The sequence below is a fragment of the Alcaligenes sp. YSL9 genome (assembly GCF_030515105.1).
Lineage (GTDB): Bacteria > Pseudomonadota > Gammaproteobacteria > Burkholderiales > Burkholderiaceae_B > Alcaligenes > Alcaligenes phenolicus.
In genome coordinates, this window is sequence record NZ_JALXJU010000001.1 from 399244 (window position 1) to 456914 (window position 57671).

A 57671-nucleotide genomic window follows, 5' to 3' on the forward strand; every position below is an offset into this window, starting at 1 on the left:
AAGCTGGCGTGCTTCCAAGCTTCAACCTGCACAGGTGCTGCGTCATGACTGATCTTATCGCTCCAACCGTGCTGCGCGCGCGCGATGTCAGCGTCCACTACGAGGAAGGTGGCAACAGCATTCAAGTGCTTTCCGGGGTGAATCTGGAAGTGTGTCGTGGCGAGATGGTGGCTATTATCGGCGCTTCCGGCTCGGGTAAAAGTACCTTGCTGCACGCTTTGGGCCTGCTGGACAAGCCTGATACAGGCAGCATCGAGGTTAACGGCACCCAGACAGAGAGTCTGAATGAAAGCGAACGCAGTCAGCTGCGCAACAAGGTGCTGGGCTTTGTGTACCAGTTCCACCATTTGCTGCCTGAGTTTGATGCGCTGGACAATGTGGCCATGCCCTTGATCGTGCGTTGCATGAAGCGCCCAGAGGCGCGCGAGCAGGCTCAGCAGGTTCTGGAACAAGTGGGTTTGTCCCAGCGCGTGCATCACTATCCGGGTCAGTTGTCCGGGGGCGAGCGTCAGCGAGTGGCCTTGGCGCGTGCTTTGGTCACACGACCTGCCTGCGTCCTGGCGGACGAGCCTACGGGTAATCTGGACCGCTATACCGCTGAAGGCATGTTTGAACTGTTAAGCCGGGTCAATGAAGAGTTCGGCACGGCTTTTGTCATCGTGACCCATGACCAGGCCCTGGCCTCCCTGGCCCATCGTCAGCTGGTCATGGACAAGGGCTATCTGACCCAGGAAATCAGGGCCGAGCGCCGGGTCTAATACCTGGCAGGGGCGTGGGGCTGTCATACCGCGTCCTTCCCTTTGAGGGGCTGAGGTTTGTGGGGAGTCTCGTTATGCTTATCGATACGCATTGTCATCTGGATGCTCCCGAATTTGCTCAAGACCGAGAGCAGGTGATTGAGCGTGCCCGCGTGGCGGGTGTACGTTCGATTGTGGTGCCGTCCGTAGGTGTATTTGACTTTCAAGCTGCCCGTGAGACCGCGATGGCAGCAACCGGAGGCGTGTATGCGCTGGGGATTCACCCCCTGTTTACTCCTGAAGCGGGGGCAGTAGATCTGGAAGCCCTGGAGCAGGAAATCCAGCTGCGTCTGGACGACCCGCGTTTTGTCGCCTTGGGTGAAATCGGTCTGGATTACTTTGTGCCAGAGCTGAAAACCGAAGAGGCTAGTCGTCATCAGGAATGGCTGTATGAAGCTCAATTGGCCATGGCGCAACGCTATGGCTTGCCTGTACTCCTGCATGTGCGTCGCTCTCAAGACCGGGTGCTGAAATATCTGCGGCAATTTCCGGGAGTAGGCGGAATCGCCCATGCTTTTAACGGTAGTGAGCAGCAGGCGCAGATGTTCGTACGCCAAGGCTGTGCGCTGGGTTTTGGTGGGGCCATGACCTTTGGCCGAGCCAAGCAGATTCGCCGTCTGGCGCAGGATATGAGTCTTGATGATATTGTGCTGGAAACCGATGCGCCGGATTTGGCGCCGTCCTGGCTGGTGGAGCCGGGGACTCCCTTGGCATCGGTTCGCAATGAGCCGGCTGAGGTGAAAGGAGTCGCGGAGAGTCTTGCAGAGCTGCGGGGGACGGGCGTGGCTGATGTCATTCGCCAGACCGGGGCCACGGTACGACGAGTCTTGCCAAGGCTGGATGCGTTTTTGTCTAGCCAGGGGTATTAGGCTGGGGGCAGGCTTTTTGATGTTGCCAGAACTGCTTTTTCACTGGGCTTTCACTCCTGGTTTATCTGTCAGGTAAGAGGCGCGTTTTGCCTATCGGTACAAGCCGATATGAGCAAAGTGTCCTTGTTTCGACCCTTTGAGGCACGCCTGAACTCTACGCTATAGATTTGCGTGGAGATCACGATGGCAGGGCAGAGCCCATGACAGGGCGTGCGTGTTTAGCCGCTTTTGTGGCCGCAGCCACATTCACCCATTTCCTGAAGCCTTCGTATCTGGCCTTGCCTGTTTGGCCGTGGCTGGGTGCTGTGGTTGTGAGCATCTTGCTGGCGCAGCGTTTTTCTTTTGCTTATGTTCTGGTCTTTGCCTGCTTGGGAGCCAGCTACAGCATTTGGCATATACAGGGCCGGCTGGCTCAATCCGTCCCGGTCACTGACATCAATAAAGTCAGTCGGGTAGAGCTGGAAATCCGGTCCTTGGTACAGGCAGGGCCGAATTACAGACAGTTTCAGGCACGAGTCTTGAGCTCCCAGCCCCCCGGTTTGCCCGAGCAGATTCTGGTTCGCTGGAATGCGGCTCAAGGCCATCGCTCCTTGTACCGTGAGCCGTCTGTACAAAGCTTCCCCGAGCTGATGCCCGGTCAGCGCTGGCGCATGTCTTTATTGATGCGTCCACCTCAAGGAGCCCGTAACCCTCATGGCTTTGACGCAGAACGTCATGCCATGACTCAAGGCTGGCGGGCTGTGGGCAGTGTGCGGGGTCAGCCACAACGATTGGACTTCGATCCGGCGCAGTCCTGGTTCACATGGACGGAGCGTCTACGCCATCATTTGCGCAACGTCCTGATGCCCTACGTACAAGAACAACGCTGGGGCGGGGTGATGCTGGCTTTGTCTTTGGGAGATCAGGCCAGTATCGCCGCAGCGGATTGGCTGATCTTCAATCGCAGTGGCCTGACGCACCTGGTCTCCATCAGCGGCACGCACGTTACGTTCCTGGCCGTGTTGTTGGCTGCCTTAGTGTCCTGGTGTTGGCGACGTGTTCGTTGGGGGCGCTGGGTATTGGCCGAACAAGTTCCTGCTCAGGTTGCTGCGACCTGGATAGGTATTGCCGGGGCGGGTGCTTACTGCGTCATCGCAGGCTGGGGTGTTCCTGCCCAGCGTACTTTTTTGATGTTGCTGGTGCTGGGTGTCTGCCGTATTCGGGGTTTACATTTGGGAGCCAGCCGGACTTTACTGATTGCAGCTCTGTTTGTGGTTTTGCATGATCCATGGGCGGGGCTGACCACCGGCTTTTATCTGTCTTTCGCCGCTGTTTCGGTCTTGTTCGCGTTTGGCGCTTTGATGGGGCAGGTGCCGCAGCCAGGCACCCGGTGGCAGCGCTGGGGGCGGCGGATCTGGTTTGCGACTCAGTTGCAGGTGCTGATTACCTTGGCCTTGTTGCCCGCACTGGCCCCCTTGTTCCATGAAATATCCTTGGCCTCCTTGCCCGCGAATGCGTATGCCATCACCTTGATCGGCTCAGTTGTGACGCCGCTGGTGCTGCTCTTGTTGATTTTGGCGGCGCTACAGGCTCCGCCAAGCTGGTGCGAGTCTGTCGCCAATCTTGCTCATGCTGTATTGGATTTCACCATGCAGCCTACGATCTGGCTGGCGGAGCGTAGCCTTGCCAGTGTGCCAGTGCCTGCCCAGCACTGGGCTTGGACAGTTCTGGCTTTGCTGGGGGTACTGCTATTACTTTTGCCCAAAGGCTTTGTGTCCCGCTTGAGCGGCCTGTCTCTGTTGGTGCCCGCCTTGGCTTTGCGACCTTCTTTATTGCAGGAAGGGGACTGGGACTTGTTTGCCCTGGATATAGGCCAGGGCAGTGCGGTGGTGCTGCGTACACGCAGTCAGGTGTTGCTGTTTGACGTGGGAAACCGCTACGGCCCTGATTCCGATGAAGGCAAACGCAGCATTGCCCCCTGGTTGAAAGCCAAGGGAATAGGGCGGATCGATACCTTGGTGTTGTCTCATGCCGATATGGACCATGTGGGCGGGACGCGCAGCGTATTGCAGGCGGTGCCGGTTAGCCGCTCCTATAGCAGCTTTGATCTGGACGCGCATCTGAATCGGGAGGAGCGTTTGCTGGCCGTGCCTGCTGGCTCCACTGTTCGCCCGGAGCAGGCCCTGCGCTGTGAGCAGGATGTGCACTGGGAGGTAGACGGCGTACGTTTCCGGTTCTGGTGGCCCCCTGCGGATGAAGCCAGATTCAAGGCCGCCTATGGCAGTGAGGAAGATAAGAATGCCATCAGCTGTGTGCTGGAAATTCGAGGTGCCCGACACAGCGCCTTGCTTTTGGGCGATGCCGGTGTGGCGCAGGAGCAAGCCATTGTGGCGGCGGGCTTGGGGCCTGTTGATGTCGTTGTAGTCGGGCATCACGGTTCCCGGACCTCCTCGGGGGCGCATTTTGTGAAACACATGCAAGCGGGGTTGGCGATTGCTCAACTAGGATGGTGGAATCGCTTTGGGCATCCACATGCGCAGGTGCAAACGCGTTGGGAACGCTCCGGCGCTTTATTCCTGCGTACCGATCATTGGGGCGCTTTGACTGTGGAGTCGCGTCCTTCGGCCCTGTATTACTTTGGCGAGCGTGATCGTCACGCCCGCTACTGGCAGTCCCCAGCACCGCCCTGACGGCAGGACAGAAACGGCATAGTAAAGCCCTCGGGCTGGGCTACAATAGTCCTTTATCTGTCAAATTCTGGTCTGAGCGTTCATGACAACTGATCTTCAGGAGCCGCGCCTTAATTGGGTTATGTGTGCCAGTGCCTCCGGTACGCACCGCATGGCGTACTGGGAGTGGGGCGATCCCGGTAACGATCAGGTCTTGATGTGCGTGCATGGTTTGACGCGTACTGGCCGGGATTTTGATCAACTGGCTCAGCGCCTGTCCAAACGTTACCGTGTGGTAGCCCCCGATGTTGTGGGACGTGGCCGCTCTGATTGGCTGATTGATCCTGCCGCTTACGCTATTCCTCAATACGTTGCCGACATGTTGGTGTTGATTGCCCGATTGCAGCCGGCACGGCTGGATTGGGTGGGCACGTCCATGGGCGGTTTGATTGCCTTGGGTTTGCAAGGCGCGCAAGCCATGTCAGCCTTGCTGCGTCCGGCTCGCCCCGGACCAGGTCTGGGTGTCGAGCCCTTGCAACTGCCTTTGGGTCGAGTCGTTCTGAACGATGTAGGCCCGGCGCTGGATATGACAGGGCTGCAACGCATCAGTGAGTACGTTGGGCAGTCCGTGCTGTTTGATACCTTCGAACAGGCGGTGGAGTATGTACGTTCCGTCTCGGCTTCCTTCGGGGAGCATTCCGCTGAAGAGTGGGCCGATATGTCCCGCCACGTCTTTGTGGAACATGAAGGCAAATGGCGTCGCCATTACGATTTGCGCTTGTCGCAAGCCTTTGCTCAGCAAGCGGATGTGGACTTGCAAGCGGCACAGGCCTTGTTGTGGGGCGCCTATGAGGGTTTGCCGGATAAGGTGCTGATCGTGCGCGGTCAAGAGTCCGATCTCTTGAAGCCAGAAGCGGCCCAGGAAATGTTGCAACGCAATCCTAATTCGCAACTGGTGACTATTCCCAATGTGGGACATGCGCCCATGCTGCGCAATGCCGAGCAAATCGACCACATCGACTACTTTCTAGCTGGATAGCCCCTTATGAGTGTTCAGGCCCGCTTGCCCGTTGATTTGCATTGCCATTCCATTTATTCAGATGGTGTGCTCAGCCCCGCGGAACTCGCCGCGCGTGCGCATGCTAACGGTGTGAAACTGTGGGCCCTGACGGATCATGACGAAATCGGTGGCTTGAAATTGGCCCGGCAATACGCCGAGGATCTGGGCATACGCTTTGTGGACGGGGTAGAAATCTCCGTCACTTGGGCGAACAAGACTATCCACATTGTTGGCTTGGGCGTGGACCCGGACCATCCTGCCCTGCAGCAGGCGCTGCATGATGTGCGTGCTGGCCGCGAGCAACGCGCCCGTCAAATGGGTGACCGCTTGGAAAAACTGGGTTTTCCCAATGCCTATGAAGGTGCAGTCCCATTTGCGGCCAATCCGGAACTGATCAGCCGCACGCACTTTGCGCGGTTTCTGGTACAGCAAGGTTACTGCGTTGATATGAATGAGGCCTTTCGCCGCTACTTGGCGGATGGCAAGCCTGCTGCCGTGGAAACCGTCTGGGCCAGCCTGGAAGAAGCGGTGGGCTGGATACGTGAATCGGGCGGCAAGGCCATTATTGCCCACCCCGGACGTTACGAATTGGACGGCACCCGCAGCCATGCTTTGTATACCCAGTTTCTGGAATTGGGTGGTGTGGGGATTGAAGTGCTGACGGGCAGTCACACTCCGCAGGAATACAGCGTGTATACCCAGGTAGCACGCAGCTATGGTTTTGAAGTGTCCTGTGGTTCGGATTTTCATGGTCCCAGCGAAGGGCGTGTTGATTTAGGCGGTTTGCCGCCTTTGCCCTCGGGATTGAAACCCGTTTGGCAGGAGTGGCTCTAGCAGGAGCCTTGAAAACGATGAATAAAGCCTTTGTGAAAGAGTCCGATCAGGACGATGACGACGATCTGGACGCCCCGGCCAGTGCGCTACCCAGTGGGACCAAGAATTACATGACGGTCCTGGGGTATCGCCGTTTGCGTGGCGAACTGAGCCATTTGATGAACAAGGAGCGTCCCGAGGTGGTGCAGATCGTCTCCTGGGCGGCATCCAATGGTGATCGCTCCGAGAACGGCGATTATCTGTACGGTAAAAAACGCCTGCGGGAAATCGACCGCCGTATCCGCTTCCTGACCAAGCGTCTGGAAATTGCTGAAGTGGTCGATCCCGGCTTGCAGCCCAATCCCGATCAGGTGTTCTTTGGTGCAACCGTTGTTTATAGCGACAGCCAGGGTGAAGAGTTCACCATCACCATTGTGGGCGTGGACGAGGCCGAACCCTTGCAAGGCCGTATCAGCTGGATTTCGCCGGTGGCCCGGGCCCTGATCAAGGCGCGTGAAGGCGACACCGTGGTGCTGCGTACCCCCGCCGGCAAAGAAGAGTTGGATATTCTGGAAGTGTCCTATCCCGAGCCCGCGCCAGCTCCTGATCTGGATGGAGACAGCCCGATTTGAACGCCGTACCGGGTCCGTATTGGAGATTACGGGGCGCGAATCGCTCCGGCCCCTCAAGACGTCTTGTCGAGCTTGCCGGGTTTGCTGTGTCTCCAGCCCCGCTTGTTGCGGCCCCGTTGTTTGAACTGAATTTTCCCTTTTTGTGCACGCCATTTACCGATGTGACCTCTTGTGTCGCTTCCGGTTAAAATGGCGTGTTTTCTATTTCTCCCACCTTTTTTGCCCCTCCCGTATCGTGAGCCAAATCCTGTACTTTCCCGGTTCGTCCGTGCTCTCCGCATTTCGTCGTGAGCGTTTGCTAGAGCGTGTCGAGCAGCGTCAACTGCCTGTTGCCGACATTCTTGCCTTGCACGAATACTATGTCTGGACTGAAGAGTCCGGCCTGGATGCCAGTGCGCGTCAGCACCTCAGCGACTTGCTGGACGATGGTCTGCCTGCGCTGGACCCTCAGCCGCCTAAAGGCGCCTTGGTTCTGCGTGTCATTCCTCGTTTGGGTACCGTGTCGCCCTGGGCCAGTAAAGCGACTGACATCGCTCATAACTGTGGCTTGCAAGCGGTACGTCGTATCGAGCGTGGCGTGCGTTACATCATCACCCCCAAGCGTGGCTTGCTGGGTGCCAAGGAACTGGATCAGGCTCAGCTGGAGCAACTGGCTGCCTTGCTGCACGACCGCATGACCGAAACTGTTGTTGGTTTGGAGTTTGACGGTCAGGCGCTGTTCACCCAACTGGAAGGCAAGCCCATCCAGACCGTGGATGTTCTGGGCGGTGGCGTGGCGACCTTGAAGCAGGCCAACGAGGAAATGGGTCTGGCGCTGTCCGAGGACGAAATTGAATACCTGATGGATGCCTTCACGCGTCTGGGTCGTAACCCGCACGATGTGGAATTGATGATGTTCGCGCAAGCCAATAGCGAACACTGTCGTCACAAGATTTTTAACGCACAGTGGGTAATTGACGGTCAAAACCAGGGCAAGACCTTGTTTGGCATGATTCGCGAAACCCACGCGGCTCAACCTGAAAACACTGTGGTGGCTTATGCGGATAACGCCGCCATCATGACGGGCGGCCCCGCTACTCTGTTCCATGCCGGTATTGATGATCAGGCCAACGAGCCTGTGTATCAGCGCCACGAAGCACTGGTTCACACCTTGATGAAGGTGGAAACTCATAACCACCCAACTGCAATTGCTCCTTTCCCCGGTGCATCTACCGGTGCCGGTGGCGAGATTCGCGACGAAGGTGCAACAGGCCGTGGTTCCAAGCCCAAAGCAGGTTTGACCGGTTTTACCGTGTCCAATCTGTGCTTCCCTGAGCAAATGGAGCCTTGGGAAAAAGACTCCCACGGTATTCCTGACCGTATCGCCAGCCCCCTGGACATCATGATTGAAGGCCCGATTGGTGGTGCTGCCTTCAATAACGAATTTGGTCGTCCTAATCTGCTGGGTTACTTCCGTACCTTTGAACAAACGGCTGGCGATCAGCGCTGGGGCTACCACAAGCCCATCATGATTGCCGGTGGTCTGGGTTCGATTGACGATCGCCTGACTCACAAAGATCCTCTGCCAGTGGGCGCCTTGCTGATTCAGCTGGGCGGTCCCGGCATGCGTATTGGTATGGGTGGTGGTGCTGCGTCCAGTATGGGCGTGGGGGCCAACCGCGCCGAACTGGACTTTGACTCCGTGCAGCGTGGTAACCCGGAGATGGAACGCCGTGCCCAGGAAGTGATCGATCGCTGCTGGCAACAGGGCGAGAATAACCCCATTATTGCCATCCACGACGTGGGGGCGGGTGGTCTGTCCAACGCATTCCCTGAGTTGGTGAACGATGCCGAGCGTGGCGCTATTTTTGAACTGACTCGCGTTCCTCTGGAAGAGTCGGGTCTGTCACCTGCTGAAATCTGGTCCAACGAATCCCAGGAGCGTTACGTCCTGGCCATTCTGCCCAAGGATCTGCCGCGTTTTGAGCGCATTGCTCAGCGCGAGCGCTGCCCCTTTGCCGTCGTGGGTGTGGCGACTGAAGAGCGCCAATTGCGCGTGACTTTCGGCGAAGGCCTGCCTGGCGTGGACGAAGTGCACACCCCCAAGAGCATCGAGGAACGTCCTGTTGACGTGCCTATGGATGTGATTCTGGGTAAAGCCCCACGCATGGAACGCGACGTCAAGCGTCTGGACGGCGTGGCCGAACCGCTGGACCTGACCGTTATTCCTTTGACCGAAGCCATGCATCGGGTGCTGCGTCACCCCACCGTGGCCAACAAGACTTTCCTGATCAGCATTGGTGACCGTAGCGTGGGTGGCCTGTGCAGTCGCGATCAGATGGTTGGCCCATGGCAAGTGCCTGTGGCCGACTGCGCCGTGACCCTGGCTGACTTTGAAGGCGTACGTGGCGAAGCCATGTCCATGGGCGAGCGTAGCCCTAGCGCCATGATCGACGCTGCTGCCTCCGGCCGTATGGCTGTGGCTGAAGCCCTGACCAACCTGGTCGCCAGCGATGTGCGTGACCTGAAAGACGTCAAATTGTCCGCCAACTGGATGGCCGCTTGCGGCGTGGATGGCCAGGACGCTGCCTTGTTCGACACGGTTCAGGCTGTCAGCCAGTGGTGCCAGAGCCTGGGCCTGTCCATTCCTGTGGGCAAGGACTCCCTGTCCATGCGTACCAGCTGGGAGCAGGACGGTGAGTCCCGTCAGGTGATTTCGCCAGTTTCCCTGGTGGTGACCGCTTTTGCTCAAGTGGCGGATGTGCGCCGCACGCTGACCCCCCAACTGCAAACCAATGTGGGCGATACCGCTTTGGTCTTGATCGATCTGGGACAGGGCAAACAGCGTATGGGCGCTTCCGTATTGGCTCACGCTTTCAATCAGGTTGGCCAGTCCGTACCTGACATGCAGGACGCCGAAGCCATGCTGGCGTTTGTGAAGGTGATTCGCCAATTGGCCGACCAGGATCTGATCCTGGCCTACCACGACCGTTCCGACGGTGGTCTGGCCGCGACCGTGGCCGAGATGGCCTTTGCCGGTCACACCGGCGTGTCCGTGAATCTGGACATGCTGACGATCGACCCTCATGCTGCCGATTGGGGCGATTACAAGATTCGTGCCGAACAGGTTTCCGTGCAGCGTGATGAAATCACCTTGCGCGCCTTGTTCAACGAAGAGGCTGGTGCTGTTATCCAGGTGCCATTGGCCCAGCGTGATCAGGTCATGCAAATTCTGCGTGAGGCAGGTTTGTCGGCTCACTCCCACGTGATTGGTAGCCTGAACAAGACTGATCAGGTCGAGTTCTACCGCGATGGCGCTTGCATTTACCAGGCCCCTCGTGTGGAACTGGCGCAACAGTGGAGCGAAGTTAGCCGCCGCATCATGGAGCGCCGCGATAACCCCGCTTGCGCACAGGCCGAATTCGATCGCTGGGAAGACGTGCAAGACCCAGGCATCTCGCCGCGTGTCATGTTCAACCCGCAGGAAGATATTGCTGCTCCCTTCATCGCTACCGGCAAGCGCCCACGCGTTGCCATCTTGCGCGAACAGGGTTGCAACAGCCAGGTCGAAATGGCCTGGGCCTTTGACACGGCCGGTTTCGAAGCCGTTGACGTACACATGACCGATTTGCTGTCGGGTCGCGCATCGCTGGAAGGCATGCAGGGCATGGTGGCTGTGGGTGGTTTCAGCTACGGCGACGTTCTGGGCGCTGGTGAAGGCTGGGCCAAGACCATTCGTTTCAACAACCAGTTGTCGGATCAGTTTGCTGCTTTCTTCGGTCGCAGCGATACCTTCGGTCTGGGTATTTGTAATGGTTGCCAGATGATGGCCGCTTTGGCTCCCATGATTCCAGGTGCAGAATTCTGGCCACGCTTTACCCGTAACCAGTCGGAAAAATACGAAGCTCGTTTCTCCAGTGTGGAAATTGCCTCTTCGCCATCCTTGTTCTTCAAGGGTATGGAAGGGACCCGTCTGCCAGTAGCCGTGGCTCACGGTGAAGGCTTTGCCAACTTCCAACGTCAAGGCGATGCGTCCAAGGTCGCCGCTGCGGTTCACTTTGTGGATCATCGCGGTCAGCGCACCGAGCAGTACCCGCTGAACCCCAACGGCAGCCCTTACGGTTTGACCGGCGTAACCACGGCAGATGGCCGCTTCACCATCATGATGCCTCACCCGGAACGCGTGACGCGTAACGTCATGATGTCCTGGACGCCAGAGCAGTGGGGCGCCGCCGATCAGGGTGCTGATCAGATGGCAAATGGTGGATTTACTCCCTGGATGCGGATGTTTCGCAACGCTCGGGTCTGGATTGCGTAATTGCTTACGCGTATAATCGATTTTTGGACGGAGTTATAAAAGCATGCGTCTCATCAAGAAAGCACTGACCTTCGACGATGTGTTGTTGGTTCCCGCTTACTCCGAGGTTCTGCCTCGCGATACATCCTTGCTCACCCGCTTTACGCGGGACATCACCCTGAATATCCCGCTGGTTTCGGCTGCCATGGACACGGTAACCGAAGCGCGTCTGGCTATTGCCATGGCACAGGAAGGCGGTATCGGGATCATCCACAAGAACCTGACGGCGGATGCTCAAGCACGTGAAGTTGCACGTGTGAAGCGTCACGAGTTCGGTATCGTGATTGATCCGGTTACCGTGACGCCCACCATGAAGGTGCGCGATGCCATCAACCTGCAGCGTCAGCACGGTATTTCCGGTTTGCCTGTGGTTGAGGCCGGCAAGCTGGTGGGTATTGTTACCAACCGCGATCTGCGCTTTGAAGACCGCCTGGATTTGCCTTTGCGTGATGTCATGACGCCTCAAGAGCGTCTGATCACTATGCACGAAGGCGCCACGCTGGACGAAGCTCAGGCCCTGATGCACCGCCACCGTCTGGAGCGCGTGCTGATCGTTAACGATCAGTTCCAGCTGCGTGGTCTGGCAACGGTTAAGGATATTGTCAAAAACACCGAGCACCCTCTGGCCAGCAAAGACAGCCACGGTCAGTTGCGCGTTGGCGCTGCGGTCGGTGTGGGTGACGGTACCGAAGAACGTGTCGAGAAACTGGCCGCAGCCGGTGTGGACGTGGTGGTGGTGGACACTGCCCACGGTCACTCCCGTGGTGTTATCGAGCGCGTTCGCTGGGTCAAGAAAAATTTCCCTCGCATTCAGGTTATTGGTGGCAACATTGCTACCGCTGATGCCGCTCGCGCTCTGGTCGAGGCCGGTGCAGATTGTGTCAAGGTCGGTATTGGCCCTGGCTCTATTTGTACGACTCGTATCGTAGCCGGTGTGGGTGTACCTCAAATTACAGCGATCGCTGACGTTGCCAAGGCATTGGAAGGTACAGGCGTACCTCTGATCGCTGACGGTGGTATCCGCTTCTCCGGCGACGTGTCCAAGGCTTTGGCCGCTGGCGCTTCCGCTTGCATGATGGGCGGTATGTTTGCTGGTACCGAAGAATCTCCTGGTGAAGTGGTGCTGTTCCAGGGCCGTTCGTACAAGTCCTACCGCGGTATGGGTAGCTTGGGCGCCATGGTCGATGGTTCGGCTGATCGCTACTTCCAGGATCCTTCGAACAACGCGGACAAGCTGGTTCCAGAAGGTATTGAAGGCCGCGTGCCTTACAAGGGCAGTGTGATTGCCATTATTTACCAATTGGTTGGCGGCATCCGTGCTTCCATGGGCTACTGCGGTTGCAAATCCATCGAGGAATTGCATGCCAAGGCTGAGTTCGTGGAGATTACGGCTGCGGGTGTACGTGAGTCTCACGTACATGATGTGCAGATCACCAAGGAAGCGCCGAACTACCGCGCTGACTGATCTTAGCCAGTCTCTTGCATGCCAGAAACCGCCAGCCTTTGGGTTGGCGGTTTTTTTGTGTATCGCCTTTGTGTTGTGGGGTAGGGGGTAGTCTCAGGATAGACGCCTCTTGCGGCCTGAGTGGGGGCGTGGGGCGGATCGCTTGCCGATGCTGCGCACTGGTGCCCTTGGCGGTGTCGAGATACGGGCGCACTCTGAACTCACCCGGTGATTGGTCCCCCGGACCAATCACAAGCGTCGGGTTCAAACAGCAGAGTGCTTGCATCCCGTATCCCGACACCGCCCGCGGCAAGCAGTCTGACTCGCCCCACGCCCCCACTCAGGCCGCAAGAGGCTCAGATCGAGAAATATATAGCCCTGCCTGTATCTTGCACTTAGGATTTTTGTGGGTGTGTTGGCTGTTTGGTCAGGGCTCTACACAATCACTGCCGTCACCGTCACCGTCACCGTCACCGTCACCGTCACCGTCACCGTCACCGTCACCGTCACCGTCACCGTCACCGTCATCGTCACCGCCACCATCAAGATCACAGCAACAGCAATAGCAGTAACTACTGCTATCTCAGCCTTTGCTATTTCCACCTTGGCTGGTGCTGTGTAGCCCTTATTTCATTCAGGGAGCGACTCTTTATGAGGTGGGAGGGATGGGAATGCAGAGAACTCTAAATAATAAAAAGCGCCCCGTTTATGACGGGACGCCTTGCTTTGGATGCTGCGGGGTGCGCTTACCCTAAGAGTGCTATTCAGCTATTCAGCTATTCAGCTATTCAGCTATTCAGCTATTCAGTTCATTAGTTCGTCACTCGTTAGCTCACAAATTAGTGGCGGATAGCTGGAAAATCATTTCATATCAGGAGTTGAATATAAAACTCCCATATTTCTTATTTAGCAGGGGCTGCTTTGGTTTTGAACAGCCATTGTTGAGGCGGCCATTGAGCCAAAATCACCCCTGCCAGAGTCAGCAATCCACCGCTCACATGGTGTGCGCCCAGTTGTTCGCCCAGCAATGGGATGGCCAGCATGGCGGTCATGAAGGGCAGGATGTTCAGGAACAGGCTGCAGCGGGCCGGGCCCAAGCGTGTGATGCCTTGGATCCAGCAGTAGGGCAGCAGGACGGAGGCCAGGATACCTGCGTACAGGATCAGGGGGACTGTTTGCTCATTCAGCTGGGTTTGTTCAGCCGGTAGCCAGAAGAAGACGGGCAGCAGGGTGATCAAGGCTCCCCAGGCTTGAAGATAGGTCGATTGCCAGGCTGGCACAGTGATATGCCATTTCTTCAAAAAAACACTGTAAAAGGCGTAGCTCAATGCCGCTGTCAGCATCAGCAAGTCGCCAGAGCGGACTCCTTGGCTTAGCAGTTGCATGGGATGGCCGCCGCTAATCAACCAGACTGTTCCAAACAAGGCCAGCAGGGCGCCGGGCAGCATGCCGCGAGGGCCAGAGCCTGGCAGCAGCAGACGTGTGGTCAACAGGGTCAGTAGGGGTGTCAGTGCGGTAATCACGGCCATATTGGTGGCACTGGTGCTGGCTGCTGCCCAATAAGACAGGCATTGATAAAACGCCATACTCAGAAATCCCAGAAACAGCAGTTTGGGTAGTTGAGGACGGATCGAGTGCCAGTGTCGCCAGACAGGGCGAGCGGCAAACAGGCTCATGATGGCCAGCGCCAGCACGACTCGATAAAAACTCATGGCAGGTGCGGCGATCAGGCCGTGCGCCATTTTGGAAACAATGACATTGCCGGACCACAACAGCATGGTCACCAGCGGATAAGCATAGTTGCGCATTGGAAGCATCCATCAATAAGGAAGACGTATGCTCGCTGTAGACCGACTTGCCTGTCTTTCGCTAAACTGACTTGAATTAGCGCAAATGGGACAGATTGTGCTTGATCCTCTTATTCATATTCCGGTTGAGCTGGCCAAGATGCCTATTAGTGGTTTGGCAGCAGACTATCCGGACGGCCATCTTATTCACGAACATCAGCATGTACGTGCGCAGTTCTTGTACGCCGTGCAAGGGGTGATGGTGATTGATGCCCAGGAAGGGCGCTGGGTGGTTCCTCCTAGCCGTGGCGTTTGGCTGCAACCGGGTCGTCCTCATACGGTTCGCATGCGCGGGCAGGTCAAAATGCGCACGATCTTTGTGGATGAGGATGCTGCTCCGGGCTTGCCGGCGCGTAACTGCGTGCTGGATGTCAGCCCTTTGCTACGGGAGCTGATTCTGGAGGCCAGCCGAATTCCTTTGGTGTATGCGCAAGACAGTCGCGATGGCCGCTTGATGCGTTTATTGCTGGATGAACTGCGCGAGTTGCCTGTATTGCCGTTTCATCTGCCCTGGCCCGAAGAGCCGCGCTTGCTATTGGTGTGTCGACATCTGGAGGCTAGCCCCGATGATGATAGAGATGCAGATGCCTGGGCCAGGCAACTGGCCATGAGCGTCAAAACTTTCCACCGCCTGTTTCGTCGCCATACCGGCATCAGCTTTGGGCAATGGCGTCAATTCGCTCGCTTGTTGGGGTCTTTGGAGGGCTTGGCAGCCGGTGAGCCTATTGTGCAAGTGGCTTTACAACATGGCTATGCCAGTCAAAGCGCATATGCCGCCGTGTTCCGGCGGCATTTTGGGGTCACTCCCAGAGAGTTTTATCGCTCTAAAGACAGCGCGGGCGACGCAGTTTAGTCCGCTAGCTCCAGTAAAAGCCGGGCCAGCATGTCGGGGTGTGTCATCAACGCGCAGTGCCCACTTTCCAACTCACGGAATTCCCAGTCTTTCTGCTGACGGGCCCATTCACGTGAGGTATCAACCCCTCTGAAAGTGGGTTGTATGCAGGAGATATAGGAGCAAGGGCGGCCATTGCCGATGACGGGGTTCTGTAAGCGCAGGGAAGAGCGGTAGACGCTAAGCGGCTGTGGCGTCAGGCGGTTACCGACAAAGTGTAGATCTTCTGTGGCATGCAGGCCCAGTGCACTCAGTGGAGGAGGGGGGACGGCAGGAATGGCGCTTTTCCCAGCAGAGGCCACCATGCTGTCGACAATCTTTTCTGGCAGGGTGTCGAAGGTGCTGGTGCCGCTGGGCAGGATAAAGGCGTCCAGGTAAATCAGTTGTTGAATGCAGCGCGGCATGACGTCGGCGACGCCGCTAATGACCAGTCCTCCAAAGCTGTGGCCCACCAGAACCACGTTGGAGAGTTCCTCCCAACGTATCAAATTAGCGACATCATCTACAAAGGTGTTCAGGGTGATGTCCGCACTAAGCAAGTGGCTGCGTTCGCCCAGGCCTGTCAGTGTGGGGGTATAGACTTTATGCCCCTTGGCCCGTAGCCGGGCAGCCAGTCTGGACCAGCACCAGCCACCGTGCCAAGCACCGTGAACCAGCACAAAGGTCAGGCTGTCGGAGACTTCGTCCGTATCTTCCTGACATTCATAGGCAAAGCTGTGCGAGCGGGCACCGGAGGGGCCGGGAGCAGGGATATAGCTACCGCCGCCTTGTTGTTGTGTGGCCTGTGCAGGTCGGGATTCCTGGTGTTCATTAAGTTCGCTCGGACGAGGGGTACGACTCGAAGACATGCTGAAACTCCCAAAATGGCTGCATGTACTGTAGCTGCCTTGCCGCATGAATGCCAGTGATGCAGGACAATTTCGGCCTGGAGTATTTCTGCGACTCCCTAAGCGGCGCTACACAGCGTAAAATAGATCCTTTACCGCTTTATTATTGGCTCGATACTTTCATGCACCAGCGAATTCTGATTCTTGATTACGGCTCCCAGGTCACCCAGCTTATTGCGCGTCGCGTACGCGAAGCCGGTGCGTACTGTGAAATTCACCCCGGTGATGTCAGCGATGAATTCATCCGTTCCCAAGAAGGCCTGAAAGGGATCATTCTGTCGGGCAGCCACGCCTCGGTCTACGCCGAAGACGCTCTGCAAGTTCCTGCCGCCGCGTTTGAAGCCGGCGTACCCGTTCTGGGCATTTGCTACGGCATGCAAGCCATGGCCCGCCAACTGGGCGGCGTTACCGAAGGTTCGGACAAGCGTGAATTCGGTTACGCCGAAGTCCGCGCCCACGGCCACACCAAGCTGCTGGACGGTATTCAGGATTTCGCTACGGCAGAAGGCCACGGCATGCTCAAAGTCTGGATGAGCCACGGCGACAAAGTTACCGCCTTGCCTCCCGGCTTCAAGCTGATGGCTTCCACGCCTACATGCCCCATCGCCGGTATGGCCGATGAAGATCGCGGCTTCTACGCGGTTCAGTTCCACCCCGAAGTCACTCACACTGTCCAAGGCGGCGCCTTGTTCGAACGCTTTGTGCGCGACATTTGCGGCTGCGTGGGCGATTGGAACATGCCGGACTACGTGCAAGAGGCTATTGCCAATATCCGCGAACAAGTCGGCGACGAAGAAGTTATTCTGGCTCTGTCCGGCGGTGTGGATTCCTCCGTCGCTGCCGCTCTGATCCACCAGGCTATCGGCGACAAGCTGACCTGCGTATTCGTGGACCACGGCCTGCTGCGTCTGAACGAAGCCCAGCAAGTCATGAGCACCTTCGCGGACAATATGGGTTTGAAGATCATCCATATCGACGCTTCCGATCGCTTCCTGGGCAAACTGGCCGGTGTGACTGACCCAGAAGCCAAACGCAAGATCATCGGCCGCGAATTTGTGGAAATCTTCCAGGAAGAAGCCGCCAAACTCAGCAACGCCCGTTGGTTGGCCCAAGGCACAATCTACCCGGACGTAATCGAGTCCGCCGCCGCTAAATCCGGTAAAGCCACTGGCATCAAATCTCACCACAACGTGGGCGGCCTGCCAGACACGCTGAACCTGAAACTGCTGGAACCCCTGCGCGAACTGTTCAAAGACGAGGTGCGCAAACTGGGCGTAGCCCTGGGCTTGCCACCAGCAATGGTCTACCGTCACCCCTTCCCAGGCCCAGGCTTGGGTGTCCGTATTTTGGGTGAAATCAAGCGCGAATACGCAGATTTGCTGCGTCAAGCTGATGCCATCTTTATCGAAGAACTGCGCAATACGATTGACGAAGAAACCGGCAAGAACTGGTACGACCTGACTTCCCAGGCCTTCACCGTCTTCCTGCCAGTGAAAAGCGTAGGCGTGATGGGCGATGCCCGTACTTATGAGTACGTTGTTGCCATGCGTGCAGTACAGACAACCGACTTCATGACGGCTGACTGGGCTGAATTGCCATACTCGTTGTTGAAGCGTACTTCAGGCCGCATCATCAACGAAGTGCGCGGCATTAACCGTGTGACGTACGACGTCAGCAGCAAGCCGCCAGCGACGATTGAGTGGGAATGATTCCATGTCTGGCATGACCAGACATCTTACGGCCTGGAAAGTCAAAAAGCCCGCGCAATTGCGGGCTTTTGGTTTTACGATCAGGCAGCGTCGAGTAGTGTTCTGTATTAGTTAAGCACGGTGCTTATGTGGCTGGTATTAAGAGTGGTAAATACCCAATGTGACTGATTTACCCCCCCCCAAGATATCGGGGCGTCCTGATTTTTGGTTAGCCAGTTTTGTTTTATACCGGTAGCTGAGTTCTCAGCATCGCTCTGACGAGATGATCTTCAAGCGATTTTTGGATGACTTATTGCGCGGAGGGCTGGCCTTTTTCGAGCAATCTCAATATCAAAGAATTCTTTGAAGCTCAGCACGTTTTCTTTGCGCCCATAGCACGTGGTGTTTGCCGTCTTGAGGGACTCGGGTACTACAAGGAATATTTTTCTGATGCGCATTTCTTCGATTGCCTCAGAGGATACACGATCATCGACGGTAGCCAGGAACAGTCCGCAATTGGCGCTCTCAAGAGTAATCTGTTTCCATCGCTCTCTAAGAGTAGTCTTTGCCGATAGGACCAGCGCGTCATCAAAGGCCCGATATGGCGACCTTAGCATTTGCTTCGATGGCAGGACGAAGTCTGGACGGCGTCCGCCTGTTATCGCTTGCTCTTCAAAGCAGATATTTCCGTCTGTCAGTAGGCGTGCGATATGGTGTTCAAAGGATCGGCCTGCGCGTGACTTCCTGTGCTGGCTTGCACTTAAAAAAGAGGCATTCAAAGCTGGGAAGTTTTTTACTATAGAGCTTACAAGCGATTGATTGGCCGAAGTTAGAATGCGTACGATGTCCACAGTTCGATGTCGGAGTTCGGCACGTTTGTACAGCGCGAATTCGATGTCGCGACTGATCTGCATAATCGCATCTCCCGGATTAGCGAAGGTATACGGGTCTAAAGACTGTAGGCCGTTTGTCTTCAGATACTCAGCCTGTGCGGTAGCCGCCAGCATTTCGGAAGAGGGTAGAACAGACACGTGCTTTAGAAGCTCTGGCAATGTTCCGCTTTGCAGAGCTGCGTCGATTTCATCGATGAGCTTAGCTTCCTCATACAGTTTCAGCGCATCAATCTGGTTTGGATCGAATAGGTTAAAGGTGAAAGTTGCATCTAGCTCAAACTGCGTCTCTAGTAACTCTGCATCAGCGCTTGCCGAGTCGATGGTCACAAACCAGTGATATACCCCTCCTCCTAGTGGCTCGGAGAGCTTGCCGCCCACCAGAAGTGAGGCCGGTGTAAGCCCAGAGAACTCACTCTTCGGAACGCGTGTAAGATGCGCCTCGGGGCCTTTGTTAGAAAAATGCCGCATGTTGGACTTTTTTATTTCGCCAGTTGCTGGCCAGAACGTAGGGAACTGAGAGACGTATATGTGTTCTTTCCCGGGATTCGTTTGTGCTATCAGTGGTGGGAAGAACGCTTCCTGCCTCAGCTCACTAGGCACGTAAAATCCATTCTGATGTTTGGTGGGGTCATCTGCCCAACTGCAGTCGTTTCTGGATAGCTTCTTAATAAGAATTTTTGAGCTGCGTGAAAACCATTCATTTAGCAAGCCCCATTGATCGATATCCTTCAACCTTGCTCCTCCTGTTATTGACTGAGTTGGTTGCTGCTCGAGTGTGGCCTCGGCGATATCCTTGGCCATGTCATGCAGCTTTCATTACCTGTAATCATTTCCTCGATTTCTCCCAGCTTGTCTTGGCAATGTCGTGTTCCGCATTCCCAGATGGTGAGAACTCTCCAGCCAAGGCCAATAAGTAAATACTCCTGTTTTTTATCGCGTTCAACATTTTGGTTCAGTTTTTTCTGCCAGAATTCCTTGCGTGTGGCAGGCGATCTGGCATAAAAACAGGCGGCATGGCGGTGCCAAAAGCACCCATGTACAAACACCGCCAGCTTATATTTACTTAATACAAGGTCAGGCCTCCCTGGCAGGTCTTTGCGATGCAGCCTGAACCGATAGCCTTTGCTGTGCAGGTATCGCCTTATCAGCATTTCTGGTTTTGTGTTCTTACCGCGGATCCCCGCCATCATTTTGGAGCGGGTCACGTTATCAACTATATCGATCATTGATCTTTTACCAATGACAGGGGGGCTATTTTCCAGCTATACAGTCAGGCTGGCAGGGCTAATTCTAGTTGGAGTTTTTGTTCACTAAGTTTTGTCCGAGCGGCGAGGATTCTGTCTTTCATAAGCTTGGCTATTGCTTCGAAAACCGGTACTGCCACGGAGTTGCCAAACTGTCGGTACGCTTGGGTATCGGACACCGGAATCACGAAACAACTCTCACCAGGTCTGTCGAACCCCATCAGACGTGAGCATTCTTGTGGTGTCAGCCGGCGCGGTCGGTTCACTTGGTTGAGCTTATGTTCAAATGCAAGCATATGGTTGAAACCTCGGTCTACGAGTATTTCAGATCCATCCTTATGATAGCGAGCTGAGAGCGTACGGGCTACGTCATTAGGGCCGGTCAAGCCGAATCCGAATCCATTACCCCTGGCTCGATGTTTTTCCGCGTAACGGAACAGGTAATCCCATAGTTTAGGAGTCAGGATGTATTTTTCATCCACGTTTTGATCGAGTATGTCACCAAAGCTTGGTCTATGCTTTGGATACAGCTTAGTGATGTCACGTAGTGTGAATCCCTGATGTACGTTCAGATCGCGACGAAAGCCAACCAGAACGATACGCTCGCGATGCTGCGGTAGAAAATGTCGTGCATCGATCACTTTGGGATCCGCTCCTTTCGGTGCATTGATGTCGGCTACCTCGTACCCAAGTTCGTTGAGCGTCTCGCAGATGATTCGGAATGTGTTTCCCTTGTCATGGCTTTTAAGGTTCTTCACGTTTTCGAGAAGAAAGGCTGCTGGGCGTTTTGCGGCAATTATACGGGCTACATCAAAAAATAGCGTACCTTGGGTCTCGCACTCGAACCCATGTTTAAGTCCTAGTGAGTTCTTCTTTGAGACCCCTGCCAGCGAGAATGGTTGGCACGGAAAGCCTGCAAGTAGAACATCGTGATTAGGAATCTCTCGGTCAATGTTGAGATAAGCCTCTTCCTCTGTTACCTCAGGTTGGGCAGAAAGTGTGATCGATCGAATATCGAGATTAAATTTATGGCGTTTCGGATCACAATAATGGTTTGCCTTGTAAGTCCGAACGGCATATTTGTTCCATTCTGATGTGAAGAGGCACTCTCCGCCTATAGCTTCGAAGCCCTTTCGGAGCCCCCCGATACCTGCAAACAGATCTATGAACGTAAACGTGCGAGGTTCTGGCTGTGCAGCGGGCAGCAGTGCTGTGAGATGCTCGTATTCGGCATGAGATAGTTTGGGAGACGCCTTACCTTTTGACCATCGGTTGATGGTTTCCCTGCACCAAGTGCCGGGGCTTACATTATTGAGTTTCTCCGCCAGCTGTCTCTGATCGTAAATTTCTAATAGCCTTTGAAGAAGCGCTTGATCATCATTAGGCCAAACCGTTTCGTTGTCGGTTTGGGGGGTATGACTCGGTGCAAGCGAGTGTTGGATAGGCATTCTGTGGTCTCTCTGGGTCAAAGCTGTGACGGCAAGTCACCATTTTAATCCATAGACACCGCTTGTAAATGAATCCTGTATAAAAAATCAGTTCTGAGTGCGTGGGTAGCCACTGCGAGGGCTGAAAAGGTGAGGTTAATAGTGCAGCCCCAGTGGCGTTATTTGCCATTGACTGGAGGGCAGGTCCTCTTTCGAATGCTTAGGCTGGCGAGGTATTGGCAGCCGGGGCTATATCGTATACACGTTGCTCCCCCGGCTTTGTTTAGGACTGTCGGAACTTCACTGGGATCAAGAGGGCAATGGTGTCCAGCCTGTGTATTGTGCAGGGGCGTTAGGGATCAGAATGCAGTGCAGCTGACCTTTCTTGAACCCAATCACCATGTTATCCCCCTCCTGTGCGCGTGCCATTACAGGGTTTGTTTGAAAATAGAGCCTATGCTCTGAACGACGAGGGTGGTCTTCTCGAGAGTCGTACCAAGTTACTCTTGCGTCGTGGGAGGTGCTCTCTCCCCACACAGAAAACTTTGCTTGGAATTCTGCTTTTGCTAGGCCAAATAGTTCCTTCAGTGCAGCGACTCCATTAAATTCGTGCTGGTTTGACCGCGCAGGGCACGCCTCCACCGCCACAAGTGTTTTGATACATGCTGGTTCGAGAGTAATAGATCCTGTAAACATCTGCTTTTCCTTTTTGCTACCATCTGCCTCATCGGTGGATCCTTATAGGCTTGGGTAGATGGAATATGGTTGTTGTAGGCTATGTTTGTCAAGATCTAGTGAGGATAATTTAAGGCTGGCGAACTGTTTGGAATGGTGTTTTTTATAAGTTTTCTGGTTTTTTCTGTATAAAATCTGTTTGTTATACTGGTTGTTATGGCTGAGCGTGAAATCCTCGGTATAGCATATCAAGCGATAAAAAAAATCCTCATAATTGCTTTTTTTATTCCTTCCGTAATTAGGAATTAGCGGAACACTTGAATTGGTATTTTTAGAGATTGCGTTGCTGTCTTTAAGGGTTACAACCCACTATTAAGTATTTTCCCTGGCACACACCATCAAAGAAAGCCTAATCAGGCGCGTTGATCCGTGCCATCATTTCAATCTCAACAGTAGCCCACAAGGGAAGCCATGCGGCACCAAAAGCCGTGCGAGTTGGATGTAGACGGCTAAAAATCTCCCTCATCATCTTATTACCCGGTGCTTACGGCTCTAGATCAACGAGCAGTAAATTTGGTTTTATGATATTTTTTCCGAACAAGTGCCTTCCGCCTTGCAGATGTTTTTCAGCTTATGAAACGTCTTTTGAGTCTGATTTTTAACACTATGGACAAGCTGCATTAACATTGATCTGATGCTAATCTTCCCAGAGGTATAAAGAAAATCTCTTACCTATATGTCTTGAGAATAGGCACCCAAAGCGCTAAGGGCGTGTTCAGTAGAAATAATTGATTTGTGTGTATATGCAAGTCGCTTAGGTTGAGATTGGCCTATCGACAGTGGTCGCATTTTCTCCACTCATTTCAATGTGGGAGCCTAGAGGAATTCAGATTGCTACTTTCTCTTCACGTCCCTGTACCCGGCCCAGACCCCCGAGCCAGATCCATAAACGCCTGCAGATAATCAATCACCGTTTCCGTCTCCCTCATCCCCAGGAAGATCTGCTTGGCGATGCCATGTTTGCCCAACCTTACCGGCACTACGTCCAGTTTCTCCGCATACTCTTCCACCAGCCATCGCGGCAGCGCCGCTACGCCACGGCCACTGGCAACCATCTGCATCATGATGTCCGTCGTCTCAATCGTTTTATGACGTCGGGGGGCGATACCAGCAGGTAGCAGAAACTGGTTGTAGATATCCAGCCGGTCTATGTCCACCGGATAGGAAATCAGTATTTCCCTGTCCAGGTCCTTAGGCTTGGCGTAGTCCACATTCGCCAGGGCATGGGCCTTGTTCACTACCAGCACCTGCTCGTAGTCGAAGACGGGCTCGAATTTCAGGCCTGGCTTATAGAGTGGATCTGGCGTGACCAACAGATCAATTTCATACCCAAATAGCGCCCCGATCCCGCCAAACTGAAATTTCTGCTTCACATCCACATCCACGTCTGGCCAGGCGCTAAGGTACGGCGAGACGATCTTAAGCAGCCATTGATAGCAGGGGTGGCATTCCATGCCGATGCGCAGTGATCCTCGCTCGCCTTGGGCGAACTGGCCCAGGCGCTCTTCGGCCAGGTCCAGTTGCGGCAGTACGCGGTTGGCGACGGCCAGCAAGTATTGTCCTGCCTGGGTCAGTTGCAGGCTGCGGCCTTCGCGACGCCAGATTTCTGTACCCAGTTGCTGCTCTAGTTTCCTCATGGTGTGGCTAAGGGCGGATTGGGTAACGTGCAGCACGGCAGCGGCGGCGGTCAGGGACCCTTGCTTGTCAACTTGCTGCACAACGGCCAGGTGGATGCGCTCTAACATGATACGTGAATGATATTCATGGGTTGGTGAGATAAGACCATTTTACTTCATTGATATGGCTTCCTACAATGCAAGTCATTCATTCATCCACTGGCCTTTAGAGAGCAGCACATGACGACGATTCATAATCTTGGCTTTCCGCGCATTGGCGCCAAACGGGAACTGAAGTTCGCCTTGGAGTCTTACTGGAAGGGCGAGTCTTCGCGTGACGAACTCAAGGCTCTGGGCGCACAACTGCGTCAGCGTCACTGGGAAAATCAGGCGGGTCTGGATCTGGTGCCCGTTGGAGATTTCTCTTTTTACGATCAGGTGCTGGATGCCAGCTTCTTGCTGGGTAACCTGCCCGAGCGTGTACAGGGCTTTCATGGTGACGAGCTGGATAACTATTTCCGCGTAGCGCGCGGTCGTTCGGCCAAAGGTCTGGAAGATCACAGCGCCTGCTGCGGTGGTGTGGCGGCTGGTGAAATGACCAAATGGTTCGACACCAACTATCACTACATCGTCCCCGAATTTACGGCTGACACCCAGTTCAAGCTGGACGCTTCGCGTTTGCTGGAGCAACTGGCTGAAGCCAAGGCTCAAGGCGTGAAAGCCAAGCCTGTGATTATTGGCCCCGTGACTTATCTGGCATTGGGCAAGGCCAAGGATGAATCCAACAAGCTGGCTCTGCTGGATCGCTTGTTGCCCGTGTATGTCCAATTGCTGGAGACGCTGGCTAAAGCCGGCGTTGAGTGGGTGCAGATTGACGAGCCTATTCTGGTTACCGAGCTGGATGCCGATTGGCAGCAAGCGTTCAAGACCGCTTATCAGCAACTGAAAGCTGCTGGCGTGAAGTTGCTGGTAGCCACTTACTTTGGTCAGTTGCTGGAAAATGCTGCTTTGGCCGCCAGCTTGCCTGTTGTCGGTTTGCATGTGGATGCCATCAATGATCGTGATGGTGTGGATGCACTGCTCAAGCTTTTGGGTGACGACCAGGTCTTGTCCCTGGGCGTGATCAATGGTCGCAATATCTGGAAAACAGATTTGACCGCTGTACTGGACTGGGTTGAGCCCATCGCCAAGCAACTGGGTGATCGTTTGTGGATTGCTCCTTCCTGCTCGCTGCTGCATGTGCCGGTTGATCTGGACAGCGAAGAGAAGCTGGATGCCGATGTGAAGTCCTGGTTGGCCTTTGCTTTGCAAAAGCTGGATGAACTGCGTGTATTGGGTAAAGCCTTGAGCCAAGGTCGTGATGCCGTCAAGGCAGAGCTGGCCGATAACCTGGCCGCTTTGACTGCCCGTCGCAACTCGCCCCGTGTGAATAATCCTGCTGTGAAAGCAGCGGTGGCGCGCATCTCGGCCGAGCTGGGCAAGCGCAAGAGCGTTTACGAACAGCGTGCTTCCAAGCAAGCTGAATTCCTGAAACTGCCCGCATTCCCCACCACCACGATTGGTTCTTTCCCACAAACGGCAGAAATCCGTCGTGCTCGTAGCGAGTTCAAGGCCGGTCGTTTGGACGAAAACAGCTATCAGGCCGCAATGCGTGCCGAGATTGAGCGCAGCGTGCGTGAGCAGGAGAAACTGGGTCTGGACGTGTTGGTGCACGGCGAAGCCGAGCGTAACGACATGGTCGAATACTTTGGTGAGCAGCTGGACGGCTACGCATTCAGCCAGTTCGGTTGGGTGCAGTCCTACGGTTCGCGCTGCGTGAAACCACCCATCCTGTTTGGTGACATCAGCCGTCCTCAAGCCATGACGGTGGAATGGATCACCTACGCCCAGTCGCTGACTCAAAAACCCATGAAGGGCATGTTGACCGGCCCCGTGACGATCTTGAACTGGTCCTTTGTGCGTGATGACCAGCCTCGCTCGGCTTCTTGCCTGCAACTGGCGCTGGCCATTCGCGAAGAAGTGCTGGATCTGGAAAAGGCCGGTGTGCATGTGATTCAGATTGACGAAGCCGCCTTGCGTGAAGGTTTGCCTCTGCGTAAATCGCAATGGCAAAGCTACCTGGACTGGGCCGTGGAAAGCTTCCGCATCACCGCCAACGGCGTGGGCGATGAGACGCAAATCCACACACATATGTGTTACTCGGAATTCAACGACATCATTTCTTCCATTGCCGATATGGATGCGGACGTGATCACCATTGAAACCAGCCGCTCGGATATGGAATTGCTGGAAGCCTTCGAGAACTTCCAGTACCCCAACGAGATCGGCCCTGGCGTGTACGACATTCACTCGCCCAATATTCCGACCGAGCAGCACATTGTGAATTTGATGAAAAAAGCCGCCGAGCGCGTGCCAGCAGAACGTTTGTGGGTGAACCCCGACTGCGGTTTGAAGACACGTCAATGGGCTGAGGTGATTACCGCTTTGACCAATATGGTGGCCGCAGCGAAAGTTTTGCGGGCAAGTGCCTGATCAGGTCATGAGCTGAGTTTGGCGGAAAGTCCCGGCCAAATGCCGGGACTTTTTTTGAGGCTGATTCAAACCTGTTTTCTGGCTTCACCAGGAAGAAGAGAGTAAGCAGTGCAGCCCCCCGAAGCAGCTCAGACAATCAGCACAGAGTGTACATAAATAAGATGAATTTATTTTTCAAGATCAATGACTTGGCTCAAAAATAAATTCGAGATTGAAATCAGAAATTAGGGCATACATAAAAATGAATAAAGAATTCGCGTTCAGCATCAGAAGCATCCGTTTTGATGAAAACTACCGTCCAGCTGATAACACACGTATCACCACTAATTTTGCCAATTTGGCCCGTGGTGAAAGCCGTCAGCAAAACCTGCGCAATACTCTGAAGATGATCGACAATCGCTTCAATAGTTTGGCGCATTGGGACAACCCGAATGGGGACCGTTATTCAGTTGAACTGGATATCGTCTCTGTTGATATTGATGTTGAAGGCAATGGTTCTACGTTTCCGACCATCGAAATTCTGAAAACCAGTATCGTTGATCACAAGGAAAACAAGCGTATTGAAGGGATTGTGGGTAACAACTTCTCTTCGTATGTGCGTGACTACGATTTCAGTGTGGTTCTGTTGGAGCACAACAAGAACAAAAACGGTTTCAGCGCCCCGGAAGGCTTTGGTGACTTGCATGGCAAGTTGTTCAAGGCTTTCGTGAACTCCACGCTGTATCAGGAAAACTTCAACAAATCCCCCGTGATTTGCCTGAGCGTATCCAGCAGCAAGGTCTACCACCGTACAGGTAATCAGCATCCGGTATTGGGCGTCGAATACCAGCAAAATGAGTTCTCGCCGACCGATGAGTACTTCGCGAAAATGGGTTTGCAGGTTCGTTATTTCATGCCCCCAAATAGCGTTGCGCCTTTGGCCTTTTACTTTCGTGGTGATTTGCTCAGTGACTACACGAATCTGGAATTGATCAGTACCATCAGCACGATGGAGACATTCCAGAAAATCTACCGCCCCGAGATTTACAATGCCAATTCGGCAGCAGGAATGCGCTATCAGCCCAGCCTGAAAAATGCGGATCATTCGGTTACGCAAATTGTCTACGATCGTGAAGAACGTAGCCGTCTGGCGGTTGAGCAGGGCCGGTTTACCGAAGAGAGTTTTATCAAGCCATACAAAGTTATTCTTGATCAATGGGCAGCCAGTTACGCGCTTTGATTCATCAAAAACAACAAGGTTATTTAATTATGAAAAAATTGCTACCCACCTCCACCGCTGGCAGTTTGCCTAAACCCTCCTGGCTTGCTGAACCCGAGAAACTGTGGTCGCCCTGGAGACTGGAAGGTGAGGACCTGGTCGAAGGCAAGAAAGATGCACTGCGCTTGTCCTTGCAAGAACAATTGCACGCCGGTATCGATCTGATTAGCGACGGCGAGCAAACCCGCCAGCACTTTGTCACTACCTTCATCGAACATCTGGAAGGCGTGGACTTTGAAAAGCGTGAGACCGTGCGTATTCGTGACCGTTACGATGCCAGCGTTCCAAGCGTTGTCGGTGCTGTGAATCGCCCCAAGTCCGTATTTGTGGACGATGCCAAGTTCCTGCGCCAGCAAACCTCGCAGCCGATCAAATGGGCGCTGCCTGGTCCCATGACCATGATCGATACGCTGTACGACAACCACTACAAGAGCCGTGAGAAACTGGCTTGGGAATTTGCCAAGATCCTGAACCAGGAAGCCAAAGAGCTGGAAGCCGCAGGCGTGGATATCATCCAGTTTGACGAACCTGCTTTCAACGTGTTCTTTGACGAAGTGAATGACTGGGGTATTGCTACGCTGGAACGTGCCATTGAAGGTCTGAAGTGCGAAACCGCCGTGCACATTTGCTACGGTTACGGCATCAAGGCCAACACCGATTGGAAAAAGACCCTGGGTTCGGAATGGCGTCAATACGAAGAGTCCTTCCCGAAGCTGCAGCAATCCAAGATCGACATCATTTCGCTGGAATGCCAGAACTCCCACGTTCCTATGGATTTGATCGAACTGATCCGTGGCAAGAAAGTGATGGTTGGCGCCATTGACGTGGCCACCAACGTGATTGAAACCGCTGACGAAGTGGCCAACACACTGCGCAAGGCGCTGAAGTTTGTGGACGCTGACAAGCTGTACCCCTCCACCAACTGCGGTATGGCACCTTTGCCACGCGCCGTGGCTCGTGGCAAGCTGCACGCCCTGAGCGCCGGTGCTGAAATCGTTCGCAAGGAACTGTCGGCCTGATTGGTTTGATACCTTCGCGCTAGCTAGTTTCAGACTGCCCCCAGCAAACAGTATTGATGGCTTTGCCATCGCTGTTGCTGGGGGCAGTTTTATTGGGGCTGCTGATTGTGTTGCTTTAAATAACAGATGCTCCCAAGCCGCCTGCAATGCCAGTAGGCGAGTATTTTGACACCTCTGCTTAAAGAAATTCTTGTCCACCATAAAGAAATGAACTAGGATTCACTCATGTAATGAATCGAGGTTCACTTCTTTATGGCCTATCGTCAAACCCCCGCCGTTGAAGCTCGTCTGCAAGACAATCGTAGCCGTATCCTGGAAGCCGCTCGTGTTTTGGTCAGTGAAGGTGGCTGGCAGGAAGCCCAAGTGGCCAGTGTGGCGGCTGCGGCGGGTATGGCCACTGGGACGGTCTATCGCTACTTCCCGTCCAAGGCCGAGTTGTTCGCGCAAGTGCTGTCGCAAGTGTCTCAGCGGGAGGTGGATGTACTCACAGACATTGCGCAGGCTGACGGAGCCTCTATGCTGCGCCTGCATGCCGCAGTCTCAACATTCGTAAAACGCGCCATGCGTAATCCTCGTCTGGCGTATGCCTTGATTGCCGAGCCATGCGATAAGGAAATCGACGCGGCTCGTCTGGTGTATCGCGCCGCGATCAGCCAGGTCATCCACTCCATTGTTTCCATGGGGCAAGATGCCCAGGAAATGCGCCAGGATGTGCAGCCCGATATTGCGGCTACCGTCATTGTGGGCGGTTTCATGGAAGGGCTGATTGGCCCGCTTTCTCCTTTAAGCCGTCAGCAGCACGATGGCACGGACAGTTACCAGCGCCAAGTGGCTGCGCTGGCTGACCAGATTGCCCAGATGGCGTGCGCCAGCGTGGCAGTCCTTTCTGCCACGCCTTAGAAAAACAGTTCGGAGACAACCATGAACCAAGCGCTTCCCCCCAGCATTTTGAATGCGCCCGAGGATCGTTACAGCACGCATCAGGTTTTGAATCAGGCTCTGCCCGCCAGTGGTTTCAATGCTTTTATGGGCGATCAGGTTTTAACTGAGGCCATTCGCCGCGAAGCCCCGTGGGCCGAATCGCGTTGTCAGGCTTTGGGGGCGGTGGCTGGTGATGAAAATGTTCAGGAGTTGGCCCGTTTGGCGAACCGTCATATCCCTGAACTTAAAACGCATGATCGCTTCGGCAACCGGATTGATTGGCTGGAATTTCACCCCAGCTGGCATGAATTGATGACCCTGGCCTGGCAGTACGAGGTGCCGAATTTAAGCTGGCGTACGCAAGAGAAAAACGGCCACTTCGCTCGTGCGGTCTTGTCCTATCTGTGGAATCAGGTGGAGCATGGTACGGGCTGCCCGACCGGCATGGCGTATGCGGCGTATGCCGGTTTCGAGGCTGAACCTGCTTTGGCGATCTGGGCGGACAAGCTCAAAGGGACGCGCTACGAATACAGTCGTCGCGAAGTGGGGGATAAACCCTCGGTGGTCATTGGCTATGCGATGACAGAAAAGCAGGGCGGTTCAGATCTGCGTGAGACGCAGACTACTGCGCGCTTCTCCCATAGCGCGGATTATCACGGCGCTACAGCGCATTGGTATGAGCTGACGGGGCATAAGTGGTTTTGTTCAGTGCCGCAGTCTGATGGCTTTTTTACGCTGGCTAAAGTCAATGGCGGTGTTACCTGTTTCTTTTTGCCCCGTACCTTGCCGGACGGCAGCTATAACCGCTTTTTTGTACAACGCTTGAAGGACAAGGCGGGCAATCGTTCCAACGCGTCCAGTGAAGTGGAGTATGCGGGTACGCTGGCAATTCGGGTTGGGGAAGAAGGGCGCGGTATTCGGGAAATTCTGTCGCACTCGCATTTGACACGTCTGGATTTTGCGATTGGCTCGGCGGGTTTGATGCGACAGGCGCTGACCTTGGCCCTGCGTCACACGACATCACGCAAGGCCTTTGGAACCTCCATTGCCGATCGGCCCATGATGAGCAATGTGCTGGCGGATATGGCGGTAGAAGTGGAAGCGGCAACCTTGATGTCCTTGCGCGTGGCCAAGGCCACTGACCTGATGCAAAGCACTGACCACGAAAGGCTGCTAGCTCGGGTGGCCACGCCTGCGGCTAAGTACTTCAATTGCTCGCGCGCCCCCTCCATTGCGAATGAGGCTTTGCAATGTCACGGCGGCAATGGCTTTATTGAAGAAAACCCCATGGCCCGTGTGTATCGAGAGGCCCCCTTGAACAGCGTTTGGGAAGGGACGGCGAATATGATGTGCATGGATGTGCGGCGCGCCATGATCAGAGATCCGCTTACGGTGGAGGCGGTTTTCAATGAAATCAGACCCTTGGCCGGGCAAGACAAGCGCTTCGATGCTTTGGTGCAGCACACCGAGCGTCTGGTGATAGCGGCGATCGAGGACGAGTTCCTGGCCCGCCCCATGACCGAAGCCGTCGCCCGCGTCTTGCAGGCGGCGGAGCTGCTGCGCTATAGCTCTCAAGAGGTGGCGGATGTCTTTTTAAGTACGCGCAGCGGCGGGGATGTGGGGTCTTGGGGAGCGCATTACGGCACCTTGGGAACGATGGCATCTTCGTCAGTCGCGCAGAAAATTATGCGCAGAGCGATGGTGACAGATTGATTTGTGCTGTTCGCAGAGCCTGGAGTGAGCAGGGGCTATCTGGATCAAGTCCAGGATAGCCCTTGTTCTTTGGAGTCCGACGGCTTTGCAAGTAATGCAGCGTCAGTCTTACGCTGCTGTGCAGACTCTTAATCGGTGTCCATCCGGGTCCAGTGCAACGAATGTGCGCCCAAAAACGGCTGTCATGGGCTCTTGCTCTATGGTGATACCCGCAGTCACCCAGTTTTGATACAGCTGATCAACAGCCGCATCATCGTCCACTAAAAAAGAAAGCTCGGAGCGATGCCCAGTTCCGGATGAGACAAAGCTGGCTGCCTGGGTAGACCACAAACCCAGGGTCAGGCCCGTGTTCAGTTCAAACGCGACATAGGTGGGGAAGGATTCAACGGGCGCTTTTTGAAGCAGCTTCTCATAGAAAAGGCTGCTGGCGGCGGGGTCTTGGACATAGAGCAGCAAAAGGTTTGGGTGATTCATGATCGCTCCAACAAGGTGATTGAGCAGATCATTATGGGTGACCATACTGCCAAAAAATGGCAGTATCTGGCATGGCCCGAGCAGAACGACTTCTTTCCCTTTTACAAGTGCTACGCCGGCACAAACGTCCGGTGAGTGGTGCGCGGCTGGCCCAAGAGTTGGGCGTCAGCATTCGGACCTTATATAGGGACATTGCTTCCTTGCAGGTGCAAGGTGCCGATATAGAAGGGGAGCCGGGAGTCGGCTATGTGTTGCGACCTAGTTTCATGCTGCCACCCTTGATGTTTTCTCAAGCAGAGCTGGAGGCCTTGATACTGGGTTTTCGCTGGGTAGAAAAGTTTGCGGACGAGCCGCTGACCAAAGCGGCTGGCGATGCCATGGCCAAGATCTCTGCGGTCTTGCCCGATAGCTTGAGAGACAGCCTGGACAGCACCGCTTTACGGGTTGGGCCTAGAGTGATTCAGGATGCTGAGCTTGTTGATCTCGGCATTGCGCGTACAGCGATTCGTTTGCAGCGCAAGCTGCGCATCATTTATGTAGACGGGGCAGGCCAGGAGTCGGAGAGAGTGATCTGGCCTTTTTCCTTGGGCTACTTTCAGCACTTCCGGATTCTGGTGGGTTGGTGCGAATTGAAAGGGGACTTCCGGCATTTCCGGACGGACAGGATACAGCGCTTGGTCTGTCTGGAGGAGTCTTATCCCCGGCATCGGTCTGATTTGTTCAAGCAGTGGCGTGCAACACAAACAGAGCTACGCTACGTGCCTGACACCTGACACCTGACACCTGACACCTGACACCTGACACCTGACACCTGACACCTGACACCTGACACCTGACACCTGACACCTGACACCTGATTCCAGATTCCAGATTCCTGTGACCTTGCTTTGTGAAAACCGGTTTCTCTGTCCTGGTCGTCAAGCCCTCCTTGCAAGAGGGTTTTTTCTTGGTCAATTATTGTTATGTTATAACATCTCAAAATTGACAGAAGTCCTCTGCAAGGAACGGCCCATTGATGCCTCAAGGAAGAAGAGAAATGACGATGACCCTCGATAACACGCCAGTCGATCCCGCAGCCCGCATTCCCGTAACGGTTTTGTCCGGTTTTCTGGGGGCGGGCAAGACGACTTTGCTGAACCACATCCTGAACAATCGCGAAGGCCGCCGCGTGGCCGTCATCGTGAACGATATGAGCGAGGTCAATATTGATGCCGCTTTGGTTCGTGACGGTGGTGCCGAGCTATCGCGCACCGATGAGAAACTGGTGGAAATGAGCAACGGCTGTATTTGCTGCACCTTGCGCGAGGACTTGTTGTTGGAGGTGGACCGTCTGGCCAAGGAAGGGCGTTTTGATCAGTTGGTCATTGAATCCACCGGCATTTCAGAGCCACTGCCCGTGGCTGAAACGTTCACCTTTGAGGGCGAGGATGGCCGCTGCCTGGGTGAAGTCGCGCGCTTGGACACTATGGTCACGGTAGTGGACGCCTTTAACTTTCTGCGCGATTACAGCTCGCAAGACAGCATCCAGTCCCGTGGCGAATCCTTGGGTGAAGAAGATGCGCGTACCGTTGTGGACCTGTTAATTGAGCAGATCGAGTTCTGTGATGTGCTGGTTCTGAACAAGATTGATTTGATCAGCGAGCCAGAACGCGAGCGCCTGATGGCCATTCTGAACAGTCTGAATCCCCGTGCTCGTATTGAAACAGCCGAGTTCGGCCAGGTGCCCTTGGACCGCGTTCTGAACACCGGCTTGTTCGATTTTGAAGAGGCTTCCAAAGCGCCAGGCTGGCTGCAGGAATTGCGTGGTACTCATGCCCCGGAAACCGAAGAGTACGGCATAGGCAATTTTGTTTACCGCGCCCGCCGTCCATTCCACCCGCAGCGTTTCAAGGCACTGGTCGAAAGTGAATGGCCTGGGGTGGTGCGCTCCAAAGGCTTTTTCTGGTTGGCGAACTTCCCGACTCTGGCGGGCTCCTGGTCACAGGCTGGCGCGGTGGCTCGCTATCACGTGGCGGGTTACTGGTGGGCGTCCATGCCGCCTGAACGCTGGCCGGAGGATCCCGAAGCGGTAGCGCTGATCAAGGAAAAATGGGACGAACGAGTAGGGGATGCGCGTCAGGAGTTGGTTCTGATTGGCATGGATATGGACGAGGAAGCACTGCGCGCCCGTTTCGATGCCTGCCTGTTAAGCGATGAAGAAATGGCCAGCGGCCCCAGCACCTGGACAACATGGACGAATCCGTTTTCAGACTGGCCTTGATAGCGTTGAGGTCTTGCCAGGTCTTTGCCAGCGTGAGCAAGGCCTTTTGATTGGATGTTGAGTATGACTGTTGTACTTCCCGACCCGGCTTTGAATGATTCCTCCCATGGCCTGACTCCGCTTTCCTGGGTGGGTATGGAGGGAGTCGACCTGCCCATTACCGTGCTTGAACGAGGCTATAAGCAGCAGTTGCATGCGCGGGTGGATGCTCAGGTTGATTTGCCCTTGGCGCATGTAAAAGGGATACATATGTCCAGGCTGTACCGCTTGCTGAATGACTTGCCATCAGAGCAAGCTTTGTCACCGTTAGGGCTGCGGCGTCTTTTGCAAGGCATGGTGGATAGCCAGCAGGACTGTGGAACGCGCAGTGCACGACTGTGTTTTCGCTTTGATTTATTGGTGCGACGGCCTGCCTTGGTCACGCAGGGTCTGGCAGGCTGGAAGTCCTATCCCGTCGCGCTGGAGGCCAGACTTTTGGACGGTATCTTTATGTGCAAGGTGCAGGTTCAGATAGCTTATTCATCGACCTGTCCTTGTTCGGCTGCGCTGGCTCGGCAGTTGATTGAACAGGGCTTTATGCAGGCTTTTGGAAAGCAACCTGTCTTGCATGCAGATGAGGTAGCTGCCTGGTTGCACAATCACGCCAGCCTAGCCACTCCCCATAGCCAACGCAGTCAGGCTTTGGTTCAGATCCAAGTATCGGAAGACAGTGAGGACTTTGGGTTTTTGACGCTGATTGATCGCATTGAAGAGTCATTGGCAACACCCTTGCAAACCGCCGTCAAACGAGCAGACGAGCAAGCCTTTGCCGCCTTGAATGGTCAGAACCTGATGTTTGTGGAAGACGCGGCGCGTCGTATAGCAGCGGCCTTGGGGGACTATCAGAATCCTGGTGTTCAGGTCCGACATCTGGAGAGTCTGCATCCCCATGATGCAGTGGCGTTCAAAACTCCTTCATCGGAAGGGATGCCTTTTCTGCGACTGAGCGGGGGCGTGGCGCCATGAATGTTCTAGTCCTGCTTGTTCGCGGCTATCAGCTTTTTATTAGCCCATTGCTGGGGCCACGTTGCCGCTTTTATCCAACTTGCTCCCAGTATGCGATTCAGGCTTTGCAGGCGCATGGCCCCCTCAAAGGAACTTGGCTGGCTGCACGGCGCCTTGTTCGTTGTCACCCTTGGCATCCGGGCGGGCATGACCCTGTTCCAGCTCTTGATGATCGGGGTGGGCAATCGCTCAAGCAAGCAGGAGAAGACCGTGGGTAAGGATGCAGCACCAGAAGAGTCCATAGTTCAAGCCCAGCAAGCCATTGTGGAGAGTTTCCAGTTCCTGGGGAACTGGATGGCCCGCTACGAATATTTGATTGATCTGGGGCGCTCCTTGCCGGACTTCCCGGACGAATGGCGTACCGAGATGAACCGTCTGCACGGTTGTCAGGCACAGGTCTGGATGGTGTCTGAATTGCGTGATCACAAGTTGTTTTTTCAGGCCCGTAGTGATTCCGCCATCGTCACCGGCTTATTGGCTTTATTGATGCAGGTGTACTCGGGGCGTTTGCCGCAAGAAATCCTGTCCCATCCCCCTGATTTTTTACGGGCAATTGAACTGGAGCAGCACTTGTCACCGAATCGCGCCAATGGTCTGTTTCACATGATGGAGCGGATTCGTTTGACGGCACAAGACGCTCTGGATGTAGAAGCCTCAAAGGTAAAACCATGACGCCAGTAATCCCGAAGGCCTCTACCTCTGAGGCTGCAGAAACCGCCAGGCAGCATACTTTGCGTCATGCCGATTTGCTGCTCTGTGGCGCTACGGTAATGACTCCTAATGGGGCCGAGCGTCTCGACATCGCCTGTGCGCAAGGCCGGATTACGGCTCTTGGTGATTTGTTGCCCGGCTGGAGTGCAGACTGTGTGCTGGACCTTAATGGCCTGCATGTTTTGCCAGGGGTGATCGACAGTCAGGTGCATTTCCGAGAGCCGGGGCTGGAGCACAAAGAGAATCTGGAAGCGGGTACACGGGGCGCAGTCCTGGGCGGCGTTACGGCGGTTTTTGAAATGCCCAACACCTATCCCTTGACCTTGGGTGCTGCCGATTTGCAAGCCAAGCTGGATGCTGCTCAAGGCCGAAGCTGGTGTGATCATGCCTTTTATATCGGTGGTTCTGCCTTGAATGCCGATTCCTTGCAGGAACTGGAACAGCTCCCAGGTTGTGCAGGCATCAAGGTCTTTATGGGCAGCTCCTTTGGAGACCTATTAGCGGATGAGGACGACGTGCTGCGTCGCATCTTGCGTCATGGTCGCAGACGGCTGGCAGTACACGCCGAGGATGAGGCCAGGCTGCGTGAACGCAAATATATCGCCCTGGATAGTGGCGACGTGCGCCAACACCCGGTTTGGCGTGATGTGGAAAGTGCCTTGAAGGCAAGCCAACGCATTGTTCGTCTGGCGGCAGAGGTGAAGCGCCGATTGCACGTGTTGCATGTGTCTACCGCAGAGGAAATGCAGTTTCTGGCCGCGCACAAAGATCGCGTAACGGTGGAAGTCACCCCACACCATCTCAGTCTGCAAGCTCCCGACTGTTATGAGCGTCTGGGCAGCCTGGCGCAAATGAATCCCCCGGTGCGCGGGCAGGTTCATCAAGACGCGCTGTGGCAGGCGATTCGTTCGGGCGTGGTGGATGTCATTGGCAGCGATCATGCACCTCATACCTTGCAGGAAAAGTCTCAAGCCTATCCCGCCTCACCCAGTGGCATGACTGGCGTGCAAACCTTGCTGCCCGTGATGTTGAACCATGTACACGCAGGCCGCCTGAGTTTGCAGCGACTGGTGGATTTGACCAGTGCCGGACCTGCCCGGATTTTTGGACTGGAAGGCAAGGGACGCATAGCCCTGGGTTTTGATGCGGATTTCAGTATTGTGGATTTGAAGGCACGCCGCCGCGTCCGCAATGACTGGATTGCCAGCGTCAGCGGCTGGTCTCCCTACGACGGCATGCCAGTTGTGGGCTGGCCGATTCACACCATTGTGCGCGGCCATTGTGTTGTTCGTGATGAAGTCCTGGAAGGGCAGGCTCAAGGCAGGCCGCTGCGTTTTCTGGAAGTCCCTTAACCGCCCGTTCAGCAAGGAGTACGTCGTGACGGATTCAAAAGAGCTTAAAGAGCGAGGCCTGAAGGTGACGACGGCTCGTATCCAGATTCTTGAGATATTCCAGGCCCCCGGCATTCGTCATTTGACGGCAGACGATGTGTATCGCCAACTGATCCGGCAAGGCAGTGAGATTGGCCTGGCGACTGTCTACCGGGTGCTGACCCAGCTGCAACAGGCAGGCTTGCTAAAGCAGGTTTATTTCGAATCCGGCCGGGCGCTGTATGAGCTGGACGATGGCGAGCACCATGATCACCTGATTTGCACGGACTGCGGGCGTGTGCAGGAGTTTCATGATCAGACGATCGAGCAGCAGCAAAAAATGATTGCTCAGGAGCGGGGCTTTCAGGTTATGGAACATAGTCATGTGGTGTACGGACGCTGCCTGAATCCGGATTGTGAATATCGCCCGGAGCCCATGATGACAAGGAGAAAACATGAAGGCTAAAGGACAAGACACAAGATCTGCTGACAATATGGCAGTACAAATAAACCGCCGAATCTCGGTAGAGCAGGTGGAGGAGGGCCACGAACTGGTCCCCAAATTTGACGAACAGGGCCTGATTGCCTGCATCACGACAGACGCTAACAATGGCGAGGTCTTGATGCTGGGTTACATGAACCGGGAAGCCCTGGAAAAAACCATACAGACCGGTGAAGCCCATTACTGGAGCCGCTCGCGTCAAATGCTCTGGCATAAAGGTGCCAGCAGTGGACTGGTGCAGACGGTAGAGGAAATGCGTATCGACGACGACCAGGATGCGGTGTGGTTACGTGTGCGGGTAGCCGGTTCCGGGGCCAGTTGCCACGTAGGCTATTACTCCTGTTTCTACAGACAGGTGCCGGTTGGTGTCGAGCATAGCAAGGGTCAGGATCTGGTTTTTGTGGAGTCCGCCAAGACCTTTGATCCCAAAGACGTGTATGGGGATGCGCCCAATCCCACTGTGCTTTAAAGGGTGCTCATGCTGGCGGGGCTGGGCGAACTTCACGTTTACTTCTGGCCGCCTGAACCTGTGCTGATCAGGACGATGCAGCCCCCGTCAGTCGGGTAGAGCGATGCTCCCGATAAGCCGCTGCCAAGGTCCGCAAGGCTTCCCGCGAGCGTTGATCGGTCAGCGTTGAGTGCAACACAATCCGGGAAGGGGGCAGGGCTGGCAGTCCCAGACGTTGGCCCACATCAATTGCATCTGGCGGCGCCAGGCGGCATGAAAATGCCGCGACCGCCAAACCGGCAGAGACCGCCGCCATTACGGCCGCATGGCCACCGCCCACAAACACTTCATTCCACTCAATCCCGGCAGTGCTTAACGCGTGTGTCGCAATATCCCGCACGCCACAGCAGGGAGCCAGGGCGGCCAGCCGTAAAGGTTTGCCTTCTTGCTGATGAAAGCAGGGTGCCGCAAACCAGGCAAAGTGCTCAGGCCCCAGGTCCTCTCCGTCACGGCGATGATCCTCCTGGCGCACGATGACGGCATCCAGCTCTCCCTTGTCAAAATCTTCCAGCAAGCGATGCGAGCTTTCCAGGCGAACTTCAATCGTCAGGGCAGGGTCTCGTTCATTCAGACGGGACAACAAAGTAGGGACTTCCGGCCCGGCAACGTGCTGGGCAATTCCCAAACGAAAGCGGCGGCAATCGCAGAGCAGGGCGGCTCTGGCGCGGTCGTGTGCAGCAATGAATTCCCGTGCGGGATTAATGAAAACCGTACCTTGAGCAGACAGCCGTACCAGCCTTGGAGTGCGTTCGATCAGCTTGTAACCCAGGCGCTCTTCCAGGCGTTTCAGCTTCACGCTGATCGCGCCTTGTGTGGTGCCCAAGGCTTCTGCGGCTTTGGTAAAGCTTTGGAACTCGGCAATGCTCACAAAAGCTTGTACGGATTCCACATCCAGAACAGGGCGGCTCATGATCTATCCATATTTGTTGTTTCTGATATGCCCGATCATATCATTGATGAATGGCTGGCCCGTCCCTACTATCTCTCCTGACTGAGCGGTCCCGAGCTTTTGGGTTTTGGTGTCCGCACTTTGGCTCGCCGGGACGGCGACGTGTATTGACGACTTTTTGGAAAGATAACGATGACTCCCTCTATCTCGAGTCAGGGCCGCTACGCCTTGGCTGCCGTGTGCTTGTCAGCCTTGATGCTGGGCCTGGAGATCTCCAGCGTGCCGCCGATTTTATCCACCATAGAACAGGTCATGGGGGCCAGTTTCCGGCAACTGCAATGGGTGATGGCAGCCTACACCATTGCCATGACGACCATTCTGATGGGGGTAGGCACTTTGGCGGATCGCTACGGCCGCAAGCGCATTTTTACGATCGGGATTGTGGCGTTCGGGATCACTTCCCTGGTGTGCGGACTGACGGAAAGTGCAGCTGTTCTGATTGGCGCACGTTTTCTGCAAGGCTTGAGCGCTGCCATGATGCTGATCTGCCAGATCGCGATTTTGTCGAACCAGTTTCGGGACGGACAACAGCGTGGCAAGGCCTTTGCGTGGTGGGGTGTGGTCTTTGGTGCCGGGCTGGGTTTTGGGCCTATTGTGGGTGGCCTGATTCTGACTCTGGCCAGCTGGGAATGGGTGTTTTTGATTCACGCCGTACTGGCCATTATTACCTTGCTGCTGGCGCGCGCTGGCGTACAGGAGTCGCGTGATCCGGGCGCCAGCACCTTGGACGTAGCCGGTATTGCCACCTTGTCCTTGGCCGTGTTTTGCCTGGTGCTGTTTGTCACTCAGGGGCCGGTGCTGGGCTTTGCCAGCCTGCCAGCCTTGAGCATTATTACCCTGTCCGTCCTTAGCCTGATTGCCTTTGTAATCGTGGAGCAGCGCAGTGTTAGGCCCATGCTGGAGTTCTCCGTATTTCGTATCCGCAGTTTCTCCGGTGCCTTGTTGGGCTCGATGGGGCAGAACTTCAGCTTCTGGCCCTTCATCATCTATTTGCCCATCTACTTTCATGTGGGGCTGGGGTATGACAGTGTGCAAACTGGCCTGGCCTTGTTGGCGTACACCTTGCCGACCTTGTTTGTGCCTCCGTTTGCCGAGCGTCTGGCACAGCGTTGGCAGCCGGGTGGAGTCATTACGCTAGGTCTGTTCTTGATTGGCCTGGGCTTTGTAGTGATGAAGATAGGCAGTGTTTCCGACCAACCGGGCTGGCTGATTCTGCCAGGCTGTGTGCTGGCCGGGATTGGTCTGGGCATGGCCAATACTACGACCACCAATGTAATTACCGCCTCGGTGTCGGCTGAACGCGCCGGTATGGCGTCGGGGGCGGATACCAGTGCCCGCATGATCTCCCTGGCCTTCAATATTGCCGTGATGGGCTTTGTTCTGGTGCAAGGCATCATGAGTGATCTGCGTGCTCGCCTGGGTATTTCTGTTGATGGCGAACTGCGTCATCTGGCTGAAAAAGTAGCCTCTGGCGACATCAATATCGTGTCGCAAAGTAGCGCCTTGCTGGCGAATGCCGCCGATCCTGTCGAGGCGGTTCATGCAGCCCTGATTGTCGGTTTTGGCTGGGTCATGGTGTATGGTGCGCTAACTGCCTTTGCTTTGGCTGCCTTAAGTCATCTGGTGTTTGGTTCCGCCAGGAAGAGTGCACAGGCGTGTTGCAGTCCTGGATAGGGGCAGGCACAAAAAAGCCGGGCACATGAGCCCGGCTTTTTCTTATGGAAGCTGCGGTAAAAGCAATGCGTTTAGCCGATCTTTCCATGACTAGTGGTTGCCAGCGCTTCAAGCCTTGGCCAGGGCTCCCAGCTTCTTCTGGCTGTTCGAGCGCCAGAACGAGTAGCTCAGTCCCAGCATCAGCAAGATGCAGGCAATGATAAAGACCATGCTGATCGGGCGCTCCAGGAAGATCATCGGATCACCACGCGAGAGCAGCAGGGCGCGGCGGAAGTTTTCTTCTACCATCGGTCCCAAGACAAAGCCCAGCAGCAAGGGGGCCGCCTCAAAGCGCAGGCGCATGAAGAAGTAACCCAGCACCCCAAACAGCAGCACGATATTCACATCGAACAGGTTGTTGTTGGTGCTATAGACACCCACGCACACAAAGAACAGGGCAGCGGGGTACAGGTACTTGAAGGGCACGGACAGCAGGCGCACCCACATGCCGATCAAGGGCAGGTTCAACACCAGCAGCAGGATGTTGCCCACCCAGAAACTGGCGATCAGGCCCCAGAACATATCGGCGTGCTCGACCACCATTTGCGGGCCAGGCTGGATGCCGTGAATGATCAGCGCGCCCAGCATCAAGGCCATGACCGGGTCGCCGGGAATGCCCAGGCTCAGGGTAGGAATGAAGCTGGTCTGGGTAGAGGCACTGGTGGCGGCTTCGGGCGAAGCAATGCCCTCAATCGCACCACGTCCAAAGCGCTCGGGGTTCTTGGCAACTTTCTTTTCCGTGGCGTAGGCAATGAAAGACGCAATGGTCGGGCCAGTGCCGGGCAGAATCCCGAAAGCCGCACCAATCGCAGTACCGCGCACCAGAGCGCCTTTGGATTGCTTGATATCGCCTTTTTCCGGACGCAGGGAACGGGTGGAGACTTTACCAATGGCCTTGGTGTGGCCGCTATTGATCCGGTTGATGTTCTTGAGGAAGTCCGCAATACCGAACAGGCCCATGGCCAGCGCCACAATCTGCAAGCCGTCCTGCAGTTCCGGAATATTGAAATCAAAGCGCGATACACCACTGTTCACATCCGTACCGACCACGCCAAAGATCAAACCCATGACGACCATGGCCACGCCCTTGATGGCAGAACCTTTGGCCAGTGTGGCGCCGGCCAGCAGGCCCAGCATCATCATGGAAAAGTATTCAGCCGGGCCGAATTTGAAGGCAATATCGACCAGCGCGGGCGAGAACAGAATCATGGCCAGAATGCCGATGGTGGCTCCAAAAAAGGAGGACAACATCAACATGAACAGGGCCGATCCGGCCTTGCCGTTGCGGGCCATGGGGTTGCCGTCCAGACACGCCACCGCGTGCGAGGCGGTACCGGGCAGATTCAGCATGATGGAAGTAATACCGCCACCGTACTGGGAGCCATAGTAAATACCGGCCAACATAATCAGGGCGGCGGTCGGGGTCATGGCGTAGGTCAGGGGCAGCAGGATGGAGATGGCTGCCAGCACACCCATGCCGGGCAGCACCCCGATCAGGTTCCCCATGAACACGCCAAACACGGCCCACATCAGGTTGTCCAGTTGAAAGGCAACGCTAAAGCCGTGCATCAGGTTAGATAGAATTTCCATGGCTTAGCCCCAAGTGAACAGGGGGAATTGCAGCTCCAGCCCCCAGGAGAAAATAACCACACCCAGCAGCGTCACGAAAATGGACAGCAGCAGGGCGGTGAGCCAGGAATGTTCCTTGTCGCCCATGGCAGAGATGAACACCAGGGCAAAGGTGGCGGGAACCAGTCCGCCGTAGCGACCCAGAATAATGAAGGCGATGATGCCACCCACAATCGCCATCCAGCCACGCCATTGCGGCGGGCCGTAGTCCTCCTCCTGCTCATCGTCGTGCGCGGCGGTCTCTACAAACAGGTACAGAGCGCCCAGCACAATCATCACGATGCCCAGCAGAAACGGGAAGTAGCCCGGTCCCATGCGGGCCATGGTGCCCAAGGAGTATTTCTGTCCCATCAGGACGGTAAATACGCCTACTCCCACCATCAGGCCGGCTGAATAATATTTTTGTCTGCTCATGAATCTCCTCATTCCCCTAAAGCAAGCATGATTTTTATAAACCCTGAAAAAGAGCGATTAAAAATGAGGCTAGCTTAGCGGAGCAGGAGAGGGCTTAGGGTGACAGTTTCATTACCTTTTGGTCATGTTTGAATGGCTTGGTAAGGCTTAAACAGGCAGCACAATGGTGACTTTCAAGCCGGATACTCCTTTGGAGAAAATCAGCTCACCTCGGTGCAATTCAATAATGGCGGCAACGCTGGTTAATCCCAATCCAAATCCTTCACTATCATTATTGAATCTATAAAAATACTTGCCTACGTTTTCATATTCGCTTTCTGGTAATCCCGGGCCATCATCTTCCACAATGATGGAGATTTTATTGTCAAAGCGCTTTTTAATTTCTACGCTGGCATGGCTATGAGCATATTTAACGGCGTTATCCACCAGATTTGCTAAAGCGCTGGCTAATAAATTGCTGTCACCATTAATAATGACTCTGTCGATTTTCTTTTTCTGCAGCGTGACGCCTTTCTCTTCAGCAAAGAAGCTGTACAGGTCCAGTACGTCTTCGGCAATCACTTCCAGATTGCAGGCCTTGAAGTTCTGTCTTTGCACACCGGCATTCAGCTCGGCAATTTGCAGCAGTTTGCCCAGCAGCACGCTCAGGTTCTCTACTTCTTCAATCGCGTCTTGCTGTGCTTGCCGGACATGCGGGGGGACGCCAGGCAGGTTCTGGGTTTCACGCAGCTTGCCAACGATGCGGGTGAGCGGGGTGCGGATATTGTGGGCCACGGTATCGGAGATATGCCGCGCGCCTTGCATCAGGCTCTCGATCTTGTCCAGCATGCGGTTGATGTCGTGGTGGATCAGACCAAAGACGTCCTCGCTCTCGGAGGTGATGCGCTTGGAAATATCCCCCGCACCCACCTGTTCCGTCAGCAGGCGGATGCGGCCCACACGGTATTTCAGCTCATTGCTAAAGACATAGGCGCCCAGAATTACCAGCATCAAGGCCAGGATCATGGAGGTGACGATGATGCGGCTAAGCATGGCGCGTAGCTCGATCAAGGTGCCCAGCTCGTGGCCAACCACCAGGGTTTCGCCGCCGGACAGTTTGGTGACGCGGACATTGCCTTCGGATAGCGCGTCGATATGCTTGATCTGCACTTCCACTACTTGTCGTTCTGGCAGGTTGTTCAGGCCGGGGATCTCGCTGATATTGCCCACCAGGGTGTGATTGAATTCGTCCAGCAGCAGATAGATTTCCTGGCCCGAATCAATCCGGTCCGATAGGGTCAGCTCGATCATGCGCAGGATCTCTTCGCGCCCGCCGACTTCGTAGGCAATGCTAAGCCGCTGTACGGCGACGTTGATTTGCCGCAGGTGCTCGTCGCGCAAGGCTCCAAACACCTGAACGTAGAAAAAACCGATTAAAAACAGCGTGGTGAAGATGGCCAGGATGCTGTAGTTCAAGGTCAGCCGGAAGGAGGTGGACTCCCACAGGCGTTTGATGAAATCAATCATCGCAGCGCTTTAGCTTGAAACCGTCGATGCTGTCCTTGTCGCTAAGTACATAGCCACGGCCACGCACGGTATGGATCAGGGGAGTGGCGCCTTCCTTGTCCACCTTGCGCCGCAAACGACTGACCAGCACATCAATCACATTGGATTGCGGGTCGAAGTTATAGCCCCAGACCACTTCCAGCAGCATGGTGCGGGTAACGATCTTGTGGCTGTTCATCAGCAGGTAGGACAGCAGCTTGATTTCGCGAGGTTGTAGTTCCAGCACCTCGTCGCCACGGGAGATTTTCTGGTTGCGGATATTCATGACCAGATCATCCACCTGCAGATTCTTGATTTCTGCATTGTCACTGCTGCGGCGTATCAGGGCGTGCAGGCGGGCGGCCAATTCCTGAAAGGAAAAGGGCTTGATTAAATAATCATCGCCACCGGCTTTCAAACCATCAACTTTATCGTCCACACCGGATAAGGCACTTAATACCAGTACGGGGACTTTTTTACCTAAAGATCGCAAAGTAAAAAGAATAGACAGGCCATCGACATTATTGGGAAGCATGCGATCAAGAATAATCACATCCCATACGTCTTTCATGGCATTTTCCAAACCGGAAACGCCATCATGACTGGTTACCACCGAATAGCCCAGCTCGGATAAGCCATTCACTAAATACCGGGCATTTTCCCGGTCGTCTTCAATCAGTAAGCAATTCCACATTTGGCTTCTCGGAGATTTATGAAGTGGCAGACTCATCCATTCCAGGAATGGATTGATCAAAAAGGCTAATGCCGACTATGAGGTGAACATGACAAAACGGTAATGTTTGATGTCAGGAAATATAAATATTGATTCATCCTGTTAACACCGTCATGTGCTCTGAATTATAGGAGTAATTAGTCAGCACATTATTCTAATAAAAATCTCAGGGCTGTCGGGCTGGAAATCCAGAAATGCGCCGGAAATTGTCTGGGATGCTTGTCTGGTGGCTAAAGCGTCTGTCCGGGAAGGAGGGGGCGGGTCAGGTTCTGGACTGCCGACTGGCACCGGGAGCCTGTCCTTTCAGACGCTTGTAGGCCCGGCTGAACGCCGCCTGTGAGGTATAGCCCAAACGCTGGGCAATCGTTTCAATAGGCAGTTTTTCCTGACTCAGCCATTGGCTGGCCAGACCCATGCGTAATTCTGTGGCGTAACGCAGTGGAGACATGCCCAAGGTGGCCTGAAAGCGTTGGGCAAAGACGGAACGAGACAGGTGAGATTGTGCTGCCAACTCTGCCACTGTCCATTCGTAGCCAGGTTGGCGGTGCAGGGCCAGAATGGAACGTGCCAAGCGAGGATCGCGCAAGGCAGCCACCAGGCCGGAAGCATTGCCGCAGCCGGATTCAATCCAGCCGCGAACAATCATGGCGGCCGCCACTTCGGCCAAGCGAGCCATGATGTCGGCATAGCCAATCCGGCCCGCGCAGATTTCCCCTTTCATGGAATCCAGAATGGGCAGCAGGCCAGGATAGTTTTGGGCCCCAGTATTGGCAATCATGGCGCTGGGCATGAGTTTGCCCAGTCCGTGCATGCCGCCCAGATCAAACTCCATGCAACCGTAGAACAAAATTGCGCTAGGGGTGGGGTAGGAACTAGGGCATGTGCTGACACCGCTGACGGCTTGTCCCAGTGGAGCGGCCTCAAAGCTGTCTATGTGTTGAACCGAGACTTCTTCTTTGGAGAGGATTTGATGGCTTTCACCTTGCGGTAGAAACACGGTGCTGCCTGCTGAAAGCTTGTGAATCGTGCCATCACGGGTACGTAGAAATGCCGAACCTACAGCCAGAAAGTGAAAGTAGGCATGACCGGGGCGTTCTTCAAAACCCAGCCCAAAATGAGGCCCAGTTTGAATCCGGCGGTATTGCACCCCACGCAAGCGCATACCGGTCAGCAGTTCACTGATCAGGTCGGAGGACAGGGCGAATTGTTCTTGCTCGGTCATGTTCGGCGTTTCGATCAAATTTTCAAGACTGATCATCATAGATCATCCGGTTTCTGATCTCTAGACTGGGAGCTGTTTTTGTTTCTCCAGGGAAGTAGCGATGAGTCGTGATGTGTGTAATGCCAGTTTGCGGGCCCCGGTCATGGAACCTGCCTGGGTAGCTGTATTTTCATTGGCCATGGGTGTGTTTGGTTTGTTGACGGCGGAGTATTTGCCCGCCAGCTTGCTGACACCGATGGCCGTAGATTTGGGTGTATCGGAAGGCTTGGCAGGACAGGCCGTCACAGTAACGGCGGTGGTCGCTTTGTTTTCGGGCCTGCTGGTTCCAGCGCTGACCCGTCGTTTTGACCGGCGTAATGTGTTGCTTGGTTTTACGCTGCTGATGATTGCATCGAACTTGCTGGTGGCGCTGTCCTCCAGCCTGACAGTGTTGCTCTTGATGCGGGTCTTGCTGGGGATTGCCCTGGGCGGCTTTTGGAGCATGGCGGCAGCCGTTGCCATGCGTTTGGTGCCGAACACATTAGTGCCGCGTGCCTTGTCGATTATTTTTAGCGGGATTGCCGTGGGGACGGTGGTTTCGGTCCCTTTAGGCAGTTATCTGGGGGGCCTGTTCGGCTGGCGCAGCGCGTTCTTTGCGGCAGCGGCGGTTGGTGTTTTGACCTTGGTGTTTCAGTGGCTGACCTTGCCCAGCATGGCACCGCGTCAGCATGCACGCACTGCAACGGTACTGGATTTGCTGCGCAGGCCCGGTATTGCGATCGGTATGTTTGCCTGTGTGCTGGCTCATGGGGGGCAGTTTGTCCTGTTCACCTTTATTCGTCCGGCGCTGGAAGGTTTTGCCTCTATTGATATGGATGGCTTGGCCTTGATGCTTCTGGGCTTCGGGCTGGCGAATTTCGTAGGCACCTTGTTGGCGGGCTGGCTGATGGAACGCAGCTTGCGGGTGACTTTGGTCGTGATGCCCGCCTTGGTGGGTTTGGCGGCCTGGGGCATGGTCTGGCTGCCGGTGCACAATATGGGTTTGATGTGGCTGGTGGCGTTATGGGGACTGGCTTTCGGAGGGGTGCCAGTGGCCTGGTCCAATTGGGTGGCCAATGCCATGCCCGATCAGGCGGAAGTCGCAGGCGGCATGGTGGTGGCGGCGGTGCAGTCCTCGATTGCTGCGGGGGCGGCAGTGGGTGGCTTCATGTTCGGCCTGGGCGGTGTTCCTATGGTGTTCCTCACGGGCGGGGGGGTGATGCTGTTTGCTGCGCTTTTGATTGCTTTACAGGTTACAGCGGATTGGTCGGCCTACCCCAGTGGGGAGCGGGCGCATTAAAAGGGGAGCCTGGGCCAGAGAGCCGGGCCGATTTGATGTGCTGCGGTCCACAGGTTGCAATCGGCCTGGCTTTTGAGTTCAAGATGTTTTGAGGGGTTCCAGCTTTGGCCACAAAGCATGGAAGTGATGGACTGGACCTTGCCCCAGGCCGATCTGCAATTGGTCAGCCGCGGCCAAAGCGCCATTCAAGTATTCCTTGGCCAAGCCTACCGCAGCCGGCACGCTGCGGCCCGGTAGCAGGGCAGCAATGGCGGAGGACAGCGAACAGCCCGTGCCATGCGTGTTGCGTGTCGGGATGCGAGGCGACTGAAAAACATGGCTTTGCCCCTGGCCTTGCAGCAAATCCACACTGTCCGGGCCATCCAGATGACCGCCCTTGAGCAGCACCCACTCAGGGCCCAGCAAGCACAGTTCGCTTAAGGTGCTGTGCATCTCTTGCAGCGAGGCGGGTTCCGGTTTGTGCAGCAGATCGCCCGCTTCGGGCAAGTTGGGGGTAAGCAGGGTACACATGGGCAGCAGCTTGTCGCGCACGATGGACACGGCTTCGGGGCTGAGCAAACGATCCCCGCTTTTGGCGACCATGACCGGGTCCAGCACAATCGGGCAGTCCAGGCCGTGATGGTGCAGGCGGTCTGCAATTGCTTCCGCAATCCCTGCAGTGGCGATCATGCCGATCTTGATGGCATCCACGCGCACATCCTCAAACACCGCATCCAACTGGTCCGCCACAAAGTCCGGCTCCAGCGCCACAAAACGCCGCACACCCTGGGTGTTTTGCGCGACCACGGCGGTAATCACGCTCATGCCGTAAGCGCCCAAGGCATACATGGCTTTCAGATCAGCCTGAATACCGGCACCGCTGGTCGGGTCCGTGCCCGCAATACTCAAGACATTGGGAATCATGTTTGGCCTGCCTGATCTTGGGGGGCAGCCAGCGCCAGTGCCCGACGGGCAACTCGGATTACATCGAAGCTTTGTGCCACATCCAGACTGTCCAGTTCCGCATTGCTGAACCAGCGCGCGTCCAGCGCATCATCGCCCGCTTGTGGCTCGCCTTGCTGCCAGCGGAACAGCACGGCAATCAGAATGAAATGCGAATAGGCCAAAGGTGTGGCGCTGGGTTCGCGGTCAAATACATCCAGCGCATCAAAGATCTGCAGGGCCTGGCCTTGTACGCCGGTTTCTTCGGCCAGTTCCCGGTGGGCCGCCGCCATGATGGTTTCGCCCGCGCGAATCTTGCCGCCGGGAAAGGCCCAACGTCCTGCATCGGGCCGATTGGCGCGGCGTATCAGCAAAATCCGGTCTTGATGGATGACGGCAGCCAGGGTGGCGGCAACCGGGCCGACGGGGAAGGGAGAGTGGTCAGAAGACAAGATAGCAACTCCTAGTCAAGGATAGCCATCCGGCAGCAAGCGGCGAGCAGGTACAGACCCGTCCCTTCGCCGGCATGACCCGGATCAGGTTCAACGGGTCACTGCGGTGCAATCTGCTCGGGCAGTTTCTCAGCCTGCTCGCCAGGCTCCCCTCGGTGAAAAGACCGTCCCTGTAAAAACGGTCTGGGCGAGTATACCTGTCTTCGTACCCAGATATGGCAGGCGGGTGCATGCTTTGAGTATCATCTGAATGGCATTACGATTCCGTTTGACGCAACCTTGAAAGGCTTCGACTATGGCTCGCCCTGATCTGAATCTATTGTTCGCACTGGATGCCTTGCTGGAGGAGGGCAGCGTCATGGGAGCGGCACGGCGCATGAATCTGAGCCCGCCTGCCATGAGCCGAACCTTGAGCCGCATTCGGGATACGCTGAATGATCCCGTGTTTGTGCAAGTAGGGCGCAAGCTGTTGCCTACGCCCCGAGCCTATGCCTTGCGTGAACAAGTGCGGGCGGCGGTGGAGCAGGCAACCCAGGTGTTAAGTTCCAATACCGAGATTGATCTGCTATCCCTGGAGCGCAGTTTCAATGTGCGTGCGACGGACGAATTTGTGAATGTGCATTTGGGTCATTTGCTGGAGGCCATGGCCAAGGAAATGCCCAAAGCCATGCTGCGCCTGTCTCCCGAAGAGGACGATATGGATGACGACGCCTTGCGTAGTGGCCGTATTGATCTGTTCATCAGCGCCTCACGCAAGCTGGCGCCGGATATTCACGTACAGCCCTTGTTCACGACGCATTTTGTGGGTGTCGCGCGGGAGCACCATCCTATCTTCGACGAAGACATTTCGCTGGAACGCTTTGTGCGCTGGGACCATATCAATGTGTCGCGGCGGGGCAAGGGCCGATCCAACCTGGATGCCTTGTTGCAAGCCAGTGGCTTGCAGCGCAATGTGGCCCTGGTGGTATCCAATCCCTACACCGCGCTGTTTGCCTTGCATGACTCCGATCTTTTGCTGCCGCTGCCCAAGCATCTGGCAAGCAGTGCCAAAGCGGCGGGCTTGGCGATCCGAGTGTTTGATTTGCCTGTGCCCATGGAGACAGCCATGTTGGTGCAGGCCTGGCACATGCGCTTGCAGACAGATCCGGCCCACCAATGGTTACGCACGACCATCCATCGCTTGTGTACCGAGGACGATGCGCAGACGGCCAAACGCAGCAAGCTGTAATTTAAATTGGTTTTCAAGTGCGTTTCACGCACTTGAGTGAGTGCAATAAATTCACTTTTCGGACGCATTGGGGACTTTTATAGTGATTTTCATTCATCACTGTAAAGAGTCCTCTTGTGTCGTCTGCCAGTCCCTCACCGCAGTCTGCCTCCGGGCTGAAAGCCTTTCTTGGTCGGATGGGTCTGGCCCTCAGTTCCGTGGATATCACCAGCCCTCGTGCAGGCTACATCCTGCGTTCCATTCTGGCCGCGTGGCTGGCCTTGTCAGTAGCCTATTTGCTGGATCTGCATGCGCCTTTTTCCGCCGCATCCAGCGTGCTACTGGTGATCAATCCGATGCAAGGCGCGGTGATAGGCAAGGGGACCTGGCGGGTGCTGGGCACGCTGGTCGGAATGCTGGCCGCCTTTGTGTTGATGAGTGCCTTCGGGCAGGAACCTTGGCTGTTCTTGCTGGGCTTTGCGTTCTGGCTGGGCCTGTGTGTGATGGCCATGGGTTTGCTGCGCCACTACAAGTCTTACGGGGCGGCCTTGGCAGGTTATACGGTTGGCCTGGCGGTATACGGCGCCATGGGGCAAGCGCAACTGAGCTTTGATCATGTTATTGGGCGGGGTTCCTCGGTGCTGGTGGGCGTGCTGTGCCTGGGCGTGGTGTCTGCCTTGTTCAGTACCCGCAGCGTACGCAGTCGCTTGCAGGCCCAGTTATTGCGCCTGGCCTCGGAAACAGCCCGTGTACTGGCGGGCAGACAAGCGGCCCTTCATGCGTGCAAGACGGCAGAGAGTGACCAGGAGCGTGTACGGCATCAATTGATGATGGATGTGTACGGGGCGGATGATTTGTTGTCGGTTGGCAAGGCGGAGTCTGCCGATTTGGCCGCCCGGGCAACCGCTTTGCGGCATGCCATTGCCTGCCTGTTTTCCGCCATGTTGGGGGGCGCGGGCCCGCTTCCGCAAACCTTGACACCCATGCCCGTCCTGGCGGCCTTGCGGCAAGAATGGGAGCAGGCCTGGAAGCAGGCTGCCCAACTGGTTTCACAGGGCCCGGACGGCTTGGAGCGGGCCAGTGCCGTGCTGATGCCGCTGCGTGCCCGCTTGCAGGAAATCTTGAATACCGGTCCTTTGGAGCGCCTGGCAGAACCGGCTCCGTTTCTGATTGCCGGGGATCGTCTGATTGAGCAGCTGGATGATTATCTGGCGGCCCTGGATAGCTTGCGTGCTCTGTATCGTTTGCCCACGCAAAGCTCATATCCCGCCATTCCTTTTTATCGGGATATTTCGCTGGCACTGGAAAACGGGGTTCGCGCCATGCTGACGGTGCTCTTGGGGGGCACATTCTGGATTCTGACGGGCTGGGCGGACGGCAATATGATGCTGGCCGGTCTGGCGGCAGCCTGCGCCTTGTTGTCCCCGGCACCTAACCCACCTGCGGCGGCGATGGCGTTTATCAAGGGCATTGCGCTTTCGATTGTGGCGGCCTTTTTATGCACCTTTGTGGTCCTGCCTTTGATCGAAGGCTTGCCACTGCTGCTGATTGTGCTGGCGCTGTTCTGGTTACCCGCCATTTATGCCACCACGGTACCCAAATACGCCATGGTCGGTGTGGCCTATCTGGTGTCGTTTACGACCTTGGCAGCGCCATCCAACCCCATGCACTACGACTTCGAACTGTTCGTGAATGGTTCTGTGGCCTGGTTGCTGTGCACCTTCTTTACCTTGCTGGGTTTTCAGCTGTTTTGGCCTCGCAAACTGAGTCGGGATTTAAGCCGTCTGCAACTGCGTATTCGCGCCAACAGTCTGGCGGTGCTGCGTGGCAAGCGTTTTCAGCCGCAGATCTGGCGCTGGCGACAGCAGCATCGCCTGGCGCAATTGGGAGCCGGATTAAAGGCGCAGCCTGCGCAAATGCAGCAAGCCTTGTCGCAGGCTCTGGACAGCGTGCATCTGGGTTGGGAACTGCTGCGCTTGCAGTCGTATGTACGACAAGCCCAGGTGCCTGCCCATGTGTCCCAGCCCCTGAAAACTACCTTGCGTCATATGGCTCGCCGGGCTGATCAACCCCGTTTGGCAGCGCGCCATGCCCGGCGTCTTGCTCAGGCCGTGCAGTGCCGGGACGCTGAGCCGCAACATGATGGCCTGCGTCTGGCTGCTGTGCTGCTGGATATTGCGATGCTGCTGGAGCGCCACCCGGCGTCTGTTTCCCTTCAATCAGGAAGTGCTGTTCATGCTTAGTGAAGTTGCCCTGGCGGGCATGTATGTCCCGCCTTTTTTTGTCTACGTCTGCCTGGCGGTGCCTATTTATCTAGGGTTGCGTTACGTGCTGGTGCGCACGGGAGTGTTGCGCCATGTTTGGCACCCGGCCTTGTTTGAGTTTGCCTTGTCCTTGTCCCTTGTCTCGGCCTTGATTCTGTATGTCTAAATTTCCTGCTTTGATCAAGCCAGTCAGCCGGTTTGTGCTGACGGCCTTCTTGCTGTTGATAACAGCCTATTTGCTGATGGCTTTGTGGAACGCCTATGTGCGGGCGCCCTGGACGCGGGATGGCCGGGTCAGCGCACAAATTGTGCGTATCGCGCCCGAGGTCTCGGGGACGGTGCGGGAGATGGCGGTTACTGATAATCAGCGGGTTCACAAGGGGGATGTCTTGTATCGCCTGGACCCGGCGCGTTTTCAGCTGGCGCTGGAGCAGGCGCAGTCCGAACTGGCGGCGGCAACAGCCATCCTGAACCAGAGGGCGGCAGAGGCCAAACGCCGTCGCGGTATGGAAAGCCTGCTGCCTGCTGAAGAAATCCAGCAAGCTCAGCACGCAGTGCGTATTGCCCAGGCCGAGCAGCGCAGCCGGCAATTGGTTGTGGACGCGGCCAAGCTGGACCTGGAGCGTTCGGTGCTGTACGCGCCTGTTGATGGTTATGTGACTCGCCTGCGTTTGAACGCGGGTGATTATGCGGTGGCGGGGCAGGCCAATATGGCTTTGCTGGATGCCCATAGTTTCTGGATGACGGGCTATTTTGAGGAAACCAAGCTGCAGGGTATTGAGCCGGGAGCTGAGGCTCGTATTCGTTTGATGGGCTATGAAGGCTTGATAGCCGGCCATGTCAGCAGCATCGGGCGCGGTATTACTGATGCCAATCAGCAAGCGGATGCGCAGGGCTTGCCCAGCGTGGAGCCCAACTTCAGCTGGATTCGTTTAGCGCAACGGATTCCGGTACGGGTGGAGTTTGATGATTTGCCGGCGGATGTGCTGTTGGCGGCCGGGATGACAGGCAGTGTGGCTGTCGGCCCCGCGCTGGGTGCGGGCAGTGCACAAGGCCGCATCAGCTCCTTTTTGCAGCGCTGGCTTTAAGAGGCAGGTATGGATAATTTTTTGATGCCTGAACGTCACCGCGCACGCCGCTTTTTACCCTATGTGGTGCTGCTCCTGAGTTTGTCAGCTTGCACGACGGTAGGCCCGGATTATGTGGAGCCCAAACAGCCGCTTCCTGCGACGTGGCTACATGAACAAACAGGCTTTGCCAGGCAGGATCAGGACAGCTTGCGTCGCTGGTGGCAGCAATTCCAGGACCCGACGCTGGATGCGCTGGTGGAAAGAGCGTTGAGCCGTAATCAGGATCTGAATATTGCTGTGGCTCGTTTGAAGCAGGCCAAGGCGGAACGCGGCCAGATTGCAGCCGATCTTGGCCCCCAGGTATCAGCCGGGGCGTCGGGGCAGGCGCGCCGCAATAGTAAAGCTCTGGACTCGCCACCTGGAGGGGAGTTACGAAATTGGCAGTTGGGGCTGGATGTCAGTTGGGAGCTGGATTTGTTTGGTGGCACTCGCCGGGCGATAGAGGCCGCCGATGCCGGTATTGAAGCGTTGGCGCAGGACCACGGTGCTTTGCAGGTCAGCTTGATTGCCGAGTTGGTCAGCCATTACGCCGGTTTGCGGGCGACGCAAAGACGGCTGGATATTGCCAGGGACAATGTGCGCAATCTGCGCGATACCGAACAGTTGGTGGAGCAATCCCGACGTCGCGGGTTGGCTCGTCAGTCTGAACTTTTGCAGGCCAGAGCCGAGCGTGAAATGGCACAGGCGCAGCTCCCGATACTGGAAGCCGACATTGCCCGTTTCAGTCATGGCATTGGTGTGTTGGCGGGCGGCTTTCCGGGCGACTGGCATGCGGTTCTGACGCAACCCGCGCCTGCCTTGCCCGTGCCGCCGCAATTGCCCGCGTTCCTGCCCTCGGATCTGATTCGCTCCCGGCCAGACTTGCGAGCAGATGAACGGCGTTTGGCCGCGGCCACGGCGCATATAGGTCAAGCCCAGGCACAACGCTTTCCGACGTTCCGGATTCCCTTGGGAATAGGGACTGCCGTCAGCGTGATTCACGACATCTTTTCCAATGCCAGTCTGTTGTGGGCGGCAGGGCTGCAAGCGGAGCACAGCTTGCACGATGGTGGCCTTGCGCAATCGGGCATCGAAGCGGCACAAGCGAAGGCGCAAGCCGCTGAACTGATTTATGAGCGTGATGTGCATCTGGCTTTGCGGGAGGTGGAAGATGCCTTGACCTCTCTGCATAGCCAGGTACAACGTCAGAAGTCCTTGCAGGCCGCACTGCTCGATAGCGAACAGGCTTTGGAGCACGCGACGCAACTGTATAAAGCAGGCTTAAGCGCCTACTTGCCGATCCTGGTGGCACAGCGTAGCGCCAATCAGGCACGAGATGCCTTGACGCTTAGCCAGTGGGACGAGGTATTGGCTGCCATTGCTCTGTATAAATCCCTGGGAGCAGGCTGGCAGGGAAGCTGAGACGCAGTAATCGGATTACAGCTCCCCCGTCAAAAAATGCGCTCGTCCACGCCCGAAGGACCAGTCTGCATCGCTGTTCTCGACCAGAGCGATGATCAGATCATTGGGCGAGACGCCACAGTTCTGCTCCAGCCGCTCTGCCAGCAAACGGTAGAACTGAATTTTTTGATTCTCGCTGCGGGGGCGGGACACGATGTGCAGCAGTACCACCTTGTCGCTACGCGGATAGCCCAGGCCGGTGTCTTCCAGTATCAGCTCGCCGGGACGATGCTGGGTCACGCACTGGTAGCGGTCGCTGGCGGGAACATCAAAGGCTTGCACCATGGCTTGATGCGCGGTGTCCAGCAGCAGGCGCAGCTCTTTGTCGTTGCGGCCTTGAATCAGATCAAATTTCAGTAGTGGCATGATGGTTCATTCTTGATTGGGGCTGCGGTCTGCAAGGCCGCCGGAAGTGATAGCCATATCGTCGTAAATCAGACGTTCGGCTTCGATTAGCAAATTCGATAACTGTTGATAGGCGGCGACCCATCCATCTATGAGCTCGTTGCTTGTCATCCTCGCGATCAGCTCTTCGCGTATGGCTTGCAGCTGGCAAGTGCTCATCATTGGGTCATGCTCGGGCTGGAACTGTAGAGCGAGGTGATTGTTGGCGATCTGGCTGGCCAAGGGGCTCATCGGTGGGGAGTCGCGCAGTATCAATTCATAAAAATAGGTGGTCAGGGCTTTGTCGCCGCTTGCCAGCAGCGGGGCAGCGGTCTTGATGATGTCGCGTTGAGCGTCCGTCACCATAAGATTCAAAAGCCGGGCAAGACGTGGCTTTTTTTACAGTGTTCAAGATAGGCAGCGGGGCGAGTCATGGTTTCAGTCTCCTGGTTTGAGGGCGGGATAGCAGGGCTATCGATATGGAAGATAGAAGACTGAATGAATCAAGTAAAATGATGAATAATGATTCTATGAATCACTAATAATGATCAAAAAGAGATTCATGTAGGCGAGGCCTGGATGAGCCTGCGGTTTCTTGCGAACGACCAGCGGGTGTTACTTGTTGCCCTTGGATGGTTTGATGATGAAGGTTGCACGCCTGCCGCCTGGCGTTCTGAGAAGAACTTTCTGTTTATAAATCACTAAAAAAGATTTTATTAATCAGTATTCATCATTTTACTTGATTGGTTGCTGCGCTTATCGTCAGGGCTTCTAAACGACGGTTCTTGGCACCACCAAGGCTCTGAGGCCACTGTGACACAGGCCCAGGCCTGCAGGCGACAAGCTGACTGCCGAAACTGGCCGCTTGTACCTGTTGGGCAGGTGGCTCACGACGTATCACTCTCGGTATTGCACTGTAGAGGACTTGCCCCCGGTGACCTTTTCAAGGAGCTAATCATGCAATTGCGCGACAACGGACTCAGGTTCTCGCCCATCACTATTGTGCTGCACTGGCTTGTAGCGGTCTTGCTGTTTTCCATTCTGGGCTTGGGGGTGGCCATGGCCCAAAGCCCCGGCGATGTGCGACTGGTGCAGCTGCAAAATCTGCTGGGGACGCTGCTGTTCCTGATTTCCATCTACCGTTTCTGGGCGCGGGTGACTTCTTTTCACCCCTTGCCGGTGGGCTCGCCCAACCCGGTGGAAGTAATAGTGGCCCGTTCCGTGGCGACAGCCCTGGCCTTGGCGATGGTGCTGTTGCCTCTCGCCGTCTGGCTATCCCGTGCGGCGGCTGGCGTGGCGGTGGAGTTGCCCGGTGGCCTGGCGTTACCGACCGTGATCAGCCCGAATGAGCAGGTCAAGGCGGTGGTCGATGTGCTGTTCAATATTGGCGCCACGGCCTTTTTGGTGGGGTTGGCCTTGCACCTTTTCGGGGCATTCAAAAACCATTTTGTACTGAAGAATCTGGCCTTGCGTCGCATCTTGGGCAAACAGGTGGAGTTGTAAATCATGAGCGAAGCAAATCGAGACTTTACGGGCAATGTCATTACGGATATGTGCGGAGTGCAGTACCCGATTTTTCTGGCGGGCATGGCTGCGATTTCCGGGCCGCAATTGGTGGCGGCGGTAGCGAACGCGGGTGGGATGGGTGTGCTGGGTGGCTTGCGTCTGGCTCCCTTGATGCTGCGTAAGTGGCTGCGGGAAACCCGGGCACTGACGGACCAGCCTTTCGGGGTGAATGTGGTGCCGCAGTTTGGTGGCCCGGAGGTGTTCGAGGCCCAGTTTCAAGTGATCCTGCAGGAGCGGCCTCGCATCCTGTCGCTGTTCTATGCCGAGGACTATTCCGCCGACATGATTCCCCGCGCCAAAGACGCCGGCATGATTGTGATGGTGCAAACCGGCACGGTGGCTCTGGCTCGTAAAGCGATTGCGCATGGGGCCGACATTATCGTCGCCCAAGGCAGTGAGGGTGGTGGCCATCTGAATCGCGGCACCATTGGCCTGATGTCTTTACTACCCGCGATTCTGGACTGTGCGCAAGGTCGTCCCGTACTGGCGGCAGGCGGGATTACGACCCGCCAGGATGTCAGGGCGGCCATGAGCCTGGGGGCTTCCGGCGTATTGGTGGGCACGGCCTTTCTGGCCAGCGAGGAGTCCAACGCGCATCCGCTCTACAAGCAAAAGATTCTGGAAGCCAGCACGGACGATACGGAATATCGCACCGGCTATTCTTT

At 55.6% G+C, this 57671-nt stretch carries 51 protein-coding genes and 1 riboswitch (2 of these 52 only partly in view); of the genes, 34 read left to right on the forward strand and 17 right to left on the reverse strand.

What is annotated here, in order from left to right; genetic code table 11:
• The 10 genes from M2Q46_RS01800 to M2Q46_RS01845 form a co-directional block, all read left to right on the forward strand.
• Nucleotides 1–52, forward strand: the 3' portion of a protein-coding gene (locus M2Q46_RS01800; protein ID WP_009457991.1) for a lipoprotein-releasing ABC transporter permease subunit. 1223 nt of this gene lie to the left of the window's left edge; the window shows 52 of its 1275 coding nt (coding positions 1224–1275); its start codon lies beyond the left edge, outside the window; it ends in the stop codon at nucleotides 50–52.
• Entirely contained in the window at nucleotides 45–758 is a 714-nt protein-coding gene (locus tag M2Q46_RS01805) for an ABC transporter ATP-binding protein (RefSeq protein ID WP_302356489.1), read from the forward strand. Before M2Q46_RS01800 ends, M2Q46_RS01805 begins: the two co-directional genes overlap by 8 nt.
• Nucleotides 759–832: 74 nt before the next feature.
• A complete protein-coding gene (locus tag M2Q46_RS01810) occupies nucleotides 833–1666 on the forward strand; it encodes a TatD family hydrolase (RefSeq protein WP_302356490.1) in 834 nt (277 codons plus the stop codon).
• Nucleotides 1667–1866: 200 nt separating this feature from the next.
• Nucleotides 1867–4335, forward strand: coding sequence for a DNA internalization-related competence protein ComEC/Rec2 (locus tag M2Q46_RS01815; protein ID WP_302356491.1), 2469 nt, complete (start codon nucleotides 1867–1869; stop codon nucleotides 4333–4335).
• Between the two features lie 121 nt (nucleotides 4336–4456).
• Complete coding sequence (locus M2Q46_RS01820; RefSeq protein ID WP_137431589.1) at nucleotides 4457–5353, forward strand: alpha/beta fold hydrolase; 897 nt, start codon at nucleotides 4457–4459, stop codon at nucleotides 5351–5353.
• 6 nt (nucleotides 5354–5359) lie between these two features.
• Nucleotides 5360–6208 carry a 3',5'-nucleoside bisphosphate phosphatase gene (locus tag M2Q46_RS01825; RefSeq protein WP_137430915.1) on the forward strand — a complete coding sequence of 283 codons (849 nt, stop codon included), beginning with the start codon at nucleotides 5360–5362 and terminating at the stop codon, nucleotides 6206–6208.
• Between the two features lie 17 nt (nucleotides 6209–6225).
• Nucleotides 6226–6819 carry a transcription elongation factor GreB gene (greB, locus tag M2Q46_RS01830; RefSeq protein WP_009457980.1) on the forward strand — a complete coding sequence of 198 codons (594 nt, stop codon included), beginning with the start codon at nucleotides 6226–6228 and terminating at the stop codon, nucleotides 6817–6819.
• Between the two features lie 235 nt (nucleotides 6820–7054).
• Nucleotides 7055–11116, forward strand: coding sequence for a phosphoribosylformylglycinamidine synthase (purL, locus tag M2Q46_RS01835; RefSeq protein WP_035268089.1), 4062 nt, complete (start codon nucleotides 7055–7057; stop codon nucleotides 11114–11116).
• A 43-nt stretch (nucleotides 11117–11159) separates the two neighbouring features.
• Nucleotides 11160–12620, forward strand: coding sequence for an IMP dehydrogenase (gene guaB / locus M2Q46_RS01840; protein ID WP_009457979.1), 1461 nt, complete (start codon nucleotides 11160–11162; stop codon nucleotides 12618–12620).
• Nucleotides 12621–13005: 385 nt separating this feature from the next.
• Complete coding sequence (locus tag M2Q46_RS01845) at nucleotides 13006–13221, forward strand: hypothetical protein (protein WP_302356496.1); 216 nt, start codon at nucleotides 13006–13008, stop codon at nucleotides 13219–13221.
• Between the two features lie 280 nt (nucleotides 13222–13501).
• On the opposite strand, the gene M2Q46_RS01850 is transcribed toward M2Q46_RS01845, so the two are convergent.
• Nucleotides 13502–14407: a DMT family transporter gene (locus M2Q46_RS01850; RefSeq protein WP_115635159.1), complete on the reverse strand. Its 906-nt coding sequence runs from the start codon at nucleotides 14405–14407 to the stop codon at nucleotides 13502–13504.
• Between the two features lie 85 nt (nucleotides 14408–14492).
• On the opposite strand from M2Q46_RS01850, the gene M2Q46_RS01855 reads away from it, so the two are divergent.
• Nucleotides 14493–15299: a helix-turn-helix transcriptional regulator gene (locus M2Q46_RS01855; protein ID WP_302356498.1), complete on the forward strand. Its 807-nt coding sequence runs from the start codon at nucleotides 14493–14495 to the stop codon at nucleotides 15297–15299.
• Here M2Q46_RS01855 and M2Q46_RS01860 read toward each other — a convergent pair.
• Complete coding sequence (locus M2Q46_RS01860) at nucleotides 15296–16186, reverse strand: alpha/beta fold hydrolase (RefSeq protein ID WP_088452648.1); 891 nt, start codon at nucleotides 16184–16186, stop codon at nucleotides 15296–15298. The two genes, M2Q46_RS01855 and M2Q46_RS01860, sit on opposite strands and share 4 nt — an antisense overlap.
• 161 nt (nucleotides 16187–16347) lie before the next feature.
• Between M2Q46_RS01860 and guaA the strand changes: the two genes are divergently transcribed.
• Nucleotides 16348–17934, forward strand: a complete 1587-nt coding sequence (gene guaA, locus M2Q46_RS01865) for a glutamine-hydrolyzing GMP synthase (protein ID WP_035268796.1) — start codon at nucleotides 16348–16350, stop codon at nucleotides 17932–17934.
• A gap of 269 nt (nucleotides 17935–18203) precedes the next feature.
• On the opposite strand, the gene M2Q46_RS01870 is transcribed toward guaA, so the two are convergent.
• The 4 genes from M2Q46_RS01870 to M2Q46_RS01885 form a co-directional block, all read right to left on the reverse strand.
• Entirely contained in the window at nucleotides 18204–19607 is a 1404-nt protein-coding gene (locus tag M2Q46_RS01870) for a type II restriction endonuclease (RefSeq protein ID WP_302356501.1), read from the reverse strand.
• Entirely contained in the window at nucleotides 19553–20032 is a 480-nt protein-coding gene (locus tag M2Q46_RS01875) for a very short patch repair endonuclease (RefSeq protein ID WP_302356504.1), read from the reverse strand. Before M2Q46_RS01875 ends, M2Q46_RS01870 begins: the two co-directional genes overlap by 55 nt.
• Before the next feature lie 44 nt (nucleotides 20033–20076).
• Nucleotides 20077–21498 (reverse strand): DNA (cytosine-5-)-methyltransferase, encoded by a 1422-nt coding sequence (gene dcm, locus M2Q46_RS01880; protein WP_302356506.1) that lies wholly within the window; start codon nucleotides 21496–21498, stop codon nucleotides 20077–20079.
• Nucleotides 21499–23057: 1559 nt separating this feature from the next.
• The gene (locus M2Q46_RS01885; RefSeq protein ID WP_302356508.1) at nucleotides 23058–23957 is read right to left on the reverse strand and encodes a LysR family transcriptional regulator; all 900 of its coding nucleotides are present in this window, start codon (nucleotides 23955–23957) and stop codon (nucleotides 23058–23060) included.
• Between the two features lie 111 nt (nucleotides 23958–24068).
• Between M2Q46_RS01885 and metE the strand changes: the two genes are divergently transcribed.
• From metE to M2Q46_RS01910, 5 genes are all read left to right on the forward strand, one after another.
• Nucleotides 24069–26360: a 5-methyltetrahydropteroyltriglutamate--homocysteine S-methyltransferase gene (gene metE, locus M2Q46_RS01890; protein WP_302356510.1), complete on the forward strand. Its 2292-nt coding sequence runs from the start codon at nucleotides 24069–24071 to the stop codon at nucleotides 26358–26360.
• Nucleotides 26361–26601: 241 nt separating this feature from the next.
• Nucleotides 26602–27579 carry a DUF1852 domain-containing protein gene (locus M2Q46_RS01895; protein WP_035268048.1) on the forward strand — a complete coding sequence of 326 codons (978 nt, stop codon included), beginning with the start codon at nucleotides 26602–26604 and terminating at the stop codon, nucleotides 27577–27579.
• A 29-nt stretch (nucleotides 27580–27608) separates the two neighbouring features.
• Nucleotides 27609–28637 carry a methionine synthase gene (locus M2Q46_RS01900; RefSeq protein ID WP_009454664.1) on the forward strand — a complete coding sequence of 343 codons (1029 nt, stop codon included), beginning with the start codon at nucleotides 27609–27611 and terminating at the stop codon, nucleotides 28635–28637.
• Nucleotides 28638–28889: 252 nt separating this feature from the next.
• Nucleotides 28890–29537 (forward strand): TetR/AcrR family transcriptional regulator, encoded by a 648-nt coding sequence (locus tag M2Q46_RS01905; protein ID WP_035268038.1) that lies wholly within the window; start codon nucleotides 28890–28892, stop codon nucleotides 29535–29537.
• Nucleotides 29538–29558: 21 nt separating this feature from the next.
• Nucleotides 29559–31271 (forward strand): acyl-CoA dehydrogenase family protein, encoded by a 1713-nt coding sequence (locus M2Q46_RS01910; RefSeq protein ID WP_302356513.1) that lies wholly within the window; start codon nucleotides 29559–29561, stop codon nucleotides 31269–31271.
• 108 nt (nucleotides 31272–31379) lie between these two features.
• On the opposite strand, the gene M2Q46_RS01915 is transcribed toward M2Q46_RS01910, so the two are convergent.
• Nucleotides 31380–31745 carry a VOC family protein gene (locus M2Q46_RS01915; protein WP_302356515.1) on the reverse strand — a complete coding sequence of 122 codons (366 nt, stop codon included), beginning with the start codon at nucleotides 31743–31745 and terminating at the stop codon, nucleotides 31380–31382.
• A gap of 71 nt (nucleotides 31746–31816) precedes the next feature.
• Between M2Q46_RS01915 and M2Q46_RS01920 the strand changes: the two genes are divergently transcribed.
• The 8 genes from M2Q46_RS01920 (at nucleotide 31817) to hisI (ending at nucleotide 38101) form a co-directional block, all read left to right on the forward strand.
• On the forward strand, nucleotides 31817–32518 hold the full coding sequence (locus M2Q46_RS01920; RefSeq protein WP_115635248.1) for a YafY family protein: 702 nt from the start codon (nucleotides 31817–31819) through the stop codon (nucleotides 32516–32518).
• Nucleotides 32519–32781: 263 nt separating this feature from the next.
• Nucleotides 32782–34005 (forward strand): zinc metallochaperone GTPase ZigA, encoded by a 1224-nt coding sequence (gene zigA / locus M2Q46_RS01925; RefSeq protein WP_302356518.1) that lies wholly within the window; start codon nucleotides 32782–32784, stop codon nucleotides 34003–34005.
• 63 nt (nucleotides 34006–34068) lie between these two features.
• Nucleotides 34069–35010, forward strand: coding sequence for a GTP cyclohydrolase FolE2 (gene folE2, locus M2Q46_RS01930; protein WP_302356520.1), 942 nt, complete (start codon nucleotides 34069–34071; stop codon nucleotides 35008–35010).
• Nucleotides 35007–35267: a membrane protein insertion efficiency factor YidD gene (gene yidD, locus M2Q46_RS01935; protein ID WP_115635186.1), complete on the forward strand. Its 261-nt coding sequence runs from the start codon at nucleotides 35007–35009 to the stop codon at nucleotides 35265–35267. The genes folE2 and yidD overlap by 4 nt, the downstream gene beginning before the upstream one ends.
• The gene (locus tag M2Q46_RS01940) at nucleotides 35164–35721 is read left to right on the forward strand and encodes a SufE family protein (protein WP_258866308.1); all 558 of its coding nucleotides are present in this window, start codon (nucleotides 35164–35166) and stop codon (nucleotides 35719–35721) included. Before yidD ends, M2Q46_RS01940 begins: the two co-directional genes overlap by 104 nt.
• Nucleotides 35718–37112 carry a dihydroorotase gene (locus tag M2Q46_RS01945; protein ID WP_115635188.1) on the forward strand — a complete coding sequence of 465 codons (1395 nt, stop codon included), beginning with the start codon at nucleotides 35718–35720 and terminating at the stop codon, nucleotides 37110–37112. Before M2Q46_RS01940 ends, M2Q46_RS01945 begins: the two co-directional genes overlap by 4 nt.
• Before the next feature lie 25 nt (nucleotides 37113–37137).
• Entirely contained in the window at nucleotides 37138–37596 is a 459-nt protein-coding gene (fur, locus tag M2Q46_RS01950; RefSeq protein WP_115635190.1) for a ferric iron uptake transcriptional regulator, read from the forward strand.
• 28 nt (nucleotides 37597–37624) lie between these two features.
• Nucleotides 37625–38101 (forward strand): phosphoribosyl-AMP cyclohydrolase, encoded by a 477-nt coding sequence (gene hisI / locus M2Q46_RS01955; protein ID WP_302356524.1) that lies wholly within the window; start codon nucleotides 37625–37627, stop codon nucleotides 38099–38101.
• A 67-nt stretch (nucleotides 38102–38168) separates the two neighbouring features.
• Here the strand turns inward: hisI and M2Q46_RS01960 are convergent, their stop codons facing one another.
• Nucleotides 38169–39050 (reverse strand): LysR substrate-binding domain-containing protein, encoded by an 882-nt coding sequence (locus M2Q46_RS01960; protein ID WP_035268022.1) that lies wholly within the window; start codon nucleotides 39048–39050, stop codon nucleotides 38169–38171.
• Between the two features lie 171 nt (nucleotides 39051–39221).
• On the opposite strand from M2Q46_RS01960, the gene M2Q46_RS01965 reads away from it, so the two are divergent.
• Nucleotides 39222–40763 (forward strand): MFS transporter, encoded by a 1542-nt coding sequence (locus tag M2Q46_RS01965; protein WP_137430935.1) that lies wholly within the window; start codon nucleotides 39222–39224, stop codon nucleotides 40761–40763.
• Between the two features lie 108 nt (nucleotides 40764–40871).
• Here M2Q46_RS01965 and M2Q46_RS01970 read toward each other — a convergent pair whose 3' ends face one another.
• The 5 genes from M2Q46_RS01970 to M2Q46_RS01990 form a co-directional block, all read right to left on the reverse strand.
• Nucleotides 40872–42392 carry a tripartite tricarboxylate transporter permease gene (locus M2Q46_RS01970; protein WP_021446689.1) on the reverse strand — a complete coding sequence of 507 codons (1521 nt, stop codon included), beginning with the start codon at nucleotides 42390–42392 and terminating at the stop codon, nucleotides 40872–40874.
• Between the two features lie 3 nt (nucleotides 42393–42395).
• Nucleotides 42396–42845 (reverse strand): tripartite tricarboxylate transporter TctB family protein, encoded by a 450-nt coding sequence (locus M2Q46_RS01975; protein WP_026482781.1) that lies wholly within the window; start codon nucleotides 42843–42845, stop codon nucleotides 42396–42398.
• Between the two features lie 147 nt (nucleotides 42846–42992).
• A complete protein-coding gene (locus M2Q46_RS01980) occupies nucleotides 42993–44351 on the reverse strand; it encodes a HAMP domain-containing sensor histidine kinase (RefSeq protein WP_060185927.1) in 1359 nt (452 codons plus the stop codon).
• A complete protein-coding gene (locus M2Q46_RS01985; protein WP_035268013.1) occupies nucleotides 44344–45063 on the reverse strand; it encodes a response regulator transcription factor in 720 nt (239 codons plus the stop codon). The genes M2Q46_RS01980 and M2Q46_RS01985 overlap by 8 nt, the downstream gene beginning before the upstream one ends.
• A 301-nt stretch (nucleotides 45064–45364) precedes the next feature.
• Entirely contained in the window at nucleotides 45365–46363 is a 999-nt protein-coding gene (locus tag M2Q46_RS01990; RefSeq protein WP_088452662.1) for an AraC family transcriptional regulator, read from the reverse strand.
• 61 nt (nucleotides 46364–46424) lie between these two features.
• Here M2Q46_RS01990 and M2Q46_RS01995 point away from each other — a divergent pair, with 61 nt between their 5' ends.
• Nucleotides 46425–47642, forward strand: coding sequence for an MFS transporter (locus tag M2Q46_RS01995; protein WP_257113308.1), 1218 nt, complete (start codon nucleotides 46425–46427; stop codon nucleotides 47640–47642).
• A gap of 78 nt (nucleotides 47643–47720) precedes the next feature.
• Here the strand turns inward: M2Q46_RS01995 and thiD are convergent, their stop codons facing one another.
• Both thiD and M2Q46_RS02005 read right to left on the reverse strand, forming a co-directional pair.
• Nucleotides 47721–48545, reverse strand: coding sequence for a bifunctional hydroxymethylpyrimidine kinase/phosphomethylpyrimidine kinase (gene thiD / locus M2Q46_RS02000; protein WP_035268007.1), 825 nt, complete (start codon nucleotides 48543–48545; stop codon nucleotides 47721–47723).
• The gene (locus tag M2Q46_RS02005) at nucleotides 48542–49015 is read right to left on the reverse strand and encodes an NUDIX hydrolase (RefSeq protein WP_257113309.1); all 474 of its coding nucleotides are present in this window, start codon (nucleotides 49013–49015) and stop codon (nucleotides 48542–48544) included. Before M2Q46_RS02005 ends, thiD begins: the two co-directional genes overlap by 4 nt.
• A 44-nt stretch (nucleotides 49016–49059) precedes the next feature.
• A riboswitch (TPP riboswitch) is annotated at nucleotides 49060–49178 on the reverse strand.
• A gap of 132 nt (nucleotides 49179–49310) precedes the next feature.
• On the opposite strand from M2Q46_RS02005, the gene M2Q46_RS02010 reads away from it, so the two are divergent.
• From M2Q46_RS02010 to M2Q46_RS02030, 5 genes are all read left to right on the forward strand, one after another.
• On the forward strand, nucleotides 49311–50243 hold the full coding sequence (locus tag M2Q46_RS02010) for a LysR family transcriptional regulator (protein WP_257113310.1): 933 nt from the start codon (nucleotides 49311–49313) through the stop codon (nucleotides 50241–50243).
• A gap of 116 nt (nucleotides 50244–50359) precedes the next feature.
• Entirely contained in the window at nucleotides 50360–52465 is a 2106-nt protein-coding gene (locus M2Q46_RS02015) for an FUSC family protein (RefSeq protein ID WP_302356532.1), read from the forward strand.
• Nucleotides 52458–52652: a DUF1656 domain-containing protein gene (locus M2Q46_RS02020; RefSeq protein ID WP_137430939.1), complete on the forward strand. Its 195-nt coding sequence runs from the start codon at nucleotides 52458–52460 to the stop codon at nucleotides 52650–52652. Before M2Q46_RS02015 ends, M2Q46_RS02020 begins: the two co-directional genes overlap by 8 nt.
• A complete protein-coding gene (locus M2Q46_RS02025) occupies nucleotides 52645–53574 on the forward strand; it encodes an HlyD family secretion protein (RefSeq protein ID WP_137430940.1) in 930 nt (309 codons plus the stop codon). Before M2Q46_RS02020 ends, M2Q46_RS02025 begins: the two co-directional genes overlap by 8 nt.
• Before the next feature lie 9 nt (nucleotides 53575–53583).
• Entirely contained in the window at nucleotides 53584–55017 is a 1434-nt protein-coding gene (locus M2Q46_RS02030) for an efflux transporter outer membrane subunit (RefSeq protein WP_302356536.1), read from the forward strand.
• Nucleotides 55018–55032: 15 nt separating this feature from the next.
• On the opposite strand, the gene M2Q46_RS02035 is transcribed toward M2Q46_RS02030, so the two are convergent.
• Nucleotides 55033–55422 carry a tautomerase family protein gene (locus M2Q46_RS02035; protein ID WP_302356537.1) on the reverse strand — a complete coding sequence of 130 codons (390 nt, stop codon included), beginning with the start codon at nucleotides 55420–55422 and terminating at the stop codon, nucleotides 55033–55035.
• Between the two features lie 6 nt (nucleotides 55423–55428).
• The gene (locus tag M2Q46_RS02040; RefSeq protein WP_302356539.1) at nucleotides 55429–55806 is read right to left on the reverse strand and encodes a hypothetical protein; all 378 of its coding nucleotides are present in this window, start codon (nucleotides 55804–55806) and stop codon (nucleotides 55429–55431) included.
• A gap of 591 nt (nucleotides 55807–56397) precedes the next feature.
• Between M2Q46_RS02040 and M2Q46_RS02045 the strand changes: the two genes are divergently transcribed.
• Both M2Q46_RS02045 and M2Q46_RS02050 read left to right on the forward strand, forming a co-directional pair.
• A complete protein-coding gene (locus M2Q46_RS02045; RefSeq protein WP_257113314.1) occupies nucleotides 56398–56943 on the forward strand; it encodes a cytochrome b in 546 nt (181 codons plus the stop codon).
• Between the two features lie 3 nt (nucleotides 56944–56946).
• Nucleotides 56947–57671 carry the 5' portion of a nitronate monooxygenase family protein gene (locus M2Q46_RS02050; protein ID WP_302356541.1) on the forward strand. The gene runs 208 nt beyond the window's last position, so 725 of the gene's 933 nt are visible here — the first part of the coding sequence; its start codon is at nucleotides 56947–56949; its stop codon lies off the right edge, out of view.

Coding starts and splice junctions, on each gene's coding strand:
- M2Q46_RS01805 (WP_302356489.1), top strand. CDS start 45: ATGACTGATCTTATCGCTCCAACCGTGCTGCGCGCGCGCGATGTCAGC.
- M2Q46_RS01810 (WP_302356490.1), top strand. CDS start 833: ATGCTTATCGATACGCATTGTCATCTGGATGCTCCCGAATTTGCTCAA.
- M2Q46_RS01815 (WP_302356491.1), top strand. CDS start 1,867: ATGACAGGGCGTGCGTGTTTAGCCGCTTTTGTGGCCGCAGCCACATTC.
- M2Q46_RS01820 (WP_137431589.1), top strand. CDS start 4,457: ATGTGTGCCAGTGCCTCCGGTACGCACCGCATGGCGTACTGGGAGTGG.
- M2Q46_RS01825 (WP_137430915.1), top strand. CDS start 5,360: ATGAGTGTTCAGGCCCGCTTGCCCGTTGATTTGCATTGCCATTCCATT.
- greB (WP_009457980.1), top strand. CDS start 6,226: ATGAATAAAGCCTTTGTGAAAGAGTCCGATCAGGACGATGACGACGAT.
- guaB (WP_009457979.1), top strand. CDS start 11,160: ATGCGTCTCATCAAGAAAGCACTGACCTTCGACGATGTGTTGTTGGTT.
- M2Q46_RS01850 (WP_115635159.1), bottom strand. CDS start 14,407: ATGCGCAACTATGCTTATCCGCTGGTGACCATGCTGTTGTGGTCCGGC.
- M2Q46_RS01855 (WP_302356498.1), top strand. CDS start 14,493: ATGGGACAGATTGTGCTTGATCCTCTTATTCATATTCCGGTTGAGCTG.
- M2Q46_RS01860 (WP_088452648.1), bottom strand. CDS start 16,186: ATGTCTTCGAGTCGTACCCCTCGTCCGAGCGAACTTAATGAACACCAG.
- guaA (WP_035268796.1), top strand. CDS start 16,348: ATGCACCAGCGAATTCTGATTCTTGATTACGGCTCCCAGGTCACCCAG.
- M2Q46_RS01870 (WP_302356501.1), bottom strand. CDS start 19,607: ATGGCCAAGGATATCGCCGAGGCCACACTCGAGCAGCAACCAACTCAG.
- M2Q46_RS01875 (WP_302356504.1), bottom strand. CDS start 20,032: ATGATCGATATAGTTGATAACGTGACCCGCTCCAAAATGATGGCGGGG.
- dcm (WP_302356506.1), bottom strand. CDS start 21,498: ATGCCTATCCAACACTCGCTTGCACCGAGTCATACCCCCCAAACCGAC.
- M2Q46_RS01885 (WP_302356508.1), bottom strand. CDS start 23,957: ATGTTAGAGCGCATCCACCTGGCCGTTGTGCAGCAAGTTGACAAGCAA.
- metE (WP_302356510.1), top strand. CDS start 24,069: ATGACGACGATTCATAATCTTGGCTTTCCGCGCATTGGCGCCAAACGG.
- M2Q46_RS01895 (WP_035268048.1), top strand. CDS start 26,602: ATGAATAAAGAATTCGCGTTCAGCATCAGAAGCATCCGTTTTGATGAA.
- M2Q46_RS01900 (WP_009454664.1), top strand. CDS start 27,609: ATGAAAAAATTGCTACCCACCTCCACCGCTGGCAGTTTGCCTAAACCC.
- M2Q46_RS01905 (WP_035268038.1), top strand. CDS start 28,890: ATGGCCTATCGTCAAACCCCCGCCGTTGAAGCTCGTCTGCAAGACAAT.
- M2Q46_RS01910 (WP_302356513.1), top strand. CDS start 29,559: ATGAACCAAGCGCTTCCCCCCAGCATTTTGAATGCGCCCGAGGATCGT.
- M2Q46_RS01915 (WP_302356515.1), bottom strand. CDS start 31,745: ATGAATCACCCAAACCTTTTGCTGCTCTATGTCCAAGACCCCGCCGCC.
- M2Q46_RS01920 (WP_115635248.1), top strand. CDS start 31,817: ATGGCCCGAGCAGAACGACTTCTTTCCCTTTTACAAGTGCTACGCCGG.
- zigA (WP_302356518.1), top strand. CDS start 32,782: ATGACGATGACCCTCGATAACACGCCAGTCGATCCCGCAGCCCGCATT.
- folE2 (WP_302356520.1), top strand. CDS start 34,069: ATGACTGTTGTACTTCCCGACCCGGCTTTGAATGATTCCTCCCATGGC.
- yidD (WP_115635186.1), top strand. CDS start 35,007: ATGAATGTTCTAGTCCTGCTTGTTCGCGGCTATCAGCTTTTTATTAGC.
- M2Q46_RS01945 (WP_115635188.1), top strand. CDS start 35,718: ATGACGCCAGTAATCCCGAAGGCCTCTACCTCTGAGGCTGCAGAAACC.
- hisI (WP_302356524.1), top strand. CDS start 37,625: ATGGCAGTACAAATAAACCGCCGAATCTCGGTAGAGCAGGTGGAGGAG.
- M2Q46_RS01960 (WP_035268022.1), bottom strand. CDS start 39,050: ATGAGCCGCCCTGTTCTGGATGTGGAATCCGTACAAGCTTTTGTGAGC.
- M2Q46_RS01965 (WP_137430935.1), top strand. CDS start 39,222: ATGACTCCCTCTATCTCGAGTCAGGGCCGCTACGCCTTGGCTGCCGTG.
- M2Q46_RS01970 (WP_021446689.1), bottom strand. CDS start 42,392: ATGGAAATTCTATCTAACCTGATGCACGGCTTTAGCGTTGCCTTTCAA.
- M2Q46_RS01975 (WP_026482781.1), bottom strand. CDS start 42,845: ATGAGCAGACAAAAATATTATTCAGCCGGCCTGATGGTGGGAGTAGGC.
- M2Q46_RS01980 (WP_060185927.1), bottom strand. CDS start 44,351: ATGATTGATTTCATCAAACGCCTGTGGGAGTCCACCTCCTTCCGGCTG.
- M2Q46_RS01985 (WP_035268013.1), bottom strand. CDS start 45,063: ATGTGGAATTGCTTACTGATTGAAGACGACCGGGAAAATGCCCGGTAT.
- M2Q46_RS01990 (WP_088452662.1), bottom strand. CDS start 46,363: ATGATGATCAGTCTTGAAAATTTGATCGAAACGCCGAACATGACCGAG.
- M2Q46_RS01995 (WP_257113308.1), top strand. CDS start 46,425: ATGAGTCGTGATGTGTGTAATGCCAGTTTGCGGGCCCCGGTCATGGAA.
- thiD (WP_035268007.1), bottom strand. CDS start 48,545: ATGATTCCCAATGTCTTGAGTATTGCGGGCACGGACCCGACCAGCGGT.
- M2Q46_RS02010 (WP_257113310.1), top strand. CDS start 49,311: ATGGCTCGCCCTGATCTGAATCTATTGTTCGCACTGGATGCCTTGCTG.
- M2Q46_RS02020 (WP_137430939.1), top strand. CDS start 52,458: ATGCTTAGTGAAGTTGCCCTGGCGGGCATGTATGTCCCGCCTTTTTTT.
- M2Q46_RS02025 (WP_137430940.1), top strand. CDS start 52,645: ATGTCTAAATTTCCTGCTTTGATCAAGCCAGTCAGCCGGTTTGTGCTG.
- M2Q46_RS02030 (WP_302356536.1), top strand. CDS start 53,584: ATGGATAATTTTTTGATGCCTGAACGTCACCGCGCACGCCGCTTTTTA.
- M2Q46_RS02035 (WP_302356537.1), bottom strand. CDS start 55,422: ATGCCACTACTGAAATTTGATCTGATTCAAGGCCGCAACGACAAAGAG.
- M2Q46_RS02040 (WP_302356539.1), bottom strand. CDS start 55,806: ATGGTGACGGACGCTCAACGCGACATCATCAAGACCGCTGCCCCGCTG.
- M2Q46_RS02045 (WP_257113314.1), top strand. CDS start 56,398: ATGCAATTGCGCGACAACGGACTCAGGTTCTCGCCCATCACTATTGTG.